Here is a 56,699-nt window from a genome sequence, read left to right as displayed (position 1 = left end):
TTGTAGCCCATGGTGCCGACCACGGTGTAGGTGAAGAAGGCGTTGAGACCCATGCCCGGGGCCAGGCCCACTGGCCAGTTGGCGTACAGGCCCATTAGCAGGCAGCCCAGGGCAGCAGCGATGCAGGTGGCAACGAAGGCGGCGCCGTGGTCGATGCCGGCGTCGGCCATGATGTTGGGATTGACGAAGATGATGTAAGCCATGGTGATGAAGGTTGTCACACCGGCAATCAGCTCGGTCTTCACCGTGGTGCCATGCAACCTGAGTTTGAAGATGCGCTCCAGCCAGCCGCTGTTCAGCGAGGGCGAGAGGTCCAGCGGAGAGGCTTCGGATTTGCGGCTTTCCACAGCGAGTACTCCTCAAGAGTTTTATTGTTTTTTCCAGAACCGGGCACGGGAGGGTGGGCAGCGGCTCTTTGAGGCAGGCAGGGCTTGTGGGGTTTGTTGACCTTTGGGTCAAGAACTCACACGTGGCGAATTATGCTTTTGTATACAAAGAAAGCAAATAATGTTTTTGGTTTTGTGTGCGAAAAATCTGAGGACTTGGCTATATCACCATCGCCCTTTATGCCGGGCAGTGCGGAGGGTTGGTCAGAGTCTGTTCGGCGGTCTGGGAGGGCGCGCGGAGAGGAAGGGGCTATCAGTCGTCTGCAGGTTTTCCCGCCAGGGCCTGGTTTACGGCCAGCCAGCCATTGACCGCACTTTCTCCGGCTTCGGCGAAGGCCCGTTGCAGCAGTTTTACCTGTTCGCGACGCAGGGAGTGTTCAAAGCGCGCGCCATCGTCGGTCAGTTGCAACAGGCGTTTTCGTTTGTCGCTGGCTGGGGCGATGCTGTCAACCAGGTGCATTTCCATGAGTTGGCGCAAAGGCGTATTCAGTGCCTGCTTGCTCACCCCCAGCAGCGTGAGCAGTTCTTTCACACTCAGGCCGGGGTAACGGGCAATGAAAAACACGATGCGCTGGTGCACGCGACTCAAGCCTCGGCGTTCGAGCATTTCGTCGGCCTTGGCGGTAAAGGCCTGATAGCCAAAGAAGAAGGCTTCCATGGCGGCTTGTTGCGAGGTCTGGTTTTTAAGGTCAAGCATATTGACGTATCTGCGAGAGTCGGCGTAATTTCGGTCAAGCAGTTTGACGTATTTCCTCCGACCTTTGCTAGCGGTGACCTCCATGGCCTTCTCCGAACGTGTATCGCGCCTCAAAAGCTCCTTGATCCGTGAAATCCTTGCCGCGGCCCAGCGCCCGGAAGTGATGTCGTTCGCAGGCGGGCTGCCGGCCGAGGTGATGCTGCCCAAGGTGCAGTGGCAAGACATGCCCTTGTCCATGGGGCAATACGGCATGAGTGAAGGCGAGCCGTCGTTGCGTGAAGCCCTGGCTGCCGAGGCGCGCAAGCTCGGCGTGCCTTGCGAGGCGAGCCAGGTCCTGGTGGTCAGCGGCTCCCAGCAGACCCTTGACCTGGCGGCCAAGCTGTACATCGACAAGGGCACCCAGATCCTGTTGGAGGCTCCGACCTATCTGGCTGCCCTGCAGATCTTCCAGTTGTTCGGTGCCGACTGCCTGACTGTGCCATTGGAGGCGGACGGTCCGGATCTGGCGCAGATGCGCGCTCGCCTGGAACAGCATCGTCCAGCCTTCGTCTACCTGATTCCGACCTTCCAGAATCCTTCGGCGGTGCGCTACAGCGAAGCCAAGCGCGAGGCGGTGGCGGCCCTTCTGGACGAGTTCGGCGTGACCCTGATCGAGGACGAGCCCTATCGCGAGCTGACCTTCGACGGTGGCAGCGCGACCCCCATTGTCAGCCGCCTGAAAAAGGCCAGTTGGATCTACACCGGCACCGTGTCGAAAACCCTGCTCCCGGGATTGCGGGTTGGCTACTTGATCGCCAGTCCGGACCTGTTCCCTCATCTGCTGCGCCTGAAACAGTCCGCGGACTTGCACACCAACCGCGTCGGCCAGTGGCAGGCCATGCAATGGATCGGCAGCGATCAGTTCCAGCAGCACCTGGGTGAACTGCGCAGTTTCTACCGTCTGCGCCGTGATGCCTTTCAGATCGCGCTGCAGACTCATTTCGCAGATCTGGCGGACTGGCAGGTGCCCCAGGGAGGTCTGTTTTTCTGGTTGAGCTTGAAACAACCCCTGGATACCCGCACTTTGCTCAAGTCCGCGTTGGAACAAGACGTGACTTTTATGCCCGGCGAACCGTTCTTCTCTGAACCGGAGCGCAATCATGGGCATCTGCGGTTGAATTTCAGCCATATCGATCCGGCACGGCTGGACGAAGGCCTCAAGCGGCTGGCCACCGTGATACGTCAAGCACAGGCTGCACAGGCAGCCTAAGGGGAGGGCCATGTACAAGGTTTATGGCGATTACCGTTCGGGCAACTGCTACAAGATCAAGCTGATGCTCAGTCTTCTGGGGCTGCCTTATGAGTGGCAGGCGGTGGACATTCTTGGAGGCGATACCCAGACCGAAGCCTTCCTGGCAAAGAATCCCAACGGCAAGATACCGGTACTGGAACTGGAAGACGGCACCTGCCTGTGGGAGTCCAACGCGATTCTCAACTTTCTGGCCGACGGCAGCGAATTCCTGCCCAGCGAACCGCGCCTGCGCACCCAGGTCCTGCAATGGCAGTTCTTCGAACAGTACAGTCACGAGCCTTACATCGCGGTGGCGCGCTTCATTGAACAGTACGAGGGCTTGCCCGAAGAGCGCCGGGACGAATACCTGAAGCTGCACAAGCGTGGCTACAAGGCGCTGGATGTGATGGAAAAACAATTGAGCCGCACGCCGTATCTGGTGGGCGAGCACTATTCCATTGCCGATATCGCGCTGTATGCCTACACCCATGTGGCCCATGAAGGCGGTTTCGATCTGACCCGCTATCCGGGTATCCAGGCCTGGGTCCAGCGCGTACAGAGCCATCCGCGGCATGTCGGGATGTTCGATTGAGCGGATTTTCCGAGGGGGCAACTGACCCGGGACAGCATCGTCCCGGGGAGAGGCTTCAGGCCGCCGAGAAGCGCTGGTTCAGGTAATCGATGATCACCTTGGATTCATACATCCAGGTGGTCTGGCCGTTCTCTTCGATACGCAGGCATGGCACCTTGATCTTGCCGCCCTGCTCCAGCAGGGTCTGGCGATCCTGCTCGTTGTTCTTGGCGTCGCGCAGGGCCACCGGTACGTTCAGGCGGTGCAGGGTACGGCGGGTCTTCACGCAGAACGGGCAGGCGTGGAACTGATACAGGGTCAGGCCCTTGGCGGCCTGCTCGACCTGCGCTTGAGCGGCGGCAGCGCGCTTCTGCTTGCGCGGGCGGGTGATGAAGTCGATGAAAATGATGAGTTGGCCCAGGCCGACTCGCAGCGCTTTGACGATCACGGTATTGCCTCTTGCCCATGAATGAAGGGGCGGCAGCTTACCTGATTTTTGCCGGACGAAAAAAACCGGCGATCAACGCCGGTTTTTTCACTCAGGGCCTGTTACTTGATCAGGCTGAGGAACTCGCTGCGAGTCGCGGCATTTTCGCGGAACTCGCCCAGCATCACTGAAGTGATCATCGACGAATTCTGCTTTTCCACACCGCGCATCATCATGCACATGTGCTTGGCCTCGATCACCACTGCAACCCCCAGAGCGCCGGTCACTTGCTGAACGGCGTCGGCGATTTGCCGGCTGAGGTTTTCCTGGATCTGCAGGCGACGGGCATACATGTCGACGATGCGCGCGACTTTCGACAGCCCCAGGACCTTGCCGCTGGGAATGTAGGCAACGTGAGCCTTGCCGATGAATGGCAGCAGATGGTGTTCGCACAGCGAGTAGAGCTCGATGTCCTTGACCAGCACCATTTCGCTGTTGTCAGAGCTGAACAAGGCACCGTTGGTGACTTCTTCCAGGGTTTGGGCATAACCGCGGCAAAGGTACTGCATGGCTTTGGCGGCACGCTTGGGCGTATCGAGCAGGCCCTCGCGGGAGACGTCCTCGCCCAGTTGGCCGAGGATCGCGGTGTAATTCTGTTCCAGGGACATGAAACTACCTGTGGGATTTTACGCAAAGGGCAAGGGTACGGTGGCAGACACGGCGCTGCAAGCTTAGTGCAGCGGCTTTATTCGTCGCGGCCTTCCATCATGGTGCGTTTGAGCATTACGTACAGCGCGCCAGTGCCGCCATGTTTAGCCTGGCAGGAGGTGAAGCCCAGCACTTGTGGATGCTGGCGCAGCCAGGTGTTGACGTGGCTTTTGATCATGGGGCGCTTGCCGTCCAGGCGCACGGCCTTGCCGTGGGTGACGCGTACACAGCGGATCTCGAATCGGGTGGCTTCGGCGAGAAACGCCCAGAGGGTTTCGCGGGCCTTTTCCACGGTCATGCCATGCAGGTCAAGGCTGCCTTCAAAGGGAATCTGGCCGATTTTCAGCTTGCGCATCTGGCTTTCCTGAACCCCGTCGCGGGCCCACATCAGCTCATCTTCAGGTCCCACATCGATGACGAACTGATCGGACAGCCCGTCCACCGTCGTGGTCTCGCTACGCACTGTGGCAGCCTGGCGCAGCTTGGCGATCTGTGCGCGGTCGGCCTTGGGTTTGCCTGTGTCGGCCCGATCGTGCTTGATCGGCTTGACGCCGCGGATCTCGTTTTTGAACAGGGAAAAATCGTCGTCTTGCATGTCAGCCTCCGCGAAGGGCGGCTAGTTTACCCAACTCGGAACACCTTAAGGCGCGCAAATCGCGCCCAGGGTCGTCAGTCGTGTTTTTTCATCAGGTGTGGCGCCATGTTCAGTGCCAGGGGCTGGCGCATTCGGCGCCGGCAACGCCGCCACAGGCGCACACCGATGTACAGCAGTAGCAGGCCGATCAGCAGGATCAGCGCCGAGCCCAGTGGGCTGGCGTTGAGTTCTCCTAGCGCCGGAGCGCGTCCCAGCAGGCTTGCGGTCCCAGCCAGGGCCAGCAGCACGCCGAAGGTCGCCAGCAATGCAGAGAATCCAGCCCCCAGGCGCAGGCGCCAGTTTCGCGGGCTTTTGGGCCGCAATCGGCGTGCGTCAAAACCATCGGATATCTTCATTCCGACCTTCCTCAATGGGTATCGGCCCTTCGACCGGGAGTTGACCGGGTGGTTCCTGAGGCTAAGGCAATTGCTGCAAATGCGAGGCGTTTATGGATGAGCGGCCCGCCAGCCGCTCACCAAGGCTGGTCAGATCAGGCTTGCGGTCTGGGCGAGAGTGGCAAAGTTGTCGGCCATGATCGCCATTTCAGTCTGCTGAACATGCTCGGCGCTGAGAATGCCGCCCTTGTAGGGCAGGTCACGGGTGGCGCAGGCGTCCTCTACCAGGGTGCAACGGAATCCCAGGTTCTTCGCTGCTCGCACGGTGGTGCTGACGCTGGAGTGGCTCATGAAACCGGCGACGATCAGGTCCAGGGAGCCCAGATCCTGCAGGCGCTTTTCCAGTTCGGTGCCGTGGAAGGCACTGGGCAGCAGCTTGCCGATGATGGTCTCGTCGCCTTGGGGCTCAAGGCCGGGGATGAATTCGCCGCGCTCGCCCTGAGGGTCGAACAGGCCGCCGACGGTGCCAAGATGGCGCACATGCACAATGGGCCGGCCGGCAGCCCGGGCTGCGGCCAGCAGTTGGCCGATGTTGGCCACTGCTTTGTCCATGCCGGACAGGGCCAGGGGGCCGCTGAGGTACTCTTTCTGGGCGTCGATGATCACAAGGGTCGCGTGGCTCAAATTGGCCGCGGCATAACCACGACCGCTGAGTTGAAACATCGTCTTTGGAACGGACATTCTGGGGCTCCTGTGAGTGGGGCTTTTGCGACATTGTCCTCTGGCGGAGCGCTTCTGTGAATCGCTACTAACGTAAGGTGCGCCGTTGTTGGCCTGCAGCCTTGTCAAGAGGGGCAAGGTATTTGGCTTGCCGGGCAAAAAGCGGTCGGTCAGGCGATTGTACGGCGGTGGTTTTTCATTCGTCGTCGGCAGGCGCTTTGGCTGTTAGAATTGCCGGTCGTTTTTTCAGGAGTTCTGTCCCGTGATCACTTCCCGCCTTCGCACCTTGCGTGACCATATCCGCTGGGCTGTCAGCCGCTTTCATGGGGAGGATCTGTTCTTCGGCCATGGTACCGACAACGCCTGGGACGAGGCCCGCCAATTGGTGCTCGGAGCCTTGCATCTGCCCTGGGAAATCGCCGACAGCTACCTGGACTGCGCGTTGGAAGACGACGAGTTGGTCCACCTTCAGCACTTGCTCAAGCGCCGAATCGAAGAACGCGTGCCCACAGCCTATCTGTTGGGCGAGGCCTGGTTCTGCGGCATGTCGTTCATCGTTGACGAGCGTGTGCTGATTCCCCGCTCGCCCATCGGCGAGTTGATCGAGAAACGCTTCGAACCCTGGCTGGGCACTGAGCCTGCGCGGATTCTCGATCTGTGCACCGGCTCCGGTTGCATCGGCATTGCCTGTGCCTATGAGTTCCGCGAGGCCGAAGTGGTGCTGGCCGACCTGTCCTTCGAAGCCTTGGAAGTGGCCAACCAGAACATTGAGCGCCACGGTGTCGATGAGCGAGTGTTCACCGTGCAGGGCGATGGTTTCGATGGCTTGCCGGGGCAGCGTTTCGACCTGATCGTTTCCAACCCGCCTTATGTCGATGCCGAAGATTTTGCCGACATGCCGGACGAGTACCAGCATGAGCCCGAGCTGGGCCTGGCCTGTGGCGATGATGGCCTGAATCTGGTGCGGCGCATGCTGGCCCAGGCCGCTGATCACCTGACCGAGAAAGGCTTGCTGATTGTCGAAGTGGGCAATAGCCAGGTGCACGTCGAAGCGCTGTACCCCGAAGTCGACTTCGCCTGGCTGGACTTCGAGCGCGGCGGTCACGGTGTGTTCATGCTCACTGCGGAGCAGTGCCGCGAGCATCAGGCGCTGTTCGCCGCCCGCGCCTGAGCCATGTGCCGGCCCGCGCAAGGCGGGCCTTGATCCCTGAAGAGGTTGCGACTCAGCGGTGAGTCGCAATCCAGATCAGCAGACCCGCCTGGAAGACCGCAAAGGCTACCAGGCAGGTGATGGTGAAGCGCAGACCGGTGTCTTCACGTTTGTACTTGGTGACTTTCTCTTCCTGCTTGCGCAGTTTGACTTCCAGCTCCTCCAGGTTCTGCTCGGCCTGCTGGAGCATCTGTGCGGCTTCCAGTATCTCCACGAACTGCAGTTTCTCGGTGTTCCACTGGCTCAGCAGCTCGCCCACTTGAACATCCTTGACGCTGCCCTTGAGATGCTGGGCATCGGCATACACCACGTCGAAGCCCAGGGTACGCAGCACATGATCGCGGCGCAGGCGAGTGTCCTCATTGAGGGCGTCCTTGTTAGCGAGCTCGAAGCCGTCGACCCGGTAGTGCGGCCACTTCTTCTGCGCCCATTGCGCGGCCTGGGCCAGCAGGAAGCGTCCGATGCCACGGTTCAGTGGTTCGATCTGCAGCCCGCCTTCGGGCTCGAAGTGCACCCGGTGGGTGTCGTGCTCGACCCAGACATCCAGGTGATTCTGTTCCTTGCGCACCCGCTGGCCGGGCAGGCTGATGGTCATGCGCAGCAGGCTGTGCTCTTTGTTGTTGCGTTCGGCATAACCGAACTCGACAAAACGCAAAGGGCGCCCGCCGGTGGCGCGATCGGTCTGCAGGGGCGCCAGGCGCAGCATCTTGTGATGTTCAGCCTGGACGTCCGCCCACGGCAACGGCGCCGCTTCCGGTACGGCGGCTTCCTGCTCGGTGGCGGGTGAATTCGAGGTATCAGTCATAACGGCAAGTCCTGTCCAATCGCTGCGCGCCGACAGCAATCGAACGGCCGGCAAAGGCTTATCGGCCGTTTTTTTCAGGACTGGAGGGTAAAAACAGCCTAACGGGTGTGAAGTCCGTCAATAAAACTGATGATGGATCGGCCCAGTTCCGCCGCCAGGGGCAATTGCGGGTCCTTGTAGGACGCCAATTGGCGCTTGAGATCGTTGGGTACGATACGCAGAACATGGTTCATGCCGTCGATCAAGGTCAGTTGAGCATCCGGTTTTGCCGCCTTGAGCACCCGGGCGTCGTCAACGCTGACCTGGATATCATTGCTGCCCTGAATGATCAGCGCCGGCATTTTCAGGCGGGCGAAAGCGGCGGCCGGGTCCTCGCGGAACAGGGTGATCAGATAGGGTTGTACGCTGGGGCGGAAGATCACTTGCAGGGCTGGTGGCACATCGTTGTCGACCTGACCGGCCTTGAGGCTGTCCAGCAGTTCGTTGCTGCGCACCATCAGCGCCGGCGGCAGGCGATAACTCAGTTGCTGGCGCAGCACCTGATCCACGGGGCGGGCGGTGCCGGAGATGGAAATCACGCCGGCGGCGTCCAGTTGGGCGGCGGCGAGGCTGGCGATCAGCGCGCCTTCGCTATGGCCCAGCACGATCAGTTGGCCCAGACGCGGGTCGGCCTTGAGCTGCTTGCCCCAGGCCACGGCGTCGGCCACATAGGCGTCGAGGGTCAGGTTGCGTTCATCCGGGGTCGCCGCGAGGCTGGCCGCCACACCGCGCTTGTCGTAGCGCACGCTGGCGATGTTGTGCTTGGCCAGCACCCAGGCCAGGCGCTTGAGGCTATCGTTGCGCCCGCCGTCGGGGTTGTTGCCGTCGCGGTCGGTGGGGCCGGAGCCTGAGATGATTAGCACCACCGGCACCGGCTGCGCGGATTTGGGCAGCAGCATCGAGCCATACAGCTCGCCGTGGCCGGTGTCCAGGCTTACGGGGCGTTGCAGGACGGCCGCGTTGACCAGGCCGGTGAACAGGGAAAGGCTCAAGAGAAGGACTCGCAGCATCATCACGCCATCATGTATAAGGTGCCGGTTGGACTCGGGCAGGGGCAGAAGGTTCGAGGATGAACTAGTTGGGTAGCCTGCGTATACTTGCGCCCTTCAGTAATCCTGATTGAGTTATTTCGGCTGATTTCACGGAGCTCCCCGCATGTCCGGCAATACCTACGGCAAGCTGTTCACTGTCACCACCGCGGGCGAAAGCCATGGTCCGGCGTTGGTCGCCATTGTCGACGGCTGCCCGCCGGGCCTCGAGCTGTCCCTGGAAGACCTGCAGCGTGACCTGGACCGGCGCAAGCCCGGCACCAGCCGTCACACCACCCAGCGCCAGGAACCCGATGAAGTCGAGATCCTTTCCGGGGTGTTCGAGGGCAAGACCACGGGCTGTTCCATTGGCCTGTTGATCCGCAATACCGACCAGAAGTCCAAGGACTACTCGGCGATCAAGGATCTGTTCCGTCCGGCTCACGCCGATTACACCTACCACCACAAGTACGGCATTCGTGATTACCGTGGCGGCGGTCGCAGCTCGGCGCGGGAAACCGCCATGCGCGTGGCGGCCGGGGCCATCGCCAAGAAATACCTGGCAAGCCAGGGCATCGTGGTGCGCGGTTACATGAGTCAGTTGGGCCCGATCGAGATTCCTTTCAAGACCTGGGATTCGGTGGAGGACAACGCATTCTTCAGCCCCGATCCGGATAAGGTTCCGGAGCTTGAAGCCTACATGGACCAATTGCGCCGGGATCAGGACTCCGTGGGAGCGAAGATCACCGTGGTCGCCGAAGGCGTGATGCCGGGCCTGGGCGAGCCGATCTTCGACCGGCTGGATGCCGAACTGGCTCATGCGTTGATGAGCATCAATGCGGTCAAGGGCGTGGAAATCGGCGCCGGTTTCGCCTGCGTCGCCCAGCGCGGCACCGAACACCGTGACGAGCTGACCCCGCAAGGTTTCCTCAGCAATAACGCCGGCGGCATTCTTGGCGGGATCTCCTCGGGGCAGCCGATCGTTGCCCACCTGGCGCTCAAGCCGACGTCCAGCATCACCACGCCAGGTCGCTCCATCGACGTTGATGGCAATCCGCTGGACGTGATCACCAAGGGCCGTCACGACCCTTGCGTGGGCATTCGTGCCACTCCCATTGCCGAAGCCATGATGGCCATCGTGCTGCTGGATCACCTGCTGCGTCACCGCGGCCAGAATGCCGACGTGCGCGTCAGCACGCCGGTACTGGGCCAGCTGTAATGGCGGTTCTGCCAGTCGCTACGGTCTGATGACCGTGGCGGCGCTGCCGTACTGGCGGCTTTCCAGTTTCTACCTGTTCTATTTCGCTCTGCTGGGGTCGACGGCGCCGTTTCTGGCGCTGTATTTCGATCACCTGGGGTTTTCCAGCGCGCGGATCGGTGAGCTGGTGGCCATTCCCATGCTCATGCGCTGCGTGGCGCCCAACCTTTGGGGCTGGCTGGGGGACTACACTGGCCGGCGCCTGGCGATCGTGCGTTGTGGCGCCATCTGCACCCTGATCTGTTTCTCGCTGATCTTCGTCAGCAAGAGCTACGCCTGGCTGGCGATGGTCATGGCCCTGCATGCATTTTTCTGGCACGCAGTCCTGCCGCAGTTTGAGGTGATCACCCTGGCGCACTTGCAGGGGCAGACCTCACGCTACAGTCAGATCCGTCTTTGGGGTTCCATCGGTTTTATTCTTACCGTGGTGGCTTTGGGGCGCCTGTTCGAGTGGTTGAGCCTGGATATCTACCCGGCGGCACTGGTGGCGATCATGGGCGGCATTGTGCTCAGCAGCCTGTGGGTGCCCAACGCCCAGCCTGTGGTGCAGGGGCCGCGGTTGGCCGGGGAGGGCTTTATCAAGCAGCTGCGCGGCCCCGGGGTGCTGGCCTTCTACCTGTGTGTGGCCCTGATGCAGATGAGCCACGGTCCTTACTACACCTTCCTGACCCTGCACCTGGAGCACCTGGGCTATACCCGTGGCCTGATCGGCATGCTCTGGGCTCTGGGTGTGGTGGCCGAGGTGCTGATGTTCCTGGCCATGAGCCGGATTCTGGCGCGATTTTCCGTGCGCCGGGTGTTGCTGGCGAGTTTTCTCTTGGCGGCTTTGCGCTGGGTGCTGCTGGGCAGCCTGGCGGAGCATCTCGGGGCACTGTTGTTGGCGCAGGTGCTGCATGCGGCAACCTTCGGCAGCTTTCACGCCGCGGCCATTCATTTTGTCCAACGCAGTTTCGGTGCTCGCCAGCAGGGCCAGGGCCAGGCGCTGTACGCCGCCCTGGCGGGAACCGGAGGTGCCCTGGGCGCCCTGTATTCCGGCTACAGCTGGAACGCCCTGGGCGCCACATTGACCTTTAGTATTGCTAGCGTCGCCGCCCTGGCCGCAGCCGTTATCATTGCCACCCGCATGCAAGAGGAGTTGCCGTCATGAGCAGCCTGTCCGTCTACCACGTATCCAGCCCGGACCTGCCGAACAAGGTTCTGACCCACTTTGACGATATCGCTGCGACCTTGGCCGAACAGGGGATTGGCTTTGATCGTTGGCCAGCCTCGACGCGGATCGAGCCGGGGGCCAGCCAGGAAGAGGTGGTTGCGGCCTATCAGGAGCAGATCGATCGGCTGATGACCGAGCAGGGTGATGTCAGCGTGGATGTGATCAGCCTCAACCGTGACCATCCACAAAGAGCCGAGTTGCGTGCCAGCTTTCTCGACGAGCATCGCCATGACGAGGATGAAGTGCGGTTATTCGTCGCCGGACGTGGACTGCTAAATCTGCACATCGACGACTACGTCTATGCCGTTCTTTGCGAAAGAAACGACCTGATTTCGCTGCCGGCGGGCACTGCCCATTGGTTCGATATGGGGGAGGAGCCGCACCTGGTCGCCATCCGCCTGTTCAGTAATCCCCAAGGCTGGTCGGCCAGCCTGACCGGCGACGCTATCGCCAGCCAGTTCCCACGCCTGGACGATTGAGCGGGAAGCTCTACGTCAACGGGCCGGTCCCACGCAAGGTGGGCCGGCCCGAGCAGGAAACCGAAGCTGGCTTACGCGGAGTGGTAAGTCGGCAAGGCAAAGCGGTTCTGGCTTTGCAGCATGGAAATCTGCGGCAGCTCACTGGCCTGTTCGGCCAAGTCACGACGAATTGCACTGATGACCCAGGACAGCTGGTCGGCGGCATGCAGCTGCGCGTAGGAAATCGAACGCTTGAACTGTTTGCCTTCGCTGTTACGCAGGGTGAGCAGGATGCCACCGTCAGGACGGGGTTGAGTGGTCACTTCGAAGTTGGAGAACAGGGAAGAAAACTTTTCTTGGATCAGGCTCATGTCTATCAGCTCCGTTAGCTCTTGAAGGGCAAGCGTGGAGTGATAGGTGCAGCGATTGTGCCAGTATTGTTTTTTTATAAATTCCTTATAAATCAATAAGTTATAATTTATAAGGAATTCCGGTCTCGTGCAAATTGCATGAATGGCCATCGTGCATCCTGCATTTTGCAGGTTGGCGGCGATTGACCGTGGGCGTGGCTACAGCGTTATGACCGCTGGCCCCGAGAGAAAATTCAATCGTTTATGGACGGGGCTGGAGGGCCCTGGAGATAACCGGCGGGGAGATACAAAAGTTTGCAAAAACTCCGTGTACAGGCCCGCGACGGCTGACGTATTTTCCAGCCTGTCACGCCGTTTCAATGCTGCCTCGGCGACCCGGCCGAACAGGTTTGAAAGGTGTTTCTGCGACATGGAATGTGTTGCGGCGCGATCCAGCGATCCTGCCCGACGAATAATAAGAAACAGGACGCCCTCCATGAACGGTCCCACTGCATTAGTGCCGGTGCTGTCAGCAGCGCTGCACTTGCCCTGCCTTTATCCCTTTGCGGGTGATCCCCGCAGTCTTCGCTTGCCGGTTGCCGAACCCTGGGTCGCCAACCCCGGTTGAGCCTTGCGCTGGCTGTTGCCAACGCCCGGCCTGGCCCGGGCACAGACCTTTGCTGTCGAACCGGAGCAACCATGAACAAGTACAAGAGCGACATGATCACCTGGGGCATGATGCTGCGAAAGGTGCCGTCCATTGCCAAGGCGCTACCTCGGGTGGTGCGAGGCATGAGGGCAGGGAACATCGACAACCCTGACCAACCCTGTGGACTGGGCTGGAGTTTCGAGCAGGCCACCCTGCGCAATCCCCAGGGGCCGGCCCTGTTGTATGGCGATCGGGTACTCAGTTACTCCCAGGTCAATCAATGGGCCAACCGCATCGCTGCTTACCTGCGGGAGCAGGGCATCGGCAAGGGCGATGTACTGGCGATTTTCATCGAGAATCGCCCTGAGCTGCTGGTCACGGTGCTGGCGGTGGCCAAGCTTGGCGGGATCTGCGCGATGCTCAACACCGCGCAGACCCAAAGCGTGCTGGCACACAGCCTGGAACTGGTGAAGCCGGTGGGCATCATGGTCGGTGGTGAGTTGCTGGCGGCTTTTTCCGCAGTACGCGATCAAGTGGATATCGATCCGGCTCGCACCTGGTTCGTGGCCGATCAGGACACCTTCGTCGACCCTGGACCGACTCCGCAGGACCTGGTCAACCTGATGGCCGAGAGCGCCGGTTATCCAGCGGACAATCTGCTGCAGACCCAGCGCATCTTCTTCAACGACCCTTGTTTCTACATCTATACGTCCGGCACCACGGGCCTGCCCAAGGCGGGGATTTTCAAGCATGGGCGCTGGATGCGCACCTCTGCCGGTTTCGGCACCATCGCCCTGGATATGCAGCCCGGCGACGTGGTGTATTGCACCTTGCCGCTGTACCACGCCACCGGACTGTGCGTCTGCTGGGGCTCGGCCATCACCGGCGCCTCGGGGTTCGCCATTCGCCGCAAGTTCAGCGCCAGTCAGTTCTGGGACGATGCGCGTCGGTTCAAGGCGACGACTGTGGGCTATGTCGGTGAATTGTGTCGCTACCTGATCGATCAGCCCAGCACTGCCCGGGATACCGAGCATGGCGTGTTGAAGATGATCGGCAATGGCCTGCGTCCGGGAGTCTGGAGCGAGTTCAAGCAGCGTTTCGGCATCGGTCATGTCTGTGAGCTGTACGCGGCCAGCGACGGCAATATCGGCTTCAGCAATATCCTCAACTTCGACAACACCGTGGGTTTTTCCCTGATCCCCTGGGCATTGGTGGAGTACGCCCACGACACCGGGGCGCCATTGCGCAACAGCCAGGGCTTCATGCAGAAGGTCGCCAAGGGCGGTCAGGGCCTGCTGTTGGCGAAGATCGACGACAAGGCGCCGCTGGATGGCTACACCGATCCGGAAAAGAACCTCAAGGTGATCCTCAAGGATGTGTTCGAGAAGGGCGATTGCTACTTCAACACCGGTGACTTGCTGCGCGACATCGGTTTTGGCCATGTGCAGTTCGTCGATCGGCTGGGGGACACCTATCGTTGGAAGGGCGAGAACGTCTCCACCACCGAGGTGGAAAACATTCTCCTGGGGCACCCGCAAGTGGCCGAGGTGGTGGCCTATGGCGTCGAAATCCATAACACCAACGGCCGTGCCGGAATGGTGGCTATTACCCCGGCGGAGTCGCTGGCAACCCTGGATTTCAGTGAGTTGTTGCAATATGCCAGACAGCAGCTTCCGGCTTACGCGGTGCCGCTGTTCCTGCGGATCAAGGTGAAAATGGACACCACTGGCACCTTCAAATATCAGAAGAGCCGACTCAAGGAGCAGGCGTTCGACCTCGAACGGGTCGGCGACGATCCGGTCTATGCCTGGCTTCCCGGGTCGGATACCTATGTGCAACTGACCCCGCAGATTTTTGCCGATATCCAGGGCGGGCGTCTGCGTTATTGATTCTGCCTATGGCGGCTCTTGGGAAAAAAGGGATGACAGGCTGCGGCCGGCTTGGGGAAACTAGCGCCTTTCCGATTTGCCGAACCTGGAGTTTCCGATGACCGACAAAAGCCGCCAGATGACTGAAGAAGAGGCCGCCCAGTTTGTCGAACAGGTATTCAACGTGGCCCGTCAGGGCGACGCACAGATGCTCGACAAGCTGGCGGCCAGTGGCCTGCCGGTCAACCTGCGCAACCACAAGGGTGACACCTTGCTGATGCTGGCCGCCTATCACGGGCATGTGGACGCCGTGCAGGTGCTGCTCAAGCACCAGGCCGATCCCGAGATTCGCAACGACAATGGCCAGAGCCCGATCGCCGGCGCCGCCTTCAAGGGCGACCTGGCGGTGGTCAAGGCCCTGGTGGAAGGCGGAGCTCAAGTGGAAGGTTCGTCCTTTGACGGGCGTACCGCGCTGATGATGGCAGCGATGTTCAACCGCACGGAAATCGTCACTTACCTGATCAGCCAGGGCGCCGATCCCAAGGCTTGCGACAGCAATGGTGTCAGTGCCCTGGAAGCCGCCAAGACCATGGGTGCGCAGGACACTGCCGCACAGCTGGAAAAACTCCTGGCCTGAGCCGTCAAGGTTCGAGGGGTGAGGGCGCCAGGCCCGCGTCACAGGCGTAGGTCTGGGGGCGCACTTTAGGCTATCCTTCGCGCCCTCGAATTTCCTTGTCTTCAGGATGTCCCCATGAAAACCGCCCTTATCGAACTCATCAGCAAAATCAGCTCCGGGTGCATGGGCGATGCCGAGATCCAGCAGATCGCCGACGAAGCGGCCCAGGCCTACGCCGATCCCCAGGCGTTCCTGGCGGCCAATCCGGACATCAACTACGACGACAGCTTCCCCATTCCCCTGGGCGAGTGGGTGGTGGTCGGCAGCCTGCCGGAGACTGTGCTGTTTCAGGCCGACACTTATGTTGATCTGTTCGCACAGATCGTCGCGTCTTTCGGCAAGGACGTGCCTTTCAACATCAAGCCCAAGCAGTTGGCGAAGATCGAAGCCTTGACGGCCTTGAACCGCATCCAGATCCAGATGGGCAGCATGAACCCGGAAAACGGCGGCTATGTGCTGATGAATTTCAGCCAGTTGCTGGATGACGAACTGCAGATGGTGCTGGTCTACGGCAATGACCTGCCGCGAGTGCTGGAGTTGTGTGCCGAAGTCGGTATCGCCGCAGCGCCGGCCCTGGAAGCGTTGAAGATTGCCGTGCACGTCTGAATCCGCCATAGCGGTGGAATAAAACGGAACCCTGATTCAGCGCGACTATCCTAAAGAGGCACACCTTCATTTGGGAGCGACACCATGGGTTCCACCTTCAATGGCCTGGTTGGCCTGATCATTCTGGCCCTGGATATCTGGGCCATCATCAACGTGCTGAAAAGCAGCGCTGAAACCGGGATGAAGATTGTCTGGGTGTTGTTGATCATCTTCCTTCCCGTACTTGGGTTGATCATCTGGGCCATTGCCGGTCCCCGAGGTAATGTCAGGCTCTGAACCAGGACACGTGACGAACAGCCCCGGCATCATGGCCGGCGATGGAAAAAAAGGGCCGCCAGGCCCTTTTTTGTGTGACTAAACATGCGTTGAACGAAATTTTCACAAGGCCTCAAAGACAATTCGCCGGCGTTTTTCCCCTGGTGCGAATCCCGGCAATCTGTTGTTCCAGAGCCGTAGGAGCTGGGCTTGTGGGGAGCGCCCACTAATCAATGGCAATGCCTTCAGTGATCGTGCAACATCTGCGCACCGCGTAATCCCCGTCGCCCTGGCGACAAAAAGAGGGCAGAACGCCACTTTTTCTCTGCAACTTAAACTTCCAATGGGTCCTAAAACCACATGGCAAACTCGGATGCCCTGAGTCAGCAGCGATCCTCGAATCGCCTGCTGCAACCGACCGTCAAATCCCATCTGGCCTACACGCTGCTGTGCGCGCTGGTCATGATGGTGATGTTTTCTTTGTTGCGCGTCGCGCTGTTGGTCTACAACCGCGAGATGATTCTCGACACCCCGGCTTCGACCTTCCTCGAAGCGTTTGCCAATGGGCTGCGTTTTGACCTGCGGCTGGTGGTCTACCTCAGCGTACCGCTGGTGCTGGCCATGCTCAGTGCCCGGGCCATGGCGGCTCGCGGGCTGCTGCGCTTGTGGCTGACGGTGACCTCCAGCATTGCCTTGTTCCTTGGCCTGATGGAGATGGATTTCTACCGTGAGTTCCACCAGCGTCTCAACGGTCTGGTCTTCCAGTATGTGAAGGAGGACCCGAAAACCGTGATGAGCATGCTCTGGTACGGTTTCCCTGTGGTTCGCTACCTGCTGGCCTGGGTCGTGGGAGCCTGGATCCTCAGCCTGGCGTTCAAGTGGGCCGACCGTGCCACTCGGCCTCGCGGTCCGTTCAGCGGTGGCAATGTCGGCGCACGCCAGGTTGCGCCCTGGTATGCACGTATTGCGGTATTCGTGGTCTGCCTGCTGATCTGTGTGGTGGCGGCTCGTGGCACCCTGCGCCAGGGTCCGCCGATGCGTTGGGGGGATGTCTACACCACCGAATCGAACTTCGCCAACCAGCTGGGCCTCAACGGCACCCTGCAGTTGATGGCGGCAGCCAAGGATCGCTTCTCCGAAGACCGCACCAATATCTGGAAGGCGAGCTTGCCTCAGCCGTTGGCTCAACAGACCGTACGCGACATGCTGCTGGTGCCGAACGACAAACTGGTGGATGCGGACATCGCCGCCGTGCGCCGTAATTACACGCCGGATGCGGACAAGACCCTGCCGATCAAGAACGTCGTGGTGATCCTGATGGAAAGCTTCGCCGGGCATTCGGTGGGCGCGCTGGGACGTCCTGGGGAGATCACTCCCTACTTCGACAAACTGTCGACACAAGGCCTGCTGTTCGACCGCTTCTTCTCCAATGGCACCCATACCCACCAGGGCATGTTCGCCACCATGGCCTGCTTCCCCAACCTGCCGGGCTTTGAATACCTGATGCAGACCCCGGAAGGCAGCCACAAACTGTCTGGCCTGCCGCAGCTGCTGAGCGCCCGCCAGTATGACGATGTGTATGTCTACAACGGTGATTTTGCCTGGGACAACCAGTCGGGGTTCTTCAGCAACCAGGGCATGACCAACTTCATTGGTCGCAATGACTTCGTCAATCCGGTGTTCTCCGACCCGACCTGGGGTGTGTCCGACCAAGACATGTTCAACCGTGGCCTGGAAGAGTTGAAGGCCCGTGAAGGCAAGGGGCCGTTCTACGCCCTGCTGCAGACCCTGTCCAACCACACCCCGTACGCATTGCCGACGCCATTGCCCGTGGAGAAGGTCACCGACCGCGGTAGCCTCAATGAGCACTTGACCGCCATGCGCTATTCCGACTGGGCGTTGGGCCAGTTCTTCGAGAAGGCGAGCAAGGAGCCGTACTTCAAGGAGACGCTGTTCGTCGTGGTCGGCGATCACGGTTTCGGCAACGAGCAACAGATCACCGAAATGGACCTGGGTCGTTTCAACGTGCCGATGCTGATGATTGCACCCGGTATCCAGGAGAAGTTCGGCCAGCGCGACCACACCGTGGGCACGCAGATCGATATCGTGCCCACCATCATGGGCCGCCTCGGTGGTGATGTGTTGCACCAGTGCTGGGGGCGTGACCTGCTCAACCTGCCCGAAGGCGACAAGGGCTTTGGCGTGGTCAAACCGTCGGGCAGCGATCAGACCGTGGCGCTGCTGACGGCGGATCGGGTGCTGGTCCTGCCCAAGGAAATGCCGCCCAGGCTGTACAAGTACGAGCTGGGTGCAACCCCTGGCGGCGAGCTGATTTCCGGAGCCGCCGATGAGGCGCAGCTCAAGCAGAAGCTGGAATCCTTCCTGCAGACGGCGACCAAGAGCCTGATCGACAACACCGCCGGCGTGGTCAACGGCAAGCCGGATTGACCCTTGGACTTGTCGGCGCTTGTAGAGCGTTGGCAAGACCTTGCTGATAAAGAAAACACCCCTGATGGGGTGTTTTTTTTTGCCTGTCGACAGATGAGGCCATTGATTTGTCTTGAGGTATTTCCCGTTCTTCTTGGGAAAAGTTTCTCGGTGAGTAGTCGATTTCTCGCGTTTAAATGGGAAATTTCTTGGATTTTAGGATTCATCTGATGTTAGCCGATACAACAGACTGTAATGATCGCATCCGCTTCGGCCCGGACGGATACGCACAAAGCTCCAGATCTGGCACGCAGCATTGATTGTTGAATGGTGTGGTCGGCAGTACGCCACGATGATGGGTAAATGGAGAATTAAATGAAAAAGTTTCGTTTGGCGGCGGGTGTTGTATCGGCTCTATTCTTCGCGGCAAACAGTGCTTTTGCATATGATGTGCTGCTTACATTTGAGGGTAAGGTTGTACCCACGACATGTAAGGTAGACGGGCTTTCTGAAATTAAACTTAATCCTGTGAGTACAAGTGCTCTTAAAAGCTCGGGTGATTTTGCAGGTGCGAGTCCTTTTACTATTCATGTGTCGGGGTGTGATGCTACTAAGTTAAAAGGAAAGTTTAGTTTTGAATTTCCTAAAGTGGACGCTAAAACAGGCGCTCTTATAAACAGTGCTCCCGGTGGTTCCACGGCTCAGATCCAACTGCTTGATCATGGAAGTAATCCTATTCATCTACTGGCCTCGTTTGCTCAAGAGCCGTTTGCGCCCGTGGTTGCAAATGAAAGTGAGGCGCGATTTGCATTCGCTGCTCGGTACTTGGCAGGTGAAGACCCAGTGACTGCAGGGGACGTTAAAGCCGAACTGACCTTTGATCTTGTTTACGAGTGAAATCAAAGCCTTGAAGCCTGAGCTTCGAGGCTTAATCCTGTGAGCGATAGAGTCCATGTTTTGTTGTTTCATTTCACGTCTGATCACTTGTATCGCTATTTTGCTGTGTTCTCTATCCGTCCAGGCCAGCGTGGTGGTTGATGCCACGCGAATTGTCTATCCAGCCAAGGAGCGCGAAGTTTCTCTCAGGCTGAGCAATCAGGGGCAACAAGCGGCGCTGGTACAGACCTGGATCGACGATGGTCGCGTCGATGCCAAGCCGGATGAGGTGGATACACCTTTCATGGTGATGCCGCCCATGGTGCGGATCGATCCCGACAAGGGGCAGTCGCTGCGGATTGCCTTTGTACCGTCAACTCATTTGCCGAAGGATCGCGAGTCGGTGTTCTGGCTCAATGTGCTGGATGTACCCCCACTGGCGAGTGCGCAGGTCGGCAATCACATGCAATTGGCGTTTCGTACGCGTCTGAAGTTGTTTTTCCGCCCTGCGGATCTTCCGGGAAGTTCCACTGAAAGCGCGGAGAAACTGCGCTGGAATTTATCCAGGTCTGGCAAGGACACTGTCTTGCAGGTGCACAATGATGGAGCCTTTCATGTGTCTTTCAAGTCGGTTGAGTTAAAGCTCAAAGATGGTCGGGCTTTAACAGTAGAAAGTCATATGGTCGCTCCAAAATCATCTGCTGATTTTGTTTTTGAACAAACACCCAAAGCCTCGGAGGTCGGGGGGGGTGTGATGTACGAATGGATAAACGATTTTGGAGTCAATATGCGCGTTGAGGCCAAGCTGCAACAGTAAAATACTCCAGAAAAAGCTCTTGGTTTTATCCCCTGCTTAATGTTCGTGCCGAGGCATTTGCCTCGGTATTTTCGTCATTGACCCATCGTACTGACTGTTCGGGCAGGTTAGATGAGTGCTTTGTCAAAAAAGTTGCTGTTACTTGTGAGTTGCGTACTTGCTTGCTCTAGAAAGTGTTTGGTTGTGCGTGATGGTTTTATTCTGGGCAGCATGACGCTGATCGGAACGTGGATGGTTATTGATGTCAGCGCGGCTGACGAGCCGATTCGTTTCAATCCGGCGTTCTTTGGCAACAGTCGTGGAGAAACGCTGGACCTGTCCAGGTATGAGCAAGGTAATCCGCTGACGCCCGGGACTTATCGCCTTGATGTGTATCTCAATCAAAACCGGGTTGGGACTCAAGAGATCCTGCTCAGGACTGTGGCCGATGGTTCAAGGGTCGAGCCCTGCCTGCCACCCGCTTTGCTGGAGCAACTGGGCGTTGATTTCACCCGGCTGCCCGAGGACCAGGCCAACCGGGCCCGCGCCGCCGAGTGCCTGGGGCCCGACGAAATGGTGCCTCAGGGGCGCCTGGAAGTGGACATGGCCGACTTGCGCGCTGATCTGTCCATTCCTCAGTTGTACCTGAGCCGGACCCAGCGCGGTTATGTGTCTCCCAAAGAGTGGGATGCGGGGGTCAATGCAGGCTTTCTCGGCTACAGCAACAACCTGTCCGAGAACCGTAGCAACGGACAGCGCAGTCGCCAGTTTTATAGCGGCCTCAATACGGGGCTCAACCTGGGCCAATGGCGCCTGCGACACAATGGCTCCTACAGTTATGACGATCAGTCAGGTTCCGGCGGTCGCAGCCAGTACAACGCCTTGAGCAGCTATGTGCAGCGCGATATCACCGCGGCCCAGGCCCAGCTGACCCTGGGGGAGTTCTATACCCCCGGCAGTCTGTTCGACAGTTTTTCCTTTACCGGCGTACAACTGCGCAGCGATGAGCGCATGTTGCCTGATTCGATGCGTGGGTTTGCGCCCGTGGTGCGTGGCGTCGCCGATACCACCGCCAAGGTCAGCGTGCGCCAGGGCCAGAACCTGTTGCATGAAACTACGGTGCCCCCGGGGCCGTTTGCCATCGATGACCTGAACAGCGCCGGTTACGCCGGTGACCTCAATGTCACCATCACCGAAGCCGATGGGCGGACCAAAAGTTTTGTGGTGCCCTATGCCTCGATGGCCCAGTTACTGCGACCCGGCAGTTCGCGCTTCAGCCTGAGCGCCGGCCGCTACCGCGATGACAGCCTGGATACGCTGCCCGGTTTTGTCCAGGGAACCTATCAGTACGGCTTGTCTAATCTGTGGACCGGTTATGGCGGCAGTATCCTGGCTCAGGATTATCGAGCGTGGCAGGGCGGCGTGGCCTTGAGCACTTCCCTGGGAGCGGTGGCGCTGGATCTGACCCATTCCCAGGCCTCGGGCTTGAACGATTCAGAGGCTGACGGCCCTACGCAACTCAGTGGTCGCAGCCTGCGCTTGTCGTACAACAAGCTGATTGAAACCACTGCCACCAACTTCAGCGTGGCGGCCTATCGGTTCTCCAGTGAGGGTTATCTGAACTTCGACGAGTACGCTCGCCTGCGGGACAGCCCGTCGCAAGACCGGTCGTTCAAGCAACGCAGTCGGCTGCAGTTGAGCCTGAGCCAGCCGATAGGCGAGCGCATGGGGCAGCTGAACTTTTCCGGTCTGGCGCAGGATTACTGGCGTCGCGATCAGGGGCGGGATCTGAGCTATCAGGTGGGGTACTCCAACAGTTACAGCTGGGGGAGTTTCAGTTTCAGCGCCGCCCGCACCCGCAGCGGAGGGGGCAGCATGGACAATCAATACCTGCTCAGTATCAGTTTGCCTCTGGGACGCAGCCGCTATTCACCCTACCTGAGCTCGTCCATCAACTACGACGGCAGCGGCAATCACGGCGTCAATAGCTCCTTGAGTGGCAGTCTCGGCGAAAACGCCCAGGTCGGTTACAGCCTCTACGGCTCACGTGATCGTTATGCGGGGCAAAGCAACAGCAACTATGGCGGCAACCTGCGTTATGACGCGGCCCATGCCAACTACAACCTGAGCGCCAGCCGTGGCCAGAACTATCAGCAAGCCAGCTTCGCCATGCAAGGCACCCTGGTCGCCCACCCGGGCGGCATCAACGCCACTTCGGGGCAGGGCGAAACCATGGCCGTGCTCGAAGCCGCCGGGGCCAAAGGGGCTCAGGTCCTGAGTAACGCCAACACGCGGATCGCTGATAACGGTTATGCAGTCGTGACCGGACTTACGCCTTATCGACGCAACGATATGGCCCTGGACCCTAAGGGCACTTCCCGGGATGTCGAGTTGGAGATGACCTCGCAACAGACAGCTCCGCGTGCGGGGGCGGTGGTCATGTTGCGTTATCCGACCGTGGTGGGGACGGCCGTGCTGCTCAAACTGGTACGCGATGATGGCCAGATGATTCCCTTGGGCGCGCAAGTTCTCGGTGCCAATGGGGAGGTGTTGACGCAGGTCGGACAGGGCGGCCGAGCCTTTGTTCGGGGGTTGGAAGGTCAGGGCCAGTTGTTGATTCAGTGGGGGGCAGGGCAGAGTTGTCTGGCCTCTTATCGCATGCCCACCGACCCCTCCTCGAATGACGAGTATTACCAGCAATTGGAGTTGCCCTGCCATAAGGGCGGCGCAATCTTAAACAGGTAGGTATTGGATGAATATCAAAGTCCTGCTCAACAATCGGTGGTCCTTAATCGCGTGGTTACTGCTTGCCACCATTTATGGCAATCACGCTCTGGCCACATGCACCGGAAAACCATTGTCGACCCCCTTCACCAGTGCCGACTTCGCCATGCTCAAGCCTCCGCGCGATATTCCGGTGGGCAGCACTATCCTGGTCAAGGAGATAGACCAGGGCAACACCACCATGACCTGTAGTGGCAACGGGCTCTGGTTTGACTACGGCTTTGTCGGGGGCGCCACCAAGACCGCCTTTGAGCATGTCTATGAGACGGGAGTGCCGGGGATTGGCATGCGGATCTACTGGTACAACGAGGGCGGTGTTTACATGGGATGGCCCAGGTTCGAGCGTCGGTTGAACCCCACCACCTATTCACCGCCGCATAAGTTCAGGTTCGAACTGGTGAAGACCGGCACCATCAGCTCGGGAAAGTTCATCGATCACAAGATCGAGATTTATTATCACAACCAATTGAGCAATAAGATTTCGTTCAATAACGTGTCCTACACCGCTCAGAGCAGGGGTTGTACTGTCGCCCGTCCGGTGCAAACGGTCACCATGCCCACTGTTCCACTGGGCAAGTTCAAGCCGAATCCCACTCCGATCGGCCCCAAGTCGTTTGCGATCGATCTTAAGTGTGACAAAGGCGTCAAGGTTGCCTATTACATCACCGGGCTCAATACCGACCTGCATATTTTAAAAAACAGCGTGGGTAAACGCATGGCCAAGGGCGTGGGCCTGATCCTGGTTCAAGGTGATGCCAGCAGCCAGACCCAGCAAATGTTTAGCACCCGCACTGAGTTCAAGACTTCGCAAACTACTGTCGATGACGAAAGACTCAGTATCCCGCTCACTGCCTTTTACATTCAGTACGGTCCGGAAGTAACGGCAGGCGATGTCCTGACCAACGCCACGGTGACGTTCATGTATGAATGAACGGGGGTTCTTCACTCGTCTGTGAACCCTGCCCAGCGTCCTGTCGTCAGGACGCTGGCTGTTTCAGTAGTCAGTTCACGCTAAAGCGGTCTGGCTGATTCAAATCCTGCCCAGCAGCAATAACACCAAGAGCACCACCAGCACGACGCCGATGATTCCCGAAGGGCCATAACCCCAACTTCTGGAGTGAGGGAATACAGGCAGGCCGCCAATCAGCAGCAAAATCAGAATGACGATCAGAATGGTGCCCATGGTGGTTTCCTTGAATTGAATAGAGTTGAACAACGCAGTTGTTCAAGGACAACTTGGCTTTATGAATAAAGCCAAGCGCTTAATAAATCCGACTCTGCGCCTATCGAGATAATTCCAAATTTTTTAATGCATTGCGCTGCCCGGGTTATTTCCTTTGCGTCTGTCATCGATCGCGCGGCAGCGTGCACCCGGCCAGCGGTTTGCCCGGGGCATTCAGCAGCCTGATGGTGCGTGGGTGGCGCAGGGGCCTTCGCTACACTGCGGCCCATCTTCCCCGGAACAACAAGGCAACTCTTATGCACAATCGCATGATGATCACTGGCGCCGGCTCTGGCCTGGGTCGCGAAATCGCTTTGCGCTGGGCCCGCGATGGCTGGCGGCTGGCCTTGTCCGATGTCAGCGAAGCGGGCCTGCAGGAAACCCTGAAGCAGGTACGCGCCGCCGGTGGCGACGGTTTCGTGCAGCGTTGCGATGTGCGTGATTACAGCCAGTTGACCGCCTTTGCCCAGGCTTGCGAAGTGAAGTTTGGCGGCATCGACATCATCGTCAACAATGCTGGCGTGGCTTCGGGCGGGTTCTTCGGCGAGCTGTCCCTGGAGGATTGGGACTGGCAGATCGCGATCAACCTGATGGGCGTGGTCAAGGGCTGCAAGGCCTTTCTGCCGCTGCTGGAACAGAGCAAGGGCAAGATCATCAATATCGCCTCCATGGCCGCCTTGATGCAGGGCCCGGCCATGAGCAACTACAACGTGGCCAAGGCCGGAGTGGTGGCGCTGTCCGAGAGCCTGCTGGTCGAGCTGGCGCAGCAGGAAATCGGCGTGCACGTGGTCTGCCCGTCGTTCTTCCAGACTAACCTGCTGGATTCCTTCCGTGGTCCGACCCCGGCCATGAAGGCCCAGGTGGGCAAATTGCTGGAAAGCTCGCCGATTACCGCCGCCCAGATTGCCGATTACATCCACACCCAGGTCAACGCCGGCCAGTTCATGATCCTCCCCCACGAGCAGGGGCGCATGGCCTGGGCCCTGAAGCAGAAAAACCCTCAGGCGCTGTACGACGAAATGACCCAGATGGCGGACAAGATGCGCGCCAAGGCCAAACAAGGGGCCCACTGAGCTTGCTCCACCCCCTTGGCCTCGTTAGGGTTGCCGGCACCTGGCAATCCTGACGAGACCTTGCATGCTCAATTACCTGTGGTTCTTCCTCGCCGCGCTGTTTGAAATCGCCGGCTGCTATGCCTTCTGGATGTGGCTGCGCCAGGGCAAGAGCGCCTTGTGGGTGATTCCCGCCCTGATCAGCCTGACCCTGTTCGCCCTGTTGCTGACCAAAGTCGAAGCCAGTTACGCCGGACGCGCCTATGCCGCCTACGGTGGCATCTACATCGTTGCGTCCATTGGCTGGCTGGCGGTGGTGGAGCGGGTGCGGCCCCTGGGCTCGGACTGGCTGGGGCTGGCACTGTGTGTGATCGGGGCCAGTGTGATTCTGTTCGGCCCGCGCTTTTCCAACGGTTGAGCATCCCGGCCCAAAGGTTTGGGCCGGTCCAGGCATCAGTCGAACAGCTCCTTGGGCACGTCGTGCTTGAGCATCAACTGGCACTGTTCGCTGTCCGGATCGAAAACGATCACCGCCTGGCCCTTGCTCAGGGCCTGACGAACCCGCAGCACGCGGGTTTCCAGAGGCGTCTCATCGCCGTTATCGGTGCCCTCGCGGGTGACGAAGTCTTCGATCAGACGGGTCAGGGTGTCGACTTCAAGTTGGTCGTGGGGAATCAGCATGGGGGGCCTCCGAAAAACAATCCCGGATGCTACTGCGCCCGGGGGTGTGCCGCCAGTTGTAGCGCGCACAAACCCCGGGTCGCGGTTCAGGACTTGTTGCCCACCAGGCTGTCCACCGAGGGCACCCGAGTGTCGCTTTCCATCTGTGTGTCGTGTTCCAGCTGATGACTGAAACGGTCCAGGGAGCCCTGGGCCGGCTGTGCATCGCTGGCGAACACCGGTGGGCTGAGGATATAGGCGCTGAGCAAGCGGCTGAGCGCCGCCAGGCTGTCGATGTGGGTGCGCTCGTAGCCGTGGGTGGCGTCGCAACCGAAGGCCAGCAAGGCGGTGCGAATGTCATGGCCGGCGGTGACCGCCGAATGGGCGTCGCTGAAGTAGTAGCGGAACAGGTCGCGGCGCACCGGCAGTTCGTGCTCGGCGGCCAGACGCAGCAGGTGCCGGGACAGGTGATAGTCGTAAGGGCCGCCGGAGTCCTGCATGGCCACGCTCACCGCGTGCTCACTGGAGTGCTGGCCCGGTGCGACCGGGGCGATGTCGATGCCGACGAATTCGCTGACGTCCCAGGGCAGGGCCGCCGCCGCACCGCTGCCGGTTTCCTCGGTGATGGTGAACAGCGGGTGGCAATCGATCATCAACGACTCACCGCTGTCGACGATGGCCTTGAGCGCCGCCAGCAGGGCGGCGACACCGGCCTTGTCATCCAGGTGCCGGGCGCTGATGTGGCCGCTTTCGGTGAACTCCGGCAGCGGGTCGAAGGCGACAAAGTCGCCCACGCCTATACCCAAGGATTCGCAATCGGCGCGGGTGGTGCAGTAGGCGTCCAGGCGTAGTTCGATGTGGTCCCAACTGATGGGCAACTCGTCCACCGCGGTGTTGAAGGCGTGGCCGGAGGCCATCAGCGGCAGCACGCTGCCGCGCAGTACACCGTTGTCGGTGAACAGGCTGACCCGGCTGCCCTCGGCAAAGCGGCTGGACCAGCAGCCTACGGGTGCCAGGATCAGGCGGCCGTTGTCCTTCACCGCACGGACGCTGGCGCCGATGGTGTCCAGGTGCGCCGAGACGGCCCGGTCGGGGCTGTTCTTCTGGCCCTTGAGGGTGGCGCGGATGGTGCCGCGCCGGGTCAGTTCGAAGGGGATGCCCAGTTCTTCCAGGCGTTCGGCAACGTAGCGCACGATGGTGTCGGTAAAGCCGGTGGGGCTGGGAATGGCGAGCATTTCCAGGAGGACTTTCTGCAGGTAGGCGAGGTCCGGTTGGGGAATCGGGCGGGTCATGGAAACTCCTGATGAAAAAAGGCCATCGATGGTTTCGATGAGGGCATGGATGGAGGGCCTGGGGGGGCGCCTTCGCTGGCGAGCCAGCTCCTACCAATGGGGCAGGAGCCGGCTGGCCGGCGAAGGATCAAGGCGCCGGTTGGCTGTGGGGAAACAGCAGATCGATAAAACGCTCGGCGGTGGGCTGCGGTTCGTGGTTGGCCAGCCCGGCGCGTTCGTTGGCTTCGATGAACACGTAGTCCGGCTGGTCTGCTGCCGGCACCAGCAGGTCCAGGCCGACCACCGGAATGTCCAGGGCCCGGGCCGCGCGGATGGCGGCGTCGGCCAGGGTCGGATGGAGAATGCCGGTGACGTCTTCCAGGGTGCCGCCGGTGTGCAGGTTGGCGGTGCGCCGGACGAACAGCCGCTCGCCGGCCGGCAGCACGCTGTTGTAGTCATAACCGGCGGCATGCAGGGTGCGCTGGGTTTCCGCGTCCAGGGGGATCTTGCTTTCGCCGCCGGTGGCCGCCTGGCGTCGGCGGCTGCGGGCCTCGATCAAGGCGCCAATGGAATGCCGACCGTCGCCGATGATCTCGGCGGGACGGCGGATGGCCGCGGCCACCACTTCAAAGCCGATCACCAGGATGCGCAGGTCCAGCCCTTCGTGGAAGCTTTCCAGTAACACTCGGCTGTCAAAGCGGCGGGCCTGGTCGATGGCGCGCTGCACCTCTTCAATCGTGCTCAGATCCACGGCCACGCCTTGTCCCTGTTCTCCGTCCAACGGCTTGACCACCACCCGATGGTGCTCGTCGAGAAACTCCAGGTTGTCGTCGGCGTTGCCCGCCAATTGCTGGGCGGGCAGCTTCAGGCCGGCCTCTTTGAGCACCTTGTGGGTCAGGCTCTTGTCCTGGCACAGGCTCATGCTGATGGCACTGGTCAGGTCGCTCAGGGATTCCCGGCAGCGCACCCGGCGCCCGCCGTGGCTGAGGGTGAACAGCCCGGCGTCGGCGTCATCCACCTGGACATCGATGCCACGGCGATGGGCCTCCTCGACGATGATCCGTGCATAGGGGTTGAAGTCCGCCTGGGGCCCGGGGCCGAGGAACAGCGGCTGGTTGATGCCGTTCTTGCGCTTGATGGCAAAGGTCGACAGGGTGCGAAAGCCCAGCTTGGCGTAGAGGTTCTTGGCCTGGCGGTTGTCGTGCAGCACCGACAGGTCCAGATAGCTCAGGCCGCGGCTCATGAAGTGTTCGATCAGATGCCGCACCAGCACTTCGCCCACGCCCGGACGGCTGCAATCGGGGTCCACCGCCAGGCACCAAAGGCTGCTGCCGTGCTCCGGGTCCTGGTAGGCCTTGTGGTGGTTCAGGCCCATGACGCTACCGATCACCGCGCCGCTGTCTTCGTCCTCGGCCAGCCAGTACACCGGACCGCCCTGATGGCGCGGAGTCAGCAGCTTCGGATTGATGGGCAGCATGGCCCGGGCCTGATACAGCTGATTGATGGCCTGCCAGTCCGATTCGCTCTGGGCCCGACGGATACGGAAGCCGCGAAACACCCGGGTGGCCTGGCGATAGTCGCTGAACCACAGACGCAGGGTGTCGGAAGGGTCAAGGAACAGTTGCGCCGGTTCCAGCCCGAGCACCTGTTGCGGCGCCGCTACATACAGAGCGATGTCGCGCTCGCCGGGACGCTCGTTGAGCAACTCCTCGGCGAGGCGGGTGGGGTTGGGAAAGGTATGGCCGATCAGCAGTCGGCCCCAGCCGCAATGCACGGCGATGGGTTCATTGCCGGGTTCGCTGCCGTCTTCGGCAAAGCGCGCTTGCAGACGTTCATAGGACGGCGCCTGGCCGCGCAGCAGGCGTTGGCTGTAAGCCGTGGCGTGAGCTTTCATCGGTCAGATTCCTTGTTCGCTGAGCCATAGGTTCAAGGCCGCCAGTTGCCACAGCTTGGAGCCGCGCAGGGGCGTCAGTTGGCCCTGGGGATCGGTCAGCAGGCGATCGAGCATGGCCGGGTTGAACAGGCCGCGATCCTGGCTCGGGTCCAGCAGCAGTTCACGCACCCAGTTCAGGGTGTCGCCTTGCAAATGCTTGAGGCCCGGCACCGGGAAGTAGCCTTTCTTGCGGTCGATGACCGCGCTGGGGATCACCCGCCGCGCCGCTTCCTTGAGCACCTGCTTGCCACCGTCCGGCAGCTTGAAGCGCGCCGGCACCCGGGCCGACAGCTCCACCAGGCGGTAGTCGAGGAACGGCGTGCGCGCCTCCAGGCCCCAGGCCATGGTCATGTTATCCACACGTTTGACCGGGTCATCCACCAGCATCACCGTGCTGTCCAGGCGCAGGGCCTTGTCCACAGGCGCGTCGGCGCCGGGTTGGGCGAAATGCTCGCGGACGAAGTCGCCGGCGGCGTCGTGTGCCGTCAGCCATTGTGGCTGCACGGTGGCCGCGTAGTCGTCGTAGCTGCGATCGAAGAAGGCCGCACGGTAGGCGGCATACGGGTCGCTGGCGCCGTCTACCTGCGGGTACCAGTGGTAGCCGGCGAACAGTTCGTCGGCGCCCTGGCCGCTTTGCACCACCTTGCAGTGCTTGGCCACTTCTCGGGACAACAAATAGAAGGCGATGCAATCGTGGCTGACCATCGGTTCGCTCATGGCGCGGAACGCCGCCGGCAACTGGTCGATGATCTCGCCCTCGTCGATGCGCAACTGGTGATGCCGGGTGCCGTAGTGGCGGGCAATCAGGTCCGAGTACTGGAACTCGTCGCCGCGTTCGCCGCCGGCATCCTCGAAGCCGATGGAGAAGGTCGACAGGTCGTCTACCCCGACTTCCCGCAGCAGGCCTACCAGCAGGCTGGAATCGACACCGCCGGACAGCAGCACGCCGACATCCACCGCCGCCCGTTGCCGGATGGCCACCGCCTCGCGGGTGCTTTCGAGCACTCGGTCAGTCCAGTCTTCCAGCGTCAGCCGGGCTTCGTCGGCACGGGGGCCGTAGGGCAGGGACCACCAGGTCTGCTGTTCGCTGCGGCCGTCGGCTTCGATGCGCATCCAGGTGGCCGGTGGCAGTTTCTCGATGCCCGCCAGCAAGGTGCGTGGCGCCGGCACCACGGCGTGGAAGTTCAGGTAGTGATTGAGCGCCACCGGGTCGAGGATCGGGTTGATGTCGCCGCCCTTGAGCAAGGCCGGCAGGGCTGAGGCGAAGCGCAGCCGCTGGCCGGTGCGCGACAGGTACAAAGGCTTGACCCCGAGGCGGTCGCGGGCGATGAACAGGCGCTGGGCATCGCGCTCCCAGATGGCGAAGGCGAACATGCCGTTGAGCTTGGGCAGCAGGTCGGCGCCCCAGGCGTGGTAGCCCTTGAGCAGCACTTCGGTGTCACCGCCGGAGTGGAAGGCATAGCCCCGGGCTTCCAGTTCGGCGCGCAGTTCGGGGAAGTTGTAGATCGCGCCGTTGAAGGCCAGGGACAGCCCCAGCTGGTTGTCGATCATGGGCTGCGCCGAGCCATCCGACAGGTCCATGATTTTCAGCCGCCGATGGCCGAGGGCGATCGGGCCCTGGCTGTGAAAGCCCCAGGCGTCGGGGCCACGGGGGGCCAGGTGATGAGTGATTCGTTCAACCGCTGCCAGGTCGGCAGGTTGATGATCAAAGCGTAATTCGCCAGCTAATCCGCACATAAGTCCTTACCGGTTTTTCCGTTGGGGAGAGTCAATCTGCAGTCGCCAAAAGGGCGGCTACCTGGAAACTGACCTGTGCATAACTCGGGAGTTTTAGATCAATCGGTTATAAGCAGTTGAGCGAGGGCGGGCTGTTGGATGGAGTCGGTCGTGCTGGCTAGCGGTCATGGGCGGCGCTGAAAAATCAGCGCCGCCGCTCTGCTTCAGGCCTGGCCGCGAATCAGGCGACGCAGGGCGAAGCGATTGGGATGGCAGGCTTCGGCCACGCTCCTGGGCAGTGGCAGCGGCTCGTTTTCCAGCCAGGCGGCCAGCAGTTCGCCTGACAGCGGCGCGGTGATTAGCCCGCGAGAACCATGACCGCTGTTGATGTACAGGCCGTCGAGCCAGGGGCAGGGCAGGTCCGGCACCTGGCGCGCGTCCTTGCCCAGGGCGGCGTAGGTGTCGGCGAACGCTTCCGGGTCCGCCAGAGGACCGACGATGGGCAGGTAGTCCGGGCTGGTACAGCGGAAGGCCGCGCGGCCTTGCAGGCGGTCCAGGGGCAACTGCTCGGCGTTCAGGCGTTGCAGCAGGTCGCTGGAAATTTCCCGCAGCATCGCAAGGTTACCGGCATGTTCGGCAGTGGTCGGCGTCAGGTCCTGGCTCTTGAAGTCGAAGCTGGCGCCCAGGGTGTGCTCGCCCAGTCGCGGCGGAGCGACGTAACCCTCGGCGCAGACCACGGTGGCCAGGCTCTGACTGTGCTCGGTTTGTGGTAGGCGGGTGATCTGCCCGCGAATACGTTTGAGGGGCAATTCGGCGCTGGCCGGGAAGCGTTTGATTTCGGCGGCACCGGCAAGGATCACCACCGCTGCGCTGGCCAGCATCCGTTCGCCGTCCCAGGCTTGCCATTGCTGGTCGACCCGGCGTAACTCCAGCACGTCCTGATGAGTCAGGACCCGGATCTGCGGATGCTTGGCCTGCCACTGGCACAGGGCGGGCGGATGCACCCAGCCACCTTCGGGATAGAACAGGCCGCCGTGGTCCAGGCCGATGCCGGCCAGGGCCTGGGCCTCTGGCTGATCCAGCCGCCGCAGCAGGTCGGTGGGGAAGGCCGCGGCCAACTGCGCCTGGCGTTCGGCCTCCTTGGGATTGAACGCCAGTTGCAGCACCCCGCAAGCGTCCCAGTCCTGGCCGCGTTGCAAGTGTTCCAGTTGGCGTCGGGTGTAGCCGAAGCCACTGAGGATCATCTGCGACAGTGCGGTGCCGTGGGCTGAAAGCTTGAGGTAAAGCACCCCTTGCGGATTGCCCGAGGCTTCCTGGGCCAGTTGCTCATGGCGTTCCAGTAATTGCACCTGCCAACCGCGGGCAGCGAGGCTGGCGGCGCTGGCGCAACCGGCCAGCCCGCCGCCGATCACCAGCGCGGTTTTGGCCTGGACCGGCGGGCGGGCGAACCAAGGCTTGGCTCGGGCTGGCGGCGGCGCGTCTTCCGGCCAGCCGAGGAAGTCGCCGCGCAGCACTTCCCATTTGCGACCGATGCCCGGGGTGCGCTTCATCTTGAAGCCCGCCGCGTTCAACAGGCGGCGTACCCAGCCGGTGCTGGTGAAGGTGCTGAGGGTGGAGCCCGGCGCCGCCAGGCGCGCCAGTTCTGCGAACAGTTCCGGGGTCCACATGTCGGGGTTCTTTGCCGGGGCGAAGCCGTCGAGAAACCAGGCGTCGATCTGGGCGTCCAGTTGCGGCAGTTGCTCCAGGGCATCGCCGATCAGCAGGGTCAGGGTGACCCGGGCATCGTCCAGCACGATGCGCTGGAAGCCAGCGTGCACGGCGACGTAGTGCTTGAGCAGCGGTTGGCTCAGGTCCGCCAGTTCCGGCCACAGGGCCAGGGCCCGTTGCAGGTCGGCCGGACTCAGGGGGTACTTTTCCACGCTGACAAAATGCAGCCGGGCAGTGGCCGGCGCCTGCTCCTGGAACAACTGCCAGGCGCAGAGAAAATTCAGCCCGGTGCCGAAGCCGGTTTCACCGATGACAAATTTTTCGCCTGCCTCGAGCGCGGCAAAGCGCTCCCGCAGGCGGTTCTGTTCGATGAACACATGGCGGGTTTCATCCAGGCCCGAGTCGCTGGAGAAGTACACATCATCGAAGACCCGCGAGCGCGGGCGTCCTTGGTCGTCCCAGTCGAGCTGGGCGTGGGGCAGTTCAGGTGTCATGTTCGGCTCGTTTGGCGCAAGGCGGCCATTCTAGCCGATCACCGGCCCCGTGCCTGATCCACGGCAAGCCGCGGCGGGTTCAGGGATTTGTTTTCCTTGGCGCAGGTCCATCCGCTAGTCTTGGACAATTCTTGGAAGGGAGCCACCCATGTTCGAATCCGCTGAAATCGGTCACGCCATCGACAAAGAAACCTACGATGCCGAGGTGCCGGCCCTGCGCGAGGCCTTGCTCGAAGCCCAGTTCGAGCTACGGCAGAAGGCCAAGTTTCCAGTGATCGTGCTGATCAATGGTGTCGAGGGCGCGGGCAAGGGCGAGACGGTCAAGCTGCTCAACGAATGGATGGACCCGCGGCTGATCGAGGTGCGCACCTTCGACCAGCAGACCGACGAGGAACTGTCCCGGCCACCGGCCTGGCGTTACTGGCGGATGCTTCCGGCCAAGGGGCGCATGGGGGTGTTTTTCGGCAACTGGTACAGCCAGATGCTCCAGGGCCGGGTGCATGGCCAGATCAAGGACCCGCGCCTGGACCAGGCAATCAATGGCGCCGAACGCCTGGAAAAGATGCTCTGCGATGAAGGCGCGTTGATCTTCAAGTTCTGGTTTCACCTGTCCAAGAAACAGATGAAGGACCGCCTCAAGTCCTTGCAGGATGACCCGCTGCACAGCTGGCGCATCAGCCCGCTGGACTGGCAGCAGTCGCAAACCTACGACAAGTTCGTCAAGTACGGCGAGCGGGTGTTGCGCCGCACCAGTCGTGACTACGCGCCCTGGCATGTGATCGAGGGCGTCGATCCGCATTACCGCAGCCTCACTGTGGGCCGGATTCTGTTGGAAGGATTGCAGAATGCCTTGAGCCGTCAGCCATTGAAGTCGACCCAGGTCAACGCCGCGCCGTTGCCGACAGCGGTGGATCAACTGAGTCTGCTGGACAGCCTGGACATGACCCAGCACCTGGACAAGGACGACTACGAGGAACAGTTGATTACCGAGCAGGCGCGTCTGGCCGGTTTGCTGCGGGACAAGCGCATGCGCAAGCATGCCCTGGTGGCAGTGTTCGAAGGCAACGACGCGGCCGGCAAGGGCGGCGCCATTCGCCGCGTCGCGGCGGCGCTCGACCCGCGCCAGTACAGCATCGTGCCGATTGCCGCGCCCACTGAAGATGAACGGGCGCAGCCTTACCTCTGGCGTTTCTGGCGGCATATTCCGGCGCGCGGCAAGTTCACCATCTTCGACCGCTCCTGGTACGGCCGGGTGCTGGTGGAGCGGGTCGAGGGCTTCTGTCAGCCCACTGACTGGCTGCGGGCCTACAGCGAGATCAACGACTTCGAAGAGCAGTTGGCCGATGCCCGGGTGATCGTGGTGAAGTTCTGGCTGGCCATCGACAAGGACACCCAACTGGAGCGCTTCCAGGCACGGGAGGCGATTCCCTTCAAGCGCTTCAAGATCACCGAGGACGATTGGCGCAACCGCGACAAGTGGGGTGACTATCGTGCCGCTGTCGGCGACATGGTGGACCGGACCAGCACCGAAGTGGCGCCCTGGACGCTGGTGGAGGCCAACGACAAGCGCTGGGCACGGGTCAAGGTCCTGCGCACCATCAATCGGGCCCTGGAGACCGCGTTCGAGCGTTCCGACAAGCACGACAAGAAACAGAAGAAGGACAAGAAGTAGACCGATGGTCGCGCATACGCCCAGTGAATGATTGTCGCGGTGGGCGAGGAGGGGGATCTATGCTCGATGCTCTTTCCTGCCGCCAACAACAGTGAGGTGCGTCATGCGTGAAGTGGTGATCGTCGACAGCGTGCGGACTGGCCTGGCCAAGTCCTTTCGCGGCAAGTTCAACCAGACCCGTCCGGATGACATGGCCGCTCACTGCGTCAATGCGCTGCTCGCCCGCAACGGCATCGACCCGGCCAGTGTCGAGGACTGCATCGTCGGCGCCGGCTCCAATGAAGGCGCCCAGGGTTTCAATATCGGTCGCAACGTTGCCGTGCTCTCGGCTCTGGGCACTGGCACCGCGGGCATGACCCTCAACCGATTCTGTTCTTCAGGCCTGCAGGCGATCGCCATCGCCGCCAACCAGATCGCCTCCGGCTGCAGCGACATCATCGTCGCCGGTGGCGTCGAGTCCATCAGCCTGACCATGAAGAGCGTCAATACCGACAACCTGATCAACCCGCTGCTCAAGGAGCAGGTGCCGGGCATCTACTTCCCCATGGGCCAGACCGCCGAAGTGGTCGCCCGGCGCTATAACGTCAGCCGCGAGGCCCAGGACCTCTACTCCCTGCAAAGCCAGCAACGTACCGCCCAGGCCCAGGCTGATGGCCTGTTCAGCGACGAGATTGTGCCGATGACGGTCAAGTACAAGGTCGAGGACAAGAACACCGGACAGGTGCAGATGGTTGACGGCGTGGTGGATCGTGACGACTGCAACCGCCCCGATACCACTCTGGAGAATCTCGCAGCGCTCAAGCCGGTGTTTGCCGAGGATGGTTCGGTCACTGCGGGCAACTCTTCGCAGCTGTCCGATGGTGCCTCGATGACCCTGGTGATGAGCCTGGAGCGGGCCCTGGCCCTGGGACTCAAGCCCAAGGCGTTCTTCCGCGGCTTTACCGTGGCCGGCTGCGAGCCTGATGAAATGGGTATCGGCCCGGTGTTCTCGGTGCCCAAGCTGCTCAAGGCCAAGGGGCTGACGGTGGATGACATCGACCTGTGGGAACTCAATGAGGCCTTTGCGTCCCAGTGCCTGTATGCCCGCGACCGGCTGGAGATTGATAACGCCAAGTACAACGTCAATGGCGGTTCGATTGCCATTGGCCACCCGTTTGGCATGACCGGTTCCCGTCAGGTGGGGCATCTGGTGCGTGAGTTGCAGCGGCGCAACCTGCGGTATGGCATCGTCACCATGTGCGTGGGGGGCGGCATGGGCGCCACCGGGTTGTTTGAGGCAGTCCGTTAGGTTTCTAGTGCATCACCGACCAAGCCGGCCCCTATGGGGGACGGCTTGTGCTGTTTACGACCGGCACAATCGTGTTTGCGCTTTGCTGCCAACTGTCTCTGTGTCGGCACCTGGCCCGGGCCTAGAATGTGGACCTTGCTCGTCAGGCTTTGTGGGGTTCGCATGCATGTCTCGTCCGGTCGTTGGGTTTATGGCTTGTTCCTCGCCTTATTGACCGCGTTGTTGTGGGGCATCCTGCCCATCAAGCTCAAGCAAGTGCTGCTGGTGATGGACCCGGTGACCGTGACCTGGTTTCGCCTGCTGGTGTCCGGCGGCTGTCTGTTTTTCTATCTGGCGGCGGTGGGGCGTTTGCCGCGTTGGCGCGCGCTCGGTCCCAAGGGTGTGTGGCTGGTGCCGATTTCGGTCTTGGGGCTGGTGGGCAACTATGTGTTGTACCTGATGGGCCTGAACCTGCTGAGCCCGGGCACGGCGCAACTGGTGGTGCAGATGGGCCCGATCCTGTTGCTGATCGCCAGTGTCTTTGTGTTCAAGGAGCGCTTCAGTCTGGGGCAGGGCCTGGGACTGCTGGTGCTGTTGCTCGGTTTCGGGCTGTTCTTCAATCAGCGCCTGACCGAGCTGCTGACCTCCCTGAGTGACTACACCGCCGGAGTTCTGACCATTCTCGCGGCTTCGGCGGTCTGGACTTTTTATGCCCTGGGCCAGAAGCAATTGTTGAGCGTGTGGAATTCCTTGCAGGTGATGATGGTGATCTACCTGTTCTGTGCCTTGCTTCTGACGCCTTGGGCGCATCCGCTGGAAGCCTTGGAACTGAGCCCGTTGCAGGGCTGGCTGTTGTTGGCTTGTTGCCTGAATACCCTGATCGCCTATGGCGCCTTTGCCGAAGCCCTGGCCCATTGGGAGGCGTCGCGGGTCAGTGCGACCCTGGCGATCACGCCCCTGGTGACCTTTGCCGCGGTGGCCTGGGCGGCCTGGCTCTGGCCAGAGTATGTACACGCCGAACAGATCAATGGCCTGGGTTATGGCGGGGCGCTGGTGGTGGTACTGGGGTCGGCCTTGACGGCGTTGGGGCCGTCGCTGATGGCGGGGTTGCGCGCCCGACGGCAGCGGATCGCTGCGGGGTGAGTTTCGCTGGCAAGCCAGCTCCTACAGAAGTGTGGCGGTAGGAGCTGGCTTGCCAGCGAAAAAGACGCTGCGCTAACCCTGCTTTCCAGCCTCCAGCATGTTTTCCGGTCGCACCCAGGCATCGAACTGCTCATCCGTCAGGTACCCCAGGGCCAACGCCGCTTCCCTGAGGGTCAGGTTCTCGGCATAGGCCTTCTTGGCGATTTCGGCGGACTTGTCGTAGCCGATGTGGGGATTGAGCGCGGTCACCAGCATCAGGCCTCGTTCCAGGTGCTCGGCCATCTGTTGGGGATCGGGCTCCAGCCCGGCGATGCAGTGCTGCTGGAAGTTGCTGCAGCCATCGGCCAGCAGGCGGATCGATTGCAGCAGGTTGTGAATGATCACCGGCTTGAACACGTTCAGTTGCAGATGGCCCTGGCTGGCGGCAAAGCCGATTGCCACGTCGTTGCCCATCACCTGGCAAGCCAGCATCGATAGGGCTTCGCATTGGGTTGGGTTGACCTTGCCGGGCATGATCGAGCTGCCCGGCTCGTTGGCCGGCAGCTTGACCTCCGCCAGTCCCGCTCGCGGGCCAGAGCCCAGCAGGCGCAGGTCGTTGGCGATTTTCATCAGGCACACGGCGAGGGTTTTCAGCGCGCCGGACAGCGTGGTCAGCGGCTCGTGGCCGGCCAGGGCGGCGAATTTGTTGGGGGCGGTGACGAAGGGCAGGCCGGAAAGGGCGGCCAGTTCGGCGGCGATGGCTTCACCAAAACCATGGGGCGAGTTCAGTCCGGTGCCCACGGCAGTACCGCCCTGGGCCAGCTCGCACACCGCAGGCAAGGCGCTGCGGATGGCTCGTTCGGCGTATCCCAGTTGGGCGATGAAGGCAGAGATTTCCTGGCCAAAGGTGATCGGGGTGGCATCCATCATGTGGGTGCGGCCGGTTTTCACCAGCTTCATGTGCCGGGCCGACAGTTCGGCCAGGCCACCGGACAGTTCGCTGATCGCTGGCAGCAACTGGAACTGCACGGCCTGGGCTGCTGCGATGTGCATGGCGGTCGGGAAGCAGTCGTTGGAACTTTGCGAGCGGTTGACGTGATCGTTGGGGTGTACCGGGGACTTGCCGCCGCGTGGGTTGCCCGCCAGTTCGTTGGCCCGGCCGGCCAGCACCTCATTGACGTTCATGTTGCTCTGGGTGCCGCTGCCGGTCTGCCACACCACCAGGGGAAACTGGTCGTCATGCTCGCCAGCCAGTACTTCGTCGGCGGCCTGTTCGATCAGTCGGGCAATGTCGGCGGGCAGGTCGCCATTGCGATTGTTGACTCGGGCGGCGGCTTTCTTGATCAGGGCCAGGGCATGCAGCACGGATAGAGGCATGCGCTCGTTGCCGATGGCGAAATTGACCAGCGAACGTTGGGTCTGTGCGCCCCAATAGGCTTGTTCCGGGACTTCAACCTGGCCCAGGCTGTCGGTTTCGATTCGATTCATCGTGGCATTCCTCCAAGTCTGACTGGCCAGTTTAGGCCCTGATCTGCGGCTCGGGTTCCGTGGAAGGGGTTTTCCGCCCGCCGCCCGGGCAAAACCAGGGGGCGCCAGGGGGTGGGGTTGAGGGACGCGGATTAATAGGCGCAGAATGGGCGCCCTTGGGGTTCTACCTCGCCTGCTAGATAAAGGAAACTCGATGACCCGTTTTCGTGCCATCTGTACCGCGGTTGTTCTGGTGTGTGCCAGCGGCCAGGTTTTTGCCGATACCGCCAGCCACAACGCCAGTGCCGAGGCCTTCCTGACCCTGGCCCATGCGGACAAGCTCGGTACGCCGGTGTACATGCAAGTCCAGCAAATGTTTGCCCAGCGTTTTGAGCAGACCAAAGCCCCGGAATCCAAACGCGCCCTGCTGGAAACCTACCAGGCCAAGGCCAACGCGGCCCTGGACCAGGCCATTGGCTGGAACAAGCTGAAGCCGGACATGGTCAAGCTCTACACCAGCAACTTCAGCGAGTCAGAGCTCAAGGAACTGGTAGCGTTCTACCGGTCGCCACTGGGCAAGAAAGTCCTGGAAAAAATGCCTCAGCTGACTCAGCAATCGGCGCAGATGACCCAGGCCAAGCTGGAAAGCGCGGTACCGGTGGTGAACAAGCTGCTGGCCGACATGACCGCCGAGCTCGAGCCTAAGGCTGCTCCGGCGAAGAAGAAGTAAGCGGAGCCTGCAATGACCATGCAACAACGTATCGAAACGGCGCTCGGGGCCTTGCAACCCGAGCACCTGCAAGTGCTGGATGAAAGCCACATGCACAGCCGTGGCCTGGAAACTCACTTCAAGGCGGTACTGGTCAGCGAGCAGTTCGCCGGCCTCAACAGCGTCAAGCGTCATCAGAAGGTCTACGCCACCCTGGGTGAGCTGATGGGCCAGTTCCATGCGTTGGCGCTGCATACTTACACACCCGAGGAATGGTCGAAGATCGGTGTGGCTCCGGCTTCGCCGACCTGCGCCGGAGGCAGTAAGCATTAATCGCGGTTTTTTTGATAGAATCCGCAACGCGCCGCTTATGCCGGCGCGTTTTTTTTTGCATCCGGTTCACCCTTTACGAGGGTAGCCACCTGGAGAGATTTCCCATGACACAACCCATTGTCGTGGCGGCACTGTACAAGTTCGTCACCCTCGAAGATTACGTCAGCCTGCGCGAGCCCCTGCTGCAGGCCATGCTCGACAACGGCATCAAGGGCACCCTGCTGATCGCCGAGGAAGGCATCAATGGCACGGTATCTGGCAGTCGTGAAGGCATCGACGGGCTGCTGGCCTGGCTGAAGAACGATCCACGCATGGTGGATATCGATCACAAAGAGTCGTATTGCGACGAGCAGCCGTTCTATCGCACCAAGGTCAAGCTCAAGAAAGAGATCGTCACCCTGGGTGTGCCCGGCGTGGACCCCAACAAGAAGGTCGGGACTTACGTCGAGCCTCAGGACTGGAACGCCCTGATCAGCGATCCCGAAGTGCTGCTGATCGACACCCGTAACGACTACGAAGTGTCCATCGGCACCTTCGAAGGCGCCATCGACCCCAAGACCACCAGCTTCCGCGAGTTTCCGGATTACATCAAAGCCCACTTCGACCCGAGCAAGCACAAGAAAGTGGCGATGTTCTGCACCGGTGGCATCCGTTGCGAGAAGGCGTCGAGCTACATGCTCAGTGAAGGCTTCGACGAGGTGTTCCACCTCAAGGGCGGGATCCTCAAGTACCTCGAAGAGGTACCGCAGCAAGAGAGCAAATGGCAGGGCGACTGCTTTGTATTCGATAACCGGGTCACTGTGCGCCACGACCTGAGCGAAGGCGACTACGATCAATGTCATGCCTGCCGTACTCCGGTGAGCGTCGAGGATCGGGCTTCCGAGCACTATGTGCCGGGCATCAGTTGCCCTCATTGCTGGGACAAGCTGAGCGAGAAGACTCGCCGCAGCGCCATCGATCGGCAGAAACAGATTGAGTTGGCCAAGGCCCGCAACCTGCCGCACCCGATTGGTTACAACTACAAGCAATCACCTTCCGAGGCTTGAGCCATGTCTGCCCGCCTGCTCTATGTGATGGACCCGATGTGTTCATGGTGCTGGGGCTTTGCGCCCGTGGCCCAGGCCCTGGCGGAGCAGGCCCAGGCCGCCGGAGTCGAGTTGCATCTGGTGGTGGGCGGCTTGCGCACCGGCAGCGGGGCGGCACTGGAGCCCAATACCCGGCGCTACATCCTTGAACACTGGCAGGCGGTGCATCAGGCCACCGGCCAGCCGTTCACCTTCGAGGGTGCCTTGCCCGATGGCTTTGTCTATGACACCGAGCCGGCTTGTCGCGCCATCGTCACTGCTCGCAGCCTGGCTCCGGACTGTGCCTGGAAACTGTTGGGGTTGATCCAGCGGGCGTTCTATGTCGAAGGCCGCGATGTCACCCTGGCCAGTGTGCTGGTGGAGTTGGCGGAGCAGGCCGGGGTTCCGCGGATCGAGTTCGCCGAAGCCTTCGATCGCGCCGAGCAGCATGCCGCCACGGCGGCGGATTTCACTTGGGTCCAGGACCTGGGGATCGCCGGATTTCCCACCTTGCTGGCGGAACGCAACGGCCAGTTGGCCTTGCTGACCAACGGCTATCAGCCGCTGAGCGAGTTGTCGCCGTTGCTGGGACGCTGGTTGGAGCGCGCCGCCTGTGCCTGATTCAGTCGATTCAAGCCCCACCGGTAAAACCGTAGATCGTTTGAGCTGGGGGGAAATCCGTCGCCTGGCCCTGCAACATAGAAAGTCGCTGTGGATTGCCAATGGGGTGGCCGTGCTGGCGACCCTGTGCAGTGTGCCGATTCCGCTGTTGCTGCCGTTGCTGGTGGACGAGGTGCTGCTGGGCCATGGCGATGGCGCATTGCAAGTGATGAACCGCCTATTGCCCGATGGCTGGCAAACTGCGGCGGGCTATATCGGGTTGATGCTGTTGATCACCCTGATCCTGCGTTGCTCCGCCCTGGTGTTCAACGTGGTCCAGGCGCGGCTGTTTGCCGGTTTGGCCAAGGACATCGTCTATCGGATCCGCGTGCGCCTGATCGAACGGCTCAAGCGCATTTCCCTGGGGGAGTACGAAAGCCTGGGGGGAGGCACGGTCACTACGCATCTGGTCACCGACCTGGACACGGTGGACAAGTTTGTCGGTGAAACCCTGAGCCGATTCCTGGTGGCCATGCTGACCCTGGTGGGTACGGCCGGCATTCTGATGTGGATGCACTGGAAGCTGGCGCTGCTGATTCTGCTGTTCAACCCGTTGGTGATTTTTGCCACGGTGCAACTGGGCAAGCGGGTCAAGCACCTGAAGAAGCTGGAAAATGACAGCACTTCGCGTTTCACCCAGGCCCTGACCGAGACCCTGGAGGCGATCCAGGAGGTCCGCGCCAGCAACCGCCAGGGCTACTTTCTTGGACGCTTGGGCCAGCGTGCCGAGGAGGTTCGGGACTACGCCGTGGCCTCGCAGTGGAAAAGCGACGCCTCGGGCCGGGCCAGTGGTTTGCTGTTCCAGTTCGGTATCGACATTTTTCGTGCGGCGGCGATGCTCACAGTGCTGTTCTCCGACCTGTCCATCGGCCAGATGCTGGCGGTGTTCAGCTACCTGTGGTTCATGATCGGCCCGGTGGAGCAGTTGCTGAACCTGCAATACGCCTATTACGCCGCGGGCGGGGCCCTGACCCGGATCAACGAGTTGCTGGCGCGGGCCGATGAGCCGCAGTACAGCGGTGGCGTGGATCCGTTCCAGGGGCGCGAAACCGTCGGCATCGAGGTCCGCGGCCTGAGCTTCGGCTACGGCGATGAGCGGGTGCTGGACAACATGAATCTGTCGATTGCGCCTGGTGAAAAGGTGGCTATTGTCGGTGCCAGTGGTGGGGGCAAGAGTACCCTGGTACAGCTGTTGCTGGGGCTGTATACGCCGCAGACCGGGGTGATCCGCTTTGGCGGTGCCACTCAGCAGGAAATCGGCCTGGAAACGGTACGGGATCACGTCGCCGTGGTGCTGCAGCATCCTGCCTTGTTCAACGATACGATTCGCGCCAACCTGACCATGGGCCGTGAGCGCAGTGATAGCGCTTGCTGGCAGGCCCTGGAAATTGCACAGCTCGAACCCACCGTCAGGGCGCTGCCCCAGGGCCTGGACAGTGTGGTCGGGCGCTCAGGTGTGCGTCTTTCCGGTGGGCAACGCCAGCGCCTGGCTATTGCGCGGATGGTACTGGCCGAACCCAAGGTGGTGATTCTTGATGAAGCCACGTCCGCTCTGGACGCAGCCACCGAGTACAACCTGCATCAAGCCTTGACGCGTTTTCTGCGTGGGCGGACTACGCTGATCATTGCTCATCGCCTGTCGGCGGTTAAACAGGCTGACCGGGTTTTGGTGTTCGATGGCGGGCAGATCGCCGAAGATGGCGACCATCAGCAGCTGATTGCTGATGGCGGCCTTTATGCCAAGCTATACGGGCATTTGCAGCAGGTTCGATAGTCTTGAGTTTTGTCCGGGTTTCTGTGTTTAGTGCTTGAATTTCCTGGTGGAATAACCGCTTCGGCTTGAGAGAGCGGCCGTTTCCCCGTGAAGGTTCGCCCCGGACGCTGCCCAGCCTGCGTCGGAGCTATGGAAATTCGCCTAATCTGTGCTGTCTGAGTCGGGACTACTGGGTGTTCATTTGGCAGTGCGCAAGCAAGGACCCTCATGAAGCAAAAGCGGACTTTCGCAACGCCGCGGTTGTTGGGCATCGTCTGGCCCTTTATCGCCGTGGTGTTATTTCAAGCGCTGTTGGGCGGCCTCAGCCTGTATGTCCTGTCGGCAGTGCGTGGCTATGTTGCCGGTGAGAGCTTGTGGTCCAAAGGCCAGAAAGACGCCATCTACTACCTCAATCTGTACGCCGACAGCCGTGACGAAGGCACCTTCCTCAAGTACCAGAACGCCATAGCCGTACCCCAGGGCGGGCATGAGTTGCGGGTGGCCCTGGATAGCCAGCCGCCGGATCTTGAGGCGGCGCGCCTGGGGATTCTCAAGGGCGGCAATCACCCGGATGACGTTCCTAGCCTGATCTGGCTGTACCTCAACTTCCGACATTTCAGCTATCTGGAAAAGGCCATCGATTTGTGGACCGTGGGCGACGGCTACCTGCTGCAGCTCGATACGGTAGCCCGAGAGATGCACAAGGGGATCGGCAGCAACAGTGCCAGCGAAGCCGACGTGCAACGTTGGAAGAGTCAGATCTTTGCTATCAACGATGGAGTCACGCCGGCGGCCAAGGCCTTCAGCGATGCCTTGGGGGAAGGCTCGCGGGTGATCCTGCGCCTCTTGCTGGTGACCAACCTGGCCACAGCGCTGATCCTGATTGCCCTGGCCTTGCTGCGTACCCACAAGCTGCTGGCCCAGCGGCATGCCTTTGCCGACGCGTTGCAACTGGAGAAGGAGCGCGCGCAGATCACCTTGCAGTCCATTGGTGACGGGGTGATCACCACGGATGTCGAGGGCGCTATTGCCTACATGAACCCCGCGGCGGAAGAACTGACTCGCTGGAAGGCCGAGCAAGCGGTGGGGTTGCCCCTGGCGGCGTTGTTCAATCTCTTGGACGAAAACGCCCAGGCCGACGGCTTCACTCTGATCGAACACATCCTCAGTGGCCAGCTCAGTGGCGGCAGCGAGCATTCCAAGCTGATCCAGCGCCTGGATGGCAGTACGGTGTCGGTGACCCTGGTGGGTGCGCCGATCCGCAATGCCGGGAAGGTCAGTGGCACGGTACTGGTGTTGCACGATATGACCCAGGAGCGGCAGTACATCGCCAATCTGTCCTGGCAGGCGACCCACGATGCCTTGACCGGCCTGGCCAATCGCCGGGAGTTCGAATTCCGCCTGGAGCAGGCGTTGCACGGCTTGATCCGCCAGCCCGCCAGGCATGCGCTGATGTTTCTGGACCTGGACCAGTTCAAGCTGGTCAACGACACCTGTGGCCATGCGGCTGGGGATGAGTTGCTGCGGCACATCTGCGCGTTGCTGCAGTCGGGGCTGCGCGAAGGTGACACCCTGGCGCGATTGGGCGGGGACGAGTTCGGGATTCTTCTGGAGAACTGCTCGCCGGAGGCGGCGGAGAAGATTGCCGAAGGGCTGCGTCAGACTGTGCAGAACCTGCATTTCGTCTGGAAGGGCCGGCCATTCGTGACCACCGTGAGCATTGGGCTGGTGCATATCGCCCAGACTCCCACCACGCTTGAGGCGTCGTTGCGGGCAGCGGATATGGCCTGTTACATGGCAAAGGAGAAAGGTCGCAATCGGGTGCAGGTCTATCATGCCGACGATTCAGAACTGTCCCTGCGACTTGGCGAGATGGCCTGGGTTCAGCGGCTGCACATGGCCCTCGAGGAAAACCGCTTCTGCCTCTATTCCCAGGAAATCACCGCCCTAGGTCGTACCGAGCATGATGGTGGGCACATCGAGATTCTTCTGCGCCTGCACGACGAGGCCGGCCGGATGATCCTGCCGGACAGCTTCATTCCGGCGGCGGAGCGTTACGGCCTGATGACCTCTCTGGACCGCTGGGTGGTACAGAACGTATTCAAGATCATCGCCCAGTGCATTGCCGAGGGCCGGGAAGGACCAATGGCGATGTGTGCGATCAATCTGTCGGGTACCACCATTGGCGACGACGAGTTTCTCGACTTCCTGCGAGAGCAGTTCGTGGTCTATGGCGTACCGCCGAAGATGATCTGTTTTGAAATTACTGAAACCAGTGCAATTGCCAATTTGGGCAGTGCGATCCGTTTTATAAATGAACTCAAGGGTTTGGGCTGCCATTTTTCCCTGGATGACTTTTGTGCGGGAATGTCGTCGTTCGCTTATCTCAAACATTTGCCTGTAGACTTCCTCAAGATCGATGGAAGTTTCGTAAAGGATATGCTGGACGACCCGATTAACCGCGCCATGGTCGAGGTGATCAACCACATCGGGCATGTCATGGGTAAGCGCACGATTGCCGAGTTTGTTGAAACACCGCAGATCGAGCAGGCCCTGCTTGAGATCGGCGTGGATTATGCTCAAGGCTACATTGTTGAACGTCCGCAATTGTTCACCTGTGACAGCTTGCAGTGTCGACCCGTGCGGCCACAGCCGCTGTTGTTCAAGGCGCCCGGCACGTTCCGTTGAAACCTCTTTTGGATCCGCATATCACAATCAAAAGGAGCCCGACAGTGATCGACACATTCAACCGAACCGGCCCGCTCATGGAAGCTGCCAGCTACCCCGCCTGGACTCAGCAATTGATCCGGGACTGCAGCGAGAGCAAGCGCCGTGTGGTGGAGCATGAGCTGTATCAGCGCATGCGTGACAACAAACTCAGTGCCAAAGTCATGCGTCAGTACCTGATCGGCGGCTGGCCTGTGGTTGAACAGTTCGCCCTGTATATGGCGCAGAACCTGACCAAGACCCGTTTTGCCCGTCACCCTGGCGAAGACATGGCGCGTCGCTGGCTAATGCGCAACATTCGGGTCGAACTCAATCATGCCGATTACTGGGTGCATTGGAGTCGGGCCCATGGTGTGACCCTGGAGGATTTGCAAGCTCAGCAAGTGCCACCGGAGCTGCATGCCTTGAGTCACTGGTGCTGGCACACCAGTTCGGCGGATTCGCTGATCGTGGCGATCGCTGCAACCAACTACGCCATTGAAGGGGCGACGGGCGAATGGTCGGCCCTGGTCTGTTCCAGCGGCGTCTATGCCGCTGCGTTCCCGGAAGAAGACCGCAAGCGCGCCATGAAGTGGCTGAAGATGCATGCCCAGTACGATGATGCTCATCCCTGGGAAGCCCTGGAAATTATCGTCACGCTGGCGGGTTTGAATCCGAGCAAGGCCCTGCAAGTTGAGCTGCGCCAGGCCATCTGCAAGAGCTATGACTATATGTACCTGTTCCTGGAGCGCTGCATGCAGCAGGAAAAAACCACAGTGACTCGCGAGCGCCTAGCGCTGGCTGAAGGGTAAGTCGGGCGGGGGCTTTACGGGCAGGTCGATTGTCATGGGCAAGGGTTGCCTGAGGCAGTGGAGTTGCCCGTGATTGATATACAAGTGCGAGGCCTGCTACCTAGCCCGCCATTGCCAGCCGATTGCGTCCTTCCCGCTTGGCCACGTACAGCGCGCTATCGGCGCGGCGCAACAGGCTCTCTGCGGACTCACCCGGCAACAGGGTCGAACAGCCCAGGCTGACGGTCAGTTCGATCAGTTTGCCGTCAGCCTGGTATTCCTGGGCTTGGGCGGCATTTCTCAGCCGTTCGCCCACCATCGCCGCTGCGTCGCGCCCGGTGTTGGAGAGCAGGATCAGGAATTCTTCCCCGCCAAAGCGAAAGACCATGTCCACATTGCGCAGTTGCCCCTTGATCGAGGCGGCGACGGCCTTGAGCACTTCGTCGCCAGTGCTGTGGCCGTAGCTGTCGTTGATGCGCTTGAAGTGGTCGATGTCCAGCATCAGCAGTGACAGAGGGAGTGAGTGGCGGCGAGCCATCTCGATTTCCCGTTGCAGGGTTTGGTCCATGGCAATCCGGTTGCCGGTATCGGTCAACGGATCGCGCAGGGCGCTGCGGGTTGCGGCGCGATACAGCAAAGCGTTGCGCATCGGGTACAGCAGGGTTGAGAGCAACGACTCCAGGTAACCCTGTTCGGTCTCGCTGAAGCGTTGGCTGCGGCGGAACACCAGCTCGCCCATGGACTCGCCTTCGTGGCTCAGGTTGTAGCTGATGGAGTGGTGACCGCGCTGGCCGAACTCCAGGCGCAGGTCGCTGAGTGGGTGCTGGTAATGGAGGGCGTCTAGGGGGACCAGGCGTTGCACTTCGCGAAAGAACAGGCCGAGGATGCGTTGCGGCTCAAGGCTGGTTTGCAGTTGCAGTCCCAGTTGTTGGCGCAATTGTCCGAGGCTGACGGGCTGTTTGATCAGCGGTGTCTGTTGGCCAAAGCCCAGGCGTTGCAATTTGGCGCTATCGAAGTCAATTGCGTTGGTCTGGGTCGGTGTTTTCATTTGAGCTTGAGCCCCCTGAGCACTAATTACGGTGTTTCTGCCTGGGTGAGAGCGGCTCTGAGCTGCGCGTCATACTGTTCCTTCAGTCCCGTAGGACAATCGCGCACATTTTAGGCCGCTTCGCCTTTGGCTATAAAGCCCTCGGCACAAGCCGTTTCCCGCAGCGTCAATGCACCGTGGGTTGAGTGTTGTTAGAGCGAAACTCGTGCCATTCGGTTCATACGAATAAAACTTGTTTGAATTCAAATGGTTGGTGAGTGTGCGGGAGCACGACTTACCTTGGCTGACATTTGTTTGGCTTGAAACCCGTGGGGGATTGGGCTTGCCAAGGCGTCGCGACAGTATTCTGTCGCGACGAACGGAGAGGGTTACTGTGCGTTGAAAGCCTGGCCGTTGATTCCGGTGCTGTCCGGGCCCATCAGATACAGGTAGACCGGCATGATCTCTTCCGGTGTCGGGTTGTTGCTGGGGTTCTCGCCCGGATAAGCCTGGGCACGCATGCTGGTACGGGTGGCGCCCGGGTTGATGCTGTTGGCACGGACCGGCGCCACAGTGTCCAGCTCATCGGCCAGGGTCTGCATCAGACCCTCAGTGGCGAACTTGGACACGCCGTAGGCGCCCCAATAGGCCCGGCCCTTGCGGCCGACGCTGCTGGAGGTGAACACCACCGAAGCATCCTGGGACAGTTTGAGCAGGGGCAGCAGGGTGCTGGTCAGCATGAACATGGCGTTGACGTTGACTTGCATCACTCGCATGAAGTTTTCCCCCGACAGCTGCTCCAGCGGCGTGCGAGGGCCAATGATCGAGGCATTGTGCAGCAGGCCGTCGAGGTGGCCGAACTCGGTCTCGATCATCGCTGCCAGTTCGTCGTACTGGTGCGGCAGGGCGGTTTCCAGGTTGAACGGAATCACTACTGGCTGGGGGTGGCCAGCCGCTTCGATGGCGTCGTAGACCTCGGTCAGGTTGGCTTCGGTCTTGCCCAGCAAGAGTACAGTGGCGCCGTGGGCGGCAAAGGTCTTGGCGGCGGCGGCGCCGATGCCACGCCCGGCGCCGGTGACCAGAATGACCCGGTCCTTGAGCAGTTCAGGGCGAGCGGAATAATCAAACATAAAAGGCCTCAACAGAAATTCGATCGTCTCCGGCGCTTAGCCGGGAATTGCTGCCGCTTAGCAGCTGCACAATGCGTTATCCAGAACCTGGCGCAGCTCCAGCGGATGGTTGACCACCACGTCGGCACCCCAGTGCCGGGGATTATCGTCCGGATGGATGTAGCCATAGGTCACGGCGGCGGTCTTGGTGCCGGCGTCGCGGCCGGATTCGATATCCCGCAGATCGTCGCCGACGAACAGGACGCTGGAAGGGTCCAGGTCGAGCATCTTGCACGCCAGGATCAGCGGCTCCGGATCGGGCTTGCTGTTCTTGACGTGGTCGGGGCAGATCAGTAGCGCCGAGCGCTCGGCCAGCCCCAGTTGCTGCATGATCGGCTCGGCGAAGCGCAGTGGCTTGTTGGTGACCACGCCCCAGATCAGATTGGCTTTTTCGATATCGGCCAGTAGCTCCGCCATGCCGTCGAAGAGCTTGCTGTGCACGGCGCAATGCTTGAGGTAGCGCTCGAGGAATTCCAGACGTAACTCCTCGAATCCCGGGGATTCCGGGTCCATGGAAAACGTCACGGCTACCATGGCCTTGGCGCCGCCCGAAACTTCGTCGCGGATATGTTGGTCGGCAATCGGCGGCAGGCCGCGATCACGGCGCATACCCTGGCAGACTGCGATGAAGTCGGGCGCGGTGTCGAGCAGGGTGCCATCCATATCGAAAAGAACGGCTCTGATGGCCATGTCTCACTCCTCTCGCAGGGTCTGGATCATGTAGTTGACGTCAACGTCCGCTGCCAGTTTGTAGTGCTTGGTTAGGGGGTTGTAGGTCAGGCCGATGATGTCCTTGACGGTCAGGCCGGCGGAGCGGCTCCAGGCGCCGAGTTCCGAAGGACGGATGAACTTCTTGAAATCATGGGTGCCGCGAGGCAGCAGTTTCATGATGTATTCCGCACCGATGATGGCGAACAGGTAAGCCTTGGGGTTGCGGTTGATGGTGGAGAAGAATACTTGGCCGCCGGGCTTGACCATGCGGAAGCAGGCGCGAATCACCGATGAAGGGTCAGGGACGTGCTCAAGCATTTCCAGGCAGGTAACCACGTCGAACTGCTCAGGCATCTCCTCGGCCAGGGCTTCGGCGGTGATCTGCCGGTATTCGACATTGACGCCGGATTCCAGCTGGTGCAACTGGGCGACCGCCAGAGGTGCCTCACCCATGTCGATCCCGGTCACGGTGGCGCCGCGCTGAGCCATGGCCTCGCTGAGGATGCCGCCGCCACAGCCGACGTCGAGGACTTTCTTGCCGGCCAGGCCGACCCGTTCGTCGATCCAGTTGACCCGAAGCGGGTTGATGTCGTGCAGGGGCTTGAATTCGCTTTCGCGGTCCCACCAGCGATGGGCCAGGGCTTCGAATTTGGCGATTTCAGCGTGGTCGACGTTGCTCATGGGTGATACTCCAAAGCTAAGAAATTCTCTGTTGGGCCTCGAGCGTCCGCTCAAGGTCCGGGTTATTGGGCGTGGCCGCTGATGCGCTGGCCCCAGTTGCGGGCGGTGGCGCTCAGCTGTTGTTCGTCCTGGCGAGTCAGGCGCCGGTCATCCAGCAGTTGCTTGCCGGCGACCCACAGGTGTTTCACGCAGTCCCGGCCAGTGGCGTAGATCAGTTGCGACACGGGGTCGTAAATCGGTTGCTGGGCCAGACCGGACAGGTCGAAGGCCACCATGTCTGCGGCCTTGCCGATTTCCAGAGAGCCCACTTCGCTTTCCAGCCCCATGGCTCTGGCGCCATTAAGGGTGGCCATGCGCAGGGCGCGATGGGCATCCAGGGCGGTCGCCGAACCTGCCACGGCCTTGGCCAGTAGTGCGGCGGTACGAGTTTCCCCCAGCAGGTCCAGATCGTTGTTGCTGGCCGCGCCGTCGGTGCCCACCGCGACGTTGACCCCGGCCTGCCACAGGCGCTCTACCGGGCAAAAGCCGCTGGCCAGTTTCAAGTTGGATTCCGGGCAATGAATGACGCTGGTGTTGGTTTCTACCAGTAAAGCCAGGTCGTCATCGCTGATTTGGGTCATATGAACTGCCTGGAAGCGCGGCCCCAGGAGGCCCAATCGAGCCAGGCGCGCCAGTGGGCGCTCGCCACGCTGCTCCAGGGATTGCTGCACTTCGAACGCGGTTTCATGCACATGCATGTGGATCGAGGCGTCGAGTTCTTCGGCGATCACCCGGATCTTTTCCAGATTCTCATCGCCTACGGTATAGGGCGCATGGGGGCCGAAGGTGATCTTGATCCTTGGGTGGTGCTTGAGATCACCAAACAGTTCGACGCCCTGACGAATGGCTTCGTCGGCGTCGTGGGCTCCAGGAATGGGGAAGTCGAGGATCGGTATGGCGAGTTGGGCGCGTATGCCGCTGTTGTGAACGCGCTCGCTGGCAACCTTCGGAAAGAAGTACATGTCAGAGAAGCAGGTGATGCCGCCTTTGATCTGCTCGGCGATGGCCAGGTCGGTACCGTCACGGACGAAGGCTTCATCCACCCACTTGGCTTCGGCGGGCCAGATATGCTTTTCCAGCCAAGTCATCAGTGGCAAGTCGTCGGCCAGGCCGCGAAACAGCGTCATGGCTGCGTGCCCGTGGGCATTGACCAGTCCCGGGCTGAGCAGCATGCCGGGCAGTTCGCGAACTTCAGTGGCGCGAAGCTTCAATGCCTCGGCTCGCGGGCCGATGAACAGAATGCGCCCGTCGCGGATGCCCAGGCCGTGTTCCTTGAGGACGACGCCGGCTGGCTCCACTGGCACCAACCAGGTCGGTAACAGCAGCAGGTCGAGCGCAGTCTCACGGTTCGGCATCGAATATCGGTCCAGGGCTTCATATAAAGGATGGCGAAGTATACCCGAGCGTCTTGGCGGGGGGATCGCTATAATCCGCAGCTTTTGTTCATGAGTACGGGGTGAGGGATGCGCGATCGTCTGTTGGCTGCGGAGAAGGTCAAGGCCATTGATTGGCGGGATAACACTCTGTACCTGCTCGATCAGCGGAACCTGCCCTTCGAGGAGACCTGGGTTGCCTGCGACAGCGCGGCCAGGGTCGCCGAGGCGATTCGTTCAATGGTGGTGCGCGGCGCTCCAGCCATTGGCATCAGCGCAGCTTATGGTCTGGTCCTGGCGGCTCGTGCGCGCTTTGCCGTAGGCGGCGATTGGTTGGTCGCTCTGGAGGCGGATTTTGCCCTGTTGGCGGAGTCTCGCCCGACCGGTGGCAATCTGTTCTGGGCCTTGAATCGCATGCGCGAGCGTCTGGATCGGGTCAAGGATCAGGCTGAGCCGCTGGCGGCGCTGGAAGCCGAAGCCATGTCGATCCATGAGAGTGATCGTGAGGCCAACCTGACCATGGCTCAGCTGGGCGTGGATTTGATTCGTCGGCATCAGGGCAATCCCCAGGCCTTGTTGACTCATTGCAATACAGGCGCTCTTGCGACCGGTGGCTTCGGCACGGCTCTGGGGGTGATTCGTGCGGCTTGGCTGGAAGGCATGGTGGAGCGAGTTCATGTCGATGAAACCCGGCCCTGGCTCCAAGGGTCGCGCCTCACAGCCTGGGAGTTGGCCAGTGATGGCATTCCTGTGACCTTGAACGCCGACGCTGCCGCCGCCCACATCATGAAGACCAAAGGTGTGACCTGGGTCGTTGTCGGTGCTGACCGAATCGCCGCCAATGGCGATGTGGCGAACAAGATCGGCACCTATCAGCTGGCGGTCAATGCCATGCATCACGGCGTGCGCTTCATGGTGGTGGCCTCCAGTTCGACCATCGACATGAATCTGGCCAGTGGGGACGACATTCCCATCGAGGAGCGCGACGCCGCAGAGTTGCTGGAGCTCGCTGGCAAGCGGGTGGGGGCGGATGTGGAGGTCTTCAATCCGGTGTTCGATGTGACGCCCGCGGACCTGATCGACGCCATCGTCACCGAAAAGGGCGTCGTCGAACGTCCGGATGCAGCAAAGATGGCGCAATTGATGTGCCGTAAGCGCTTGCATTGATGTTCGGCCTCGAAGGTTGCTGTCTATGACTTCCGAGGTGGGCCGCCGAGTCGGAAAAAACACATAAATGTGTGCGAATTTGGCCTCTGAGCCTCTCTCGTCTCTTATCAGGCTGTCATCGGTCAACTAACTATGCTCCATGCGCGTCAGGGGGATAGGTGCGTGGCGGCGATTGTGATAACATCCGGCGGTTTCCAAGGCGGTCCGATGCGACTGCCTTCACTGCGCAAATCCATGGCATAACTTGTTGATTTGTCGTAAGTCGGTGCATGGCACTAGGCCTGCAGCGGCGAGCTTCGTTCGTCCCATATGGATGTGACGAAGTTTCACCAGAAAAAGGAATCAGGCTTCTCATGGGCGAACTGGCCAAAGAAATCCTCCCGGTCAATATCGAAGACGAGCTGAAACAGTCCTACCTCGACTACGCGATGAGCGTAATCGTCGGGCGGGCACTGCCTGATGCGCGCGATGGCTTGAAGCCCGTGCACCGGCGTGTGCTGTACGCGATGAGCGAGCTCGGTAACGACTGGAACAAGCCGTACAAGAAATCTGCCCGTGTTGTCGGTGACGTGATCGGTAAGTATCACCCGCACGGTGATACCGCGGTGTACGACACCATCGTTCGTATGGCCCAGCCATTCTCCCTGCGCTACCTGCTGGTAGACGGCCAGGGTAACTTCGGTTCGGTCGACGGCGACAACGCGGCGGCCATGCGATACACCGAAGTGCGCATGACCAAGCTGGCGCACGAGCTGCTGGCCGACCTGCACAAGGAAACCGTGGACTGGGTGCCGAACTACGACGGCACCGAGATGATCCCGGCGGTCATGCCGACCAAGATCCCCAACCTGCTGGTCAACGGTTCCAGCGGTATTGCCGTGGGCATGGCGACCAACATTCCGCCGCACAACCTCGGTGAAGTCATCGACGGTTGCCTGGCGCTGATCGACAATCCCGAGCTGACTGTCGACGAGCTGATGCAGTACATCCCCGGCCCGGACTTTCCGACCGCAGCGATCATCAACGGTCGCGAAGGCATCATCGAGGCCTATCGCACCGGCCGTGGCCGCATCTACATGCGTGCCCGCTCGATCATCGAAGACATCGACAAGGTGGGTGGCCGCCAGCAGATCGTCATCACCGAGCTGCCTTACCAGCTGAACAAGGCCCGCCTGATCGAGAAGATCGCCGAGCTGGTGAAAGAGAAGAAACTCGAAGGCATCACCGAACTGCGCGATGAGTCCGACAAGGACGGTATGCGCGTGGTGATCGAGCTGCGTCGCGGCGAAGTACCCGAGGTGATCCTCAACAACCTCTACGCCCAGACCCAGTTGCAAGCCGTGTTCGGCATCAACATCGTGGCGCTGATCGACGGTCGTCCGCGGATCCTCAACCTCAAGGACCTGCTGGAAGCCTTCGTTCGTCACCGTCGCGAAGTGGTGACCCGCCGCACCGTGTTCGAACTGCGCAAGGCGCGTGAGCGCGGTCACATCCTTGAAGGCCAGGCTGTTGCCCTGTCCAACATCGACCCGGTCATTGCCCTGATCAAGGCCTCGCCAACACCGTCGGAAGCCAAGGAAGCGCTGATCAGCACGCCATGGGAATCCAGCGCGGTGATGACCATGGTCGAGCGTGCCGGCGCGGACTCCTGCCGTCCGGAAAACCTCGATCCGCAATACGGTCTGCGCGATGGCAAGTACTTCCTGTCCCCGGAGCAGGCGCAAGCCATCCTGGAGCTGCGTCTGCACCGCCTGACCGGTCTTGAGCACGAAAAACTGCTGGCCGAGTATCAGGAGATCCTCAACCAGATCGGCGAGCTGATCCGCATCCTCAACAGCGCCACGCGCCTGATGGAAGTGATCCGCGAAGAGTTGGAAGTGATCCGTGCCGAATACGGCGATGTGCGTCGCACCGAGATCCTCGATGCACGTCTCGATCTGACCCTGGGCGACATGATTCCGGAAGAAGAGCGCGTGGTGACCATTTCCCACGGCGGCTATGCCAAGACCCAGCCCCTGGCTGCGTACCAGGCTCAGCGTCGTGGCGGTAAAGGTAAATCCGCTACTGGCGTCAAGGATGAGGACTACATTGCTCACCTGCTGGTAGCCAACAGTCACACCACGCTGCTGCTGTTCTCCAGCAAGGGCAAGGTGTACTGGCTCAAGACTTACGAAATTCCTGAAGCATCCCGCGCTGCTCGTGGCCGTCCGCTGGTGAACCTGCTGCCGCTGGACGATGGCGAGTACATCACCACCATGCTGCCGGTAGAGGAATACACCGAAGGTCACTACATCTTCATGGCCACCGCCAACGGCACCGTGAAGAAGACCCCGCTGGAATCCTTCAGCCGTCAGCGTAGCGTCGGTTTGATCGCCCTGGAGCTGGACGAAGGCGACGTGCTGATCAGCGCTGCGATTACCGATGGCGAGCGTGAAGTCATGCTGTTCTCCGATGGTGGCAAGGTGACTCGCTTCAAGGAGTCCGACGTGCGTGCCATGGGCCGTACCGCTCGTGGTGTACGCGGTATGCGTTTGGCCGAAGGCCAGAAGCTGATCTCCATGCTGATTCCGGAAGAGGGCAGCCAGATTCTCACCGCCTCCGAGCGTGGTTTCGGCAAGCGCACGGCCATCAGCGAGTTCCCAGAGTACAAGCGTGGCGGTCAGGGCGTTATCGCCATGGTCAGCAACGAGCGTAACGGCCGCCTGGTAGGCGCGGTCCAGGTGCTGGACGGAGAGGAGATCATGCTGATTTCCGATCAGGGCACCCTGGTTCGTACCCGTGTCGACGAAGTGTCGAGCCTGGGTCGTAACACTCAGGGCGTGACCCTGATCAAGCTGGCCAGCGATGAAACCCTGGTAGGCCTGGAGCGGGTGCAGGAGCCATCGGAGATCGAAGGCGAAGAGTACGAAGGTGAAGAGGGCGCTGAATTCGAGGGTTCCGTGCTGGATACGGTAGCCGAGCCGGATGATGCAACCGATGGCCAACAGGCAGACGCCGCAGGCGAAGAAGAGTCGAAAGACTAAATAAATCGTAGCAGGGCAGAGTGTTTGCTCTGTCCGCTACCGTGAATGCATAGCGAGAGTGGATGTGAGCAAACGAGCCTATAACTTCTGCGCAGGTCCCGCTGCGCTACCTGAAGCTGTCCTGTTGCGTGCCCAGGCCGAATTGCTGGATTGGCATGGCAAGGGCCTGTCGGTCATGGAGATGAGTCATCGCAGTGATGAATTCGTCTCCATTGCCACCAAGGCCGAGCAGGATCTGCGTGATCTGCTGAATATCCCCTCGAACTATAAAGTGCTGTTTCTGCAAGGCGGCGCCAGCCAGCAATTTGCCCAGATTCCACTGAACCTGCTGCCAGAAGGCGGCAAGGCTGACTACATCGACACCGGTATCTGGTCGCAGAAAGCCATCGAAGAGGCTTCCCGCTACGGTCAGGTCAATGTCGCGGCCACTGCCAAGCCTTATGACTACTTTGCAATTCCCGGCCAGAACGAATGGCAGCTGTCGAAGGACGCCGCCTATGTGCATTACGCGCCGAACGAAACCATTGGTGGCCTGGAGTTCAGCTGGATTCCAGAAACCGGCGATGTTCCCCTGGTGGCCGACATGTCTTCCGACATCCTCTCGCGCCCTGTGGATATCTCCCGTTTCGGCATGATCTACGCCGGCGCGCAGAAGAACATCGGTCCTAGCGGCATCCTGGTGAACATCATTCGCGAAGACCTGCTGGGGCGTGCCCGTTCCCTGTGCCCGACCATGCTCGACTACAAGGTCGCTGCGGATAACGGCTCGATGTACAACACGCCGCCGACCCTGGCCTGGTACTTGTCCGGCCTGGTGTTCGAATGGCTGAAGGAGCAGGGCGGGGTGGAAGCCATCGCCAAGCTCAA

52 protein-coding genes (2 of these 52 cut by a window edge) are annotated in these 56,699 nt (G+C 60.8%); 30 read left to right on the top strand and 22 right to left on the bottom strand.

Going from position 1 to position 56,699, the window contains the following annotated elements; translation table 11 throughout:
* Both DWF74_RS07050 and DWF74_RS07045 read right to left on the bottom strand, forming a co-directional pair.
* Positions 1–347 carry the start of an NCS2 family permease gene (locus tag DWF74_RS07050; RefSeq protein ID WP_102860807.1) on the bottom strand. Its footprint begins 1,003 nt before the window's first position, so 347 of the gene's 1,350 nt are visible here — the first part of the coding sequence; the start codon lies at positions 345–347; its stop codon lies off the left edge, out of view.
* Between the two features lie 292 nt (positions 348–639).
* Complete coding sequence (locus DWF74_RS07045; protein ID WP_102860808.1) at positions 640–1,083, bottom strand: MarR family transcriptional regulator; 444 nt, start codon at positions 1,081–1,083, stop codon at positions 640–642.
* Positions 1,084–1,165: 82 nt separating this feature from the next.
* Between DWF74_RS07045 and DWF74_RS07040 the strand changes: the two genes are divergently transcribed.
* Together DWF74_RS07040 and DWF74_RS07035 are read left to right on the top strand one after the other, a co-directional pair.
* The gene (locus DWF74_RS07040) at positions 1,166–2,332 is read left to right on the top strand and encodes a PLP-dependent aminotransferase family protein (RefSeq protein WP_102860809.1); all 1,167 of its coding nucleotides are present in this window, start codon (positions 1,166–1,168) and stop codon (positions 2,330–2,332) included.
* Between the two features lie 10 nt (positions 2,333–2,342).
* Complete coding sequence (locus DWF74_RS07035) at positions 2,343–2,945, top strand: glutathione S-transferase family protein (protein WP_102860810.1); 603 nt, start codon at positions 2,343–2,345, stop codon at positions 2,943–2,945.
* A 55-nt stretch (positions 2,946–3,000) separates the two neighbouring features.
* On the opposite strand, the gene DWF74_RS07030 is transcribed toward DWF74_RS07035, so the two are convergent.
* The 5 genes from DWF74_RS07030 to DWF74_RS07010 all read right to left on the bottom strand — a co-directional run bounded on the left by DWF74_RS07030 (position 3,001) and on the right by DWF74_RS07010 (position 5,769).
* A complete protein-coding gene (locus DWF74_RS07030; RefSeq protein WP_102860811.1) occupies positions 3,001–3,372 on the bottom strand; it encodes a glutathione S-transferase N-terminal domain-containing protein in 372 nt (123 codons plus the stop codon).
* 101 nt (positions 3,373–3,473) lie between these two features.
* Entirely contained in the window at positions 3,474–4,019 is a 546-nt protein-coding gene (gene folE / locus DWF74_RS07025) for a GTP cyclohydrolase I FolE (protein WP_011062625.1), read from the bottom strand.
* Positions 4,020–4,096: 77 nt separating this feature from the next.
* Complete coding sequence (locus DWF74_RS07020) at positions 4,097–4,654, bottom strand: Smr/MutS family protein (RefSeq protein WP_060840489.1); 558 nt, start codon at positions 4,652–4,654, stop codon at positions 4,097–4,099.
* Positions 4,655–4,728: 74 nt separating this feature from the next.
* On the bottom strand, positions 4,729–5,049 hold the full coding sequence (locus DWF74_RS07015) for a hypothetical protein (RefSeq protein WP_102860812.1): 321 nt from the start codon (positions 5,047–5,049) through the stop codon (positions 4,729–4,731).
* 129 nt (positions 5,050–5,178) lie between these two features.
* A complete protein-coding gene (locus tag DWF74_RS07010; RefSeq protein WP_016962781.1) occupies positions 5,179–5,769 on the bottom strand; it encodes a cysteine hydrolase family protein in 591 nt (196 codons plus the stop codon).
* A 241-nt stretch (positions 5,770–6,010) separates the two neighbouring features.
* Between DWF74_RS07010 and prmB the strand changes: the two genes are divergently transcribed.
* The gene (gene prmB / locus DWF74_RS07005) at positions 6,011–6,919 is read left to right on the top strand and encodes a 50S ribosomal protein L3 N(5)-glutamine methyltransferase (protein ID WP_102860813.1); all 909 of its coding nucleotides are present in this window, start codon (positions 6,011–6,013) and stop codon (positions 6,917–6,919) included.
* A 52-nt stretch (positions 6,920–6,971) separates the two neighbouring features.
* Here the strand turns inward: prmB and DWF74_RS07000 are convergent, their stop codons facing one another.
* Both DWF74_RS07000 and DWF74_RS06995 read right to left on the bottom strand, forming a co-directional pair.
* Positions 6,972–7,763, bottom strand: a complete 792-nt coding sequence (locus DWF74_RS07000) for a hypothetical protein (RefSeq protein WP_102860814.1) — start codon at positions 7,761–7,763, stop codon at positions 6,972–6,974.
* Positions 7,764–7,861: 98 nt separating this feature from the next.
* A complete protein-coding gene (locus DWF74_RS06995; RefSeq protein WP_102860815.1) occupies positions 7,862–8,815 on the bottom strand; it encodes an alpha/beta hydrolase in 954 nt (317 codons plus the stop codon).
* A gap of 142 nt (positions 8,816–8,957) precedes the next feature.
* Between DWF74_RS06995 and aroC the strand changes: the two genes are divergently transcribed.
* From aroC to DWF74_RS06980, 3 genes are read left to right on the top strand one after another with little or no spacing between them, the layout of a single operon-like run.
* A complete protein-coding gene (gene aroC / locus DWF74_RS06990; RefSeq protein WP_102860816.1) occupies positions 8,958–10,049 on the top strand; it encodes a chorismate synthase in 1,092 nt (363 codons plus the stop codon).
* A gap of 28 nt (positions 10,050–10,077) precedes the next feature.
* Positions 10,078–11,235 carry an MFS transporter gene (locus tag DWF74_RS06985; protein ID WP_162884078.1) on the top strand — a complete coding sequence of 386 codons (1,158 nt, stop codon included), beginning with the start codon at positions 10,078–10,080 and terminating at the stop codon, positions 11,233–11,235.
* On the top strand, positions 11,232–11,777 hold the full coding sequence (locus DWF74_RS06980; protein ID WP_102860817.1) for a 1,2-dihydroxy-3-keto-5-methylthiopentene dioxygenase: 546 nt from the start codon (positions 11,232–11,234) through the stop codon (positions 11,775–11,777). The genes DWF74_RS06985 and DWF74_RS06980 overlap by 4 nt, the downstream gene beginning before the upstream one ends.
* Before the next feature lie 71 nt (positions 11,778–11,848).
* On the opposite strand, the gene DWF74_RS06975 is transcribed toward DWF74_RS06980, so the two are convergent.
* Positions 11,849–12,127, bottom strand: a complete 279-nt coding sequence (locus tag DWF74_RS06975; protein WP_019093389.1) for a DUF3509 domain-containing protein — start codon at positions 12,125–12,127, stop codon at positions 11,849–11,851.
* Positions 12,128–12,805: 678 nt separating this feature from the next.
* Here DWF74_RS06975 and DWF74_RS06970 point away from each other — a divergent pair.
* The 9 genes from DWF74_RS06970 (at position 12,806) to DWF74_RS06930 (ending at position 23,974) form a co-directional block, all read left to right on the top strand.
* Positions 12,806–14,644 (top strand): long-chain-acyl-CoA synthetase, encoded by a 1,839-nt coding sequence (locus tag DWF74_RS06970; protein WP_115580668.1) that lies wholly within the window; start codon positions 12,806–12,808, stop codon positions 14,642–14,644.
* 97 nt (positions 14,645–14,741) lie between these two features.
* Positions 14,742–15,260 carry an ankyrin repeat domain-containing protein gene (locus tag DWF74_RS06965; protein ID WP_102860819.1) on the top strand — a complete coding sequence of 173 codons (519 nt, stop codon included), beginning with the start codon at positions 14,742–14,744 and terminating at the stop codon, positions 15,258–15,260.
* 114 nt (positions 15,261–15,374) lie between these two features.
* Entirely contained in the window at positions 15,375–15,905 is a 531-nt protein-coding gene (locus DWF74_RS06960; protein WP_102860820.1) for a hypothetical protein, read from the top strand.
* Positions 15,906–15,989: 84 nt separating this feature from the next.
* The gene (locus DWF74_RS06955; protein ID WP_102860821.1) at positions 15,990–16,181 is read left to right on the top strand and encodes a PLDc N-terminal domain-containing protein; all 192 of its coding nucleotides are present in this window, start codon (positions 15,990–15,992) and stop codon (positions 16,179–16,181) included.
* Between the two features lie 339 nt (positions 16,182–16,520).
* Positions 16,521–18,608 (top strand): LTA synthase family protein, encoded by a 2,088-nt coding sequence (locus tag DWF74_RS06950; protein ID WP_115580667.1) that lies wholly within the window; start codon positions 16,521–16,523, stop codon positions 18,606–18,608.
* Between the two features lie 354 nt (positions 18,609–18,962).
* The gene (locus DWF74_RS06945; RefSeq protein WP_082729923.1) at positions 18,963–19,484 is read left to right on the top strand and encodes a fimbrial protein; all 522 of its coding nucleotides are present in this window, start codon (positions 18,963–18,965) and stop codon (positions 19,482–19,484) included.
* Positions 19,485–19,539: 55 nt separating this feature from the next.
* Complete coding sequence (locus tag DWF74_RS06940) at positions 19,540–20,280, top strand: fimbria/pilus periplasmic chaperone (RefSeq protein ID WP_115580666.1); 741 nt, start codon at positions 19,540–19,542, stop codon at positions 20,278–20,280.
* A gap of 231 nt (positions 20,281–20,511) precedes the next feature.
* Entirely contained in the window at positions 20,512–23,004 is a 2,493-nt protein-coding gene (locus DWF74_RS06935) for a fimbria/pilus outer membrane usher protein (protein ID WP_240322033.1), read from the top strand.
* Positions 23,005–23,011: 7 nt separating this feature from the next.
* Positions 23,012–23,974, top strand: coding sequence for a fimbrial protein (locus DWF74_RS06930; RefSeq protein WP_115580664.1), 963 nt, complete (start codon positions 23,012–23,014; stop codon positions 23,972–23,974).
* A 99-nt stretch (positions 23,975–24,073) separates the two neighbouring features.
* On the opposite strand, the gene DWF74_RS06925 is transcribed toward DWF74_RS06930, so the two are convergent.
* On the bottom strand, positions 24,074–24,226 hold the full coding sequence (locus DWF74_RS06925; protein WP_007945780.1) for a DUF3309 family protein: 153 nt from the start codon (positions 24,224–24,226) through the stop codon (positions 24,074–24,076).
* A 296-nt stretch (positions 24,227–24,522) separates the two neighbouring features.
* Here DWF74_RS06925 and DWF74_RS06920 point away from each other — a divergent pair, with 296 nt between their 5' ends.
* Entirely contained in the window at positions 24,523–25,338 is an 816-nt protein-coding gene (locus tag DWF74_RS06920) for an SDR family oxidoreductase (protein WP_115580663.1), read from the top strand.
* 64 nt (positions 25,339–25,402) lie between these two features.
* Positions 25,403–25,735 (top strand): YnfA family protein, encoded by a 333-nt coding sequence (locus DWF74_RS06915; protein ID WP_060840471.1) that lies wholly within the window; start codon positions 25,403–25,405, stop codon positions 25,733–25,735.
* Between the two features lie 35 nt (positions 25,736–25,770).
* Here the strand turns inward: DWF74_RS06915 and DWF74_RS06910 are convergent, their stop codons facing one another.
* The 5 genes from DWF74_RS06910 to mnmC form a co-directional block, all read right to left on the bottom strand.
* Complete coding sequence (locus tag DWF74_RS06910) at positions 25,771–25,998, bottom strand: YheU family protein (RefSeq protein WP_025127101.1); 228 nt, start codon at positions 25,996–25,998, stop codon at positions 25,771–25,773.
* A gap of 86 nt (positions 25,999–26,084) precedes the next feature.
* Positions 26,085–27,269: an osmoprotectant NAGGN system M42 family peptidase gene (locus tag DWF74_RS06905; protein WP_115580662.1), complete on the bottom strand. Its 1,185-nt coding sequence runs from the start codon at positions 27,267–27,269 to the stop codon at positions 26,085–26,087.
* A gap of 127 nt (positions 27,270–27,396) precedes the next feature.
* Complete coding sequence (gene ngg, locus DWF74_RS06900; RefSeq protein WP_115580661.1) at positions 27,397–29,142, bottom strand: N-acetylglutaminylglutamine synthetase; 1,746 nt, start codon at positions 29,140–29,142, stop codon at positions 27,397–27,399.
* Between the two features lie 3 nt (positions 29,143–29,145).
* Positions 29,146–30,918 carry an N-acetylglutaminylglutamine amidotransferase gene (locus DWF74_RS06895; protein WP_102860830.1) on the bottom strand — a complete coding sequence of 591 codons (1,773 nt, stop codon included), beginning with the start codon at positions 30,916–30,918 and terminating at the stop codon, positions 29,146–29,148.
* 203 nt (positions 30,919–31,121) lie between these two features.
* Positions 31,122–33,098, bottom strand: coding sequence for a bifunctional tRNA (5-methylaminomethyl-2-thiouridine)(34)-methyltransferase MnmD/FAD-dependent 5-carboxymethylaminomethyl-2-thiouridine(34) oxidoreductase MnmC (gene mnmC, locus DWF74_RS06890; RefSeq protein ID WP_115580660.1), 1,977 nt, complete (start codon positions 33,096–33,098; stop codon positions 31,122–31,124).
* Between the two features lie 148 nt (positions 33,099–33,246).
* On the opposite strand from mnmC, the gene pap reads away from it, so the two are divergent.
* The 3 genes from pap (at position 33,247) to DWF74_RS06875 (ending at position 37,180) form a co-directional block, all read left to right on the top strand.
* Positions 33,247–34,770, top strand: coding sequence for a polyphosphate:AMP phosphotransferase (gene pap / locus DWF74_RS06885; protein ID WP_115580659.1), 1,524 nt, complete (start codon positions 33,247–33,249; stop codon positions 34,768–34,770).
* Between the two features lie 103 nt (positions 34,771–34,873).
* Positions 34,874–36,058 (top strand): thiolase family protein, encoded by a 1,185-nt coding sequence (locus tag DWF74_RS06880; protein WP_102860833.1) that lies wholly within the window; start codon positions 34,874–34,876, stop codon positions 36,056–36,058.
* Positions 36,059–36,220: 162 nt separating this feature from the next.
* Positions 36,221–37,180, top strand: coding sequence for a DMT family transporter (locus DWF74_RS06875; protein ID WP_115580658.1), 960 nt, complete (start codon positions 36,221–36,223; stop codon positions 37,178–37,180).
* A 72-nt stretch (positions 37,181–37,252) separates the two neighbouring features.
* On the opposite strand, the gene DWF74_RS06870 is transcribed toward DWF74_RS06875, so the two are convergent.
* Positions 37,253–38,647 (bottom strand): class II fumarate hydratase, encoded by a 1,395-nt coding sequence (locus DWF74_RS06870; RefSeq protein WP_102860835.1) that lies wholly within the window; start codon positions 38,645–38,647, stop codon positions 37,253–37,255.
* 193 nt (positions 38,648–38,840) lie between these two features.
* Here DWF74_RS06870 and DWF74_RS06865 point away from each other — a divergent pair, with 193 nt between their 5' ends.
* The 7 genes from DWF74_RS06865 to DWF74_RS06835 all read left to right on the top strand — a co-directional run bounded on the left by DWF74_RS06865 (position 38,841) and on the right by DWF74_RS06835 (position 46,663).
* Positions 38,841–39,356, top strand: coding sequence for a DUF2059 domain-containing protein (locus DWF74_RS06865; RefSeq protein WP_115580657.1), 516 nt, complete (start codon positions 38,841–38,843; stop codon positions 39,354–39,356).
* A 12-nt stretch (positions 39,357–39,368) separates the two neighbouring features.
* Entirely contained in the window at positions 39,369–39,668 is a 300-nt protein-coding gene (locus DWF74_RS06860) for a BolA family protein (RefSeq protein ID WP_102860837.1), read from the top strand.
* Between the two features lie 104 nt (positions 39,669–39,772).
* Positions 39,773–40,714 (top strand): rhodanese-related sulfurtransferase, encoded by a 942-nt coding sequence (locus DWF74_RS06855; RefSeq protein WP_102880484.1) that lies wholly within the window; start codon positions 39,773–39,775, stop codon positions 40,712–40,714.
* A gap of 36 nt (positions 40,715–40,750) precedes the next feature.
* Positions 40,751–41,353, top strand: a complete 603-nt coding sequence (locus DWF74_RS06850) for a DsbA family protein (protein WP_170003873.1) — start codon at positions 40,751–40,753, stop codon at positions 41,351–41,353.
* Complete coding sequence (locus DWF74_RS06845; protein ID WP_102860840.1) at positions 41,346–43,166, top strand: ABC transporter ATP-binding protein; 1,821 nt, start codon at positions 41,346–41,348, stop codon at positions 43,164–43,166. Before DWF74_RS06850 ends, DWF74_RS06845 begins: the two co-directional genes overlap by 8 nt.
* A 207-nt stretch (positions 43,167–43,373) precedes the next feature.
* Positions 43,374–45,833 (top strand): EAL domain-containing protein, encoded by a 2,460-nt coding sequence (locus DWF74_RS06840; protein WP_115580656.1) that lies wholly within the window; start codon positions 43,374–43,376, stop codon positions 45,831–45,833.
* A gap of 77 nt (positions 45,834–45,910) precedes the next feature.
* Complete coding sequence (locus DWF74_RS06835; RefSeq protein WP_222933806.1) at positions 45,911–46,663, top strand: TenA family transcriptional regulator; 753 nt, start codon at positions 45,911–45,913, stop codon at positions 46,661–46,663.
* 100 nt (positions 46,664–46,763) lie between these two features.
* Here DWF74_RS06835 and DWF74_RS06830 read toward each other — a convergent pair whose 3' ends face one another.
* From DWF74_RS06830 to DWF74_RS06810, 5 genes are all read right to left on the bottom strand, one after another.
* On the bottom strand, positions 46,764–47,690 hold the full coding sequence (locus tag DWF74_RS06830; protein WP_102860843.1) for a GGDEF domain-containing protein: 927 nt from the start codon (positions 47,688–47,690) through the stop codon (positions 46,764–46,766).
* Between the two features lie 368 nt (positions 47,691–48,058).
* Entirely contained in the window at positions 48,059–48,799 is a 741-nt protein-coding gene (locus DWF74_RS06825; protein WP_102880480.1) for a YciK family oxidoreductase, read from the bottom strand.
* Between the two features lie 57 nt (positions 48,800–48,856).
* Positions 48,857–49,528 carry an N-acetylmuramic acid 6-phosphate phosphatase MupP gene (gene mupP, locus DWF74_RS06820; protein ID WP_102860845.1) on the bottom strand — a complete coding sequence of 224 codons (672 nt, stop codon included), beginning with the start codon at positions 49,526–49,528 and terminating at the stop codon, positions 48,857–48,859.
* Between the two features lie 3 nt (positions 49,529–49,531).
* Complete coding sequence (ubiG, locus tag DWF74_RS06815) at positions 49,532–50,230, bottom strand: bifunctional 2-polyprenyl-6-hydroxyphenol methylase/3-demethylubiquinol 3-O-methyltransferase UbiG (RefSeq protein ID WP_016964097.1); 699 nt, start codon at positions 50,228–50,230, stop codon at positions 49,532–49,534.
* Positions 50,231–50,292: 62 nt separating this feature from the next.
* Positions 50,293–51,624, bottom strand: coding sequence for a TRZ/ATZ family hydrolase (locus DWF74_RS06810; protein ID WP_115580655.1), 1,332 nt, complete (start codon positions 51,622–51,624; stop codon positions 50,293–50,295).
* A 108-nt stretch (positions 51,625–51,732) separates the two neighbouring features.
* Between DWF74_RS06810 and mtnA the strand changes: the two genes are divergently transcribed.
* From mtnA to serC, 3 genes are all read left to right on the top strand, one after another.
* Positions 51,733–52,809 carry an S-methyl-5-thioribose-1-phosphate isomerase gene (mtnA, locus tag DWF74_RS06805; protein ID WP_115580654.1) on the top strand — a complete coding sequence of 359 codons (1,077 nt, stop codon included), beginning with the start codon at positions 51,733–51,735 and terminating at the stop codon, positions 52,807–52,809.
* 353 nt (positions 52,810–53,162) lie between these two features.
* Positions 53,163–55,832, top strand: coding sequence for a DNA gyrase subunit A (gene gyrA, locus DWF74_RS06800; protein ID WP_115580653.1), 2,670 nt, complete (start codon positions 53,163–53,165; stop codon positions 55,830–55,832).
* A gap of 64 nt (positions 55,833–55,896) precedes the next feature.
* Positions 55,897–56,699 carry the 5' portion of a 3-phosphoserine/phosphohydroxythreonine transaminase gene (gene serC, locus DWF74_RS06795; protein WP_102880987.1) on the top strand. The gene runs 283 nt beyond the window's last position, so the window shows 803 of its 1,086 coding nt (coding positions 1–803); the start codon lies at positions 55,897–55,899; its stop codon lies off the right edge, out of view.

It is taken from the genome of Pseudomonas protegens, from assembly GCF_003363755.1.
Taxonomy (GTDB): domain Bacteria; phylum Pseudomonadota; class Gammaproteobacteria; order Pseudomonadales; family Pseudomonadaceae; genus Aquipseudomonas; species Aquipseudomonas danubii.
Note: the sequence above shows the minus strand (reverse complement) of the source record. Positions and strands in the feature narration are given on the sequence as shown.

Coding starts and splice junctions, on each gene's coding strand:
- DWF74_RS07045 (WP_102860808.1), bottom strand. CDS start 1,083: ATGCTTGACCTTAAAAACCAGACCTCGCAACAAGCCGCCATGGAAGCC.
- DWF74_RS07040 (WP_102860809.1), top strand. CDS start 1,166: ATGGCCTTCTCCGAACGTGTATCGCGCCTCAAAAGCTCCTTGATCCGT.
- DWF74_RS07035 (WP_102860810.1), top strand. CDS start 2,343: ATGTACAAGGTTTATGGCGATTACCGTTCGGGCAACTGCTACAAGATC.
- folE (WP_011062625.1), bottom strand. CDS start 4,019: ATGTCCCTGGAACAGAATTACACCGCGATCCTCGGCCAACTGGGCGAG.
- DWF74_RS07020 (WP_060840489.1), bottom strand. CDS start 4,654: ATGCAAGACGACGATTTTTCCCTGTTCAAAAACGAGATCCGCGGCGTC.
- DWF74_RS07015 (WP_102860812.1), bottom strand. CDS start 5,049: ATGAAGATATCCGATGGTTTTGACGCACGCCGATTGCGGCCCAAAAGC.
- DWF74_RS07010 (WP_016962781.1), bottom strand. CDS start 5,769: ATGTCCGTTCCAAAGACGATGTTTCAACTCAGCGGTCGTGGTTATGCC.
- DWF74_RS07000 (WP_102860814.1), bottom strand. CDS start 7,763: ATGACTGATACCTCGAATTCACCCGCCACCGAGCAGGAAGCCGCCGTA.
- DWF74_RS06995 (WP_102860815.1), bottom strand. CDS start 8,815: ATGATGCTGCGAGTCCTTCTCTTGAGCCTTTCCCTGTTCACCGGCCTG.
- aroC (WP_102860816.1), top strand. CDS start 8,958: ATGTCCGGCAATACCTACGGCAAGCTGTTCACTGTCACCACCGCGGGC.
- DWF74_RS06985 (WP_162884078.1), top strand. CDS start 10,078: ATGACCGTGGCGGCGCTGCCGTACTGGCGGCTTTCCAGTTTCTACCTG.
- DWF74_RS06980 (WP_102860817.1), top strand. CDS start 11,232: ATGAGCAGCCTGTCCGTCTACCACGTATCCAGCCCGGACCTGCCGAAC.
- DWF74_RS06975 (WP_019093389.1), bottom strand. CDS start 12,127: ATGAGCCTGATCCAAGAAAAGTTTTCTTCCCTGTTCTCCAACTTCGAA.
- DWF74_RS06970 (WP_115580668.1), top strand. CDS start 12,806: ATGAACAAGTACAAGAGCGACATGATCACCTGGGGCATGATGCTGCGA.
- DWF74_RS06965 (WP_102860819.1), top strand. CDS start 14,742: ATGACCGACAAAAGCCGCCAGATGACTGAAGAAGAGGCCGCCCAGTTT.
- DWF74_RS06960 (WP_102860820.1), top strand. CDS start 15,375: ATGAAAACCGCCCTTATCGAACTCATCAGCAAAATCAGCTCCGGGTGC.
- DWF74_RS06955 (WP_102860821.1), top strand. CDS start 15,990: ATGGGTTCCACCTTCAATGGCCTGGTTGGCCTGATCATTCTGGCCCTG.
- DWF74_RS06950 (WP_115580667.1), top strand. CDS start 16,521: ATGGCAAACTCGGATGCCCTGAGTCAGCAGCGATCCTCGAATCGCCTG.
- DWF74_RS06945 (WP_082729923.1), top strand. CDS start 18,963: ATGAAAAAGTTTCGTTTGGCGGCGGGTGTTGTATCGGCTCTATTCTTC.
- DWF74_RS06940 (WP_115580666.1), top strand. CDS start 19,540: ATGTTTTGTTGTTTCATTTCACGTCTGATCACTTGTATCGCTATTTTG.
- DWF74_RS06935 (WP_240322033.1), top strand. CDS start 20,512: ATGGTTATTGATGTCAGCGCGGCTGACGAGCCGATTCGTTTCAATCCG.
- DWF74_RS06930 (WP_115580664.1), top strand. CDS start 23,012: ATGAATATCAAAGTCCTGCTCAACAATCGGTGGTCCTTAATCGCGTGG.
- DWF74_RS06925 (WP_007945780.1), bottom strand. CDS start 24,226: ATGGGCACCATTCTGATCGTCATTCTGATTTTGCTGCTGATTGGCGGC.
- DWF74_RS06920 (WP_115580663.1), top strand. CDS start 24,523: ATGCACAATCGCATGATGATCACTGGCGCCGGCTCTGGCCTGGGTCGC.
- DWF74_RS06915 (WP_060840471.1), top strand. CDS start 25,403: ATGCTCAATTACCTGTGGTTCTTCCTCGCCGCGCTGTTTGAAATCGCC.
- DWF74_RS06910 (WP_025127101.1), bottom strand. CDS start 25,998: ATGCTGATTCCCCACGACCAACTTGAAGTCGACACCCTGACCCGTCTG.
- DWF74_RS06905 (WP_115580662.1), bottom strand. CDS start 27,269: ATGACCCGCCCGATTCCCCAACCGGACCTCGCCTACCTGCAGAAAGTC.
- ngg (WP_115580661.1), bottom strand. CDS start 29,142: ATGAAAGCTCACGCCACGGCTTACAGCCAACGCCTGCTGCGCGGCCAG.
- DWF74_RS06895 (WP_102860830.1), bottom strand. CDS start 30,918: ATGTGCGGATTAGCTGGCGAATTACGCTTTGATCATCAACCTGCCGAC.
- mnmC (WP_115580660.1), bottom strand. CDS start 33,098: ATGACACCTGAACTGCCCCACGCCCAGCTCGACTGGGACGACCAAGGA.
- pap (WP_115580659.1), top strand. CDS start 33,247: ATGTTCGAATCCGCTGAAATCGGTCACGCCATCGACAAAGAAACCTAC.
- DWF74_RS06880 (WP_102860833.1), top strand. CDS start 34,874: ATGCGTGAAGTGGTGATCGTCGACAGCGTGCGGACTGGCCTGGCCAAG.
- DWF74_RS06875 (WP_115580658.1), top strand. CDS start 36,221: ATGCATGTCTCGTCCGGTCGTTGGGTTTATGGCTTGTTCCTCGCCTTA.
- DWF74_RS06870 (WP_102860835.1), bottom strand. CDS start 38,647: ATGAATCGAATCGAAACCGACAGCCTGGGCCAGGTTGAAGTCCCGGAA.
- DWF74_RS06865 (WP_115580657.1), top strand. CDS start 38,841: ATGACCCGTTTTCGTGCCATCTGTACCGCGGTTGTTCTGGTGTGTGCC.
- DWF74_RS06860 (WP_102860837.1), top strand. CDS start 39,369: ATGACCATGCAACAACGTATCGAAACGGCGCTCGGGGCCTTGCAACCC.
- DWF74_RS06855 (WP_102880484.1), top strand. CDS start 39,773: ATGACACAACCCATTGTCGTGGCGGCACTGTACAAGTTCGTCACCCTC.
- DWF74_RS06850 (WP_170003873.1), top strand. CDS start 40,751: ATGTGTTCATGGTGCTGGGGCTTTGCGCCCGTGGCCCAGGCCCTGGCG.
- DWF74_RS06840 (WP_115580656.1), top strand. CDS start 43,374: ATGAAGCAAAAGCGGACTTTCGCAACGCCGCGGTTGTTGGGCATCGTC.
- DWF74_RS06835 (WP_222933806.1), top strand. CDS start 45,911: ATGGAAGCTGCCAGCTACCCCGCCTGGACTCAGCAATTGATCCGGGAC.
- DWF74_RS06830 (WP_102860843.1), bottom strand. CDS start 47,690: ATGAAAACACCGACCCAGACCAACGCAATTGACTTCGATAGCGCCAAA.
- DWF74_RS06825 (WP_102880480.1), bottom strand. CDS start 48,799: ATGTTTGATTATTCCGCTCGCCCTGAACTGCTCAAGGACCGGGTCATT.
- mupP (WP_102860845.1), bottom strand. CDS start 49,528: ATGGCCATCAGAGCCGTTCTTTTCGATATGGATGGCACCCTGCTCGAC.
- ubiG (WP_016964097.1), bottom strand. CDS start 50,230: ATGAGCAACGTCGACCACGCTGAAATCGCCAAATTCGAAGCCCTGGCC.
- DWF74_RS06810 (WP_115580655.1), bottom strand. CDS start 51,624: ATGCCGAACCGTGAGACTGCGCTCGACCTGCTGCTGTTACCGACCTGG.
- mtnA (WP_115580654.1), top strand. CDS start 51,733: ATGCGCGATCGTCTGTTGGCTGCGGAGAAGGTCAAGGCCATTGATTGG.
- gyrA (WP_115580653.1), top strand. CDS start 53,163: ATGGGCGAACTGGCCAAAGAAATCCTCCCGGTCAATATCGAAGACGAG.